General features: G+C 63.5%; 51 protein-coding genes, 1 tRNA gene and 2 pseudogenes (1 of these 54 cut by a window edge). 22 read left to right on the top strand and 32 right to left on the bottom strand.

The window, feature by feature from the left end; all coding sequences use genetic code 11:
• From QQK63_RS08825 to rfbC, 3 genes are all read right to left on the bottom strand, one after another.
• The coding region (locus QQK63_RS08825; RefSeq protein ID WP_284283196.1) for a sugar nucleotide-binding protein at positions 1–268 on the bottom strand (268 nt) is incomplete at its 3' end.
• Positions 265–1,308 (bottom strand): dTDP-glucose 4,6-dehydratase, encoded by a 1,044-nt coding sequence (rfbB, locus tag QQK63_RS08820; protein ID WP_277823673.1) that lies wholly within the window; start codon positions 1,306–1,308, stop codon positions 265–267. The genes QQK63_RS08825 and rfbB, both read right to left, overlap by 4 nt.
• Positions 1,305–1,877 carry a dTDP-4-dehydrorhamnose 3,5-epimerase gene (gene rfbC / locus QQK63_RS08815; RefSeq protein ID WP_277823671.1) on the bottom strand — a complete coding sequence of 191 codons (573 nt, stop codon included), beginning with the start codon at positions 1,875–1,877 and terminating at the stop codon, positions 1,305–1,307. Before rfbC ends, rfbB begins: the two co-directional genes overlap by 4 nt.
• Before the next feature lie 218 nt (positions 1,878–2,095).
• Between rfbC and QQK63_RS08810 the strand changes: the two genes are divergently transcribed.
• Complete coding sequence (locus QQK63_RS08810; RefSeq protein WP_277823712.1) at positions 2,096–2,281, top strand: response regulator transcription factor; 186 nt, start codon at positions 2,096–2,098, stop codon at positions 2,279–2,281.
• A gap of 67 nt (positions 2,282–2,348) precedes the next feature.
• Here the strand turns inward: QQK63_RS08810 and QQK63_RS08805 are convergent, their stop codons facing one another.
• The 5 genes from QQK63_RS08805 to QQK63_RS08785 form a co-directional block, all read right to left on the bottom strand.
• Positions 2,349–2,594 (bottom strand): hypothetical protein, encoded by a 246-nt coding sequence (locus QQK63_RS08805; RefSeq protein ID WP_277823669.1) that lies wholly within the window; start codon positions 2,592–2,594, stop codon positions 2,349–2,351.
• A gap of 155 nt (positions 2,595–2,749) precedes the next feature.
• Positions 2,750–3,088: a TfoX/Sxy family protein gene (locus QQK63_RS08800; RefSeq protein ID WP_277823710.1), complete on the bottom strand. Its 339-nt coding sequence runs from the start codon at positions 3,086–3,088 to the stop codon at positions 2,750–2,752.
• A gap of 512 nt (positions 3,089–3,600) precedes the next feature.
• Positions 3,601–4,545: a lysylphosphatidylglycerol synthase transmembrane domain-containing protein gene (locus QQK63_RS08795; protein WP_277823667.1), complete on the bottom strand. Its 945-nt coding sequence runs from the start codon at positions 4,543–4,545 to the stop codon at positions 3,601–3,603.
• A gap of 3 nt (positions 4,546–4,548) precedes the next feature.
• Positions 4,549–6,213, bottom strand: coding sequence for a sulfatase-like hydrolase/transferase (locus tag QQK63_RS08790; RefSeq protein WP_277823665.1), 1,665 nt, complete (start codon positions 6,211–6,213; stop codon positions 4,549–4,551).
• Entirely contained in the window at positions 6,189–6,920 is a 732-nt protein-coding gene (locus QQK63_RS08785; RefSeq protein ID WP_277823662.1) for a CDP-alcohol phosphatidyltransferase family protein, read from the bottom strand. Before QQK63_RS08785 ends, QQK63_RS08790 begins: the two co-directional genes overlap by 25 nt.
• A 103-nt stretch (positions 6,921–7,023) precedes the next feature.
• Between QQK63_RS08785 and QQK63_RS08780 the strand changes: the two genes are divergently transcribed.
• The 3 genes from QQK63_RS08780 to QQK63_RS08770 all read left to right on the top strand — a co-directional run bounded on the left by QQK63_RS08780 (position 7,024) and on the right by QQK63_RS08770 (position 10,760).
• Positions 7,024–7,575, top strand: coding sequence for a cytochrome b (locus QQK63_RS08780; RefSeq protein ID WP_277823660.1), 552 nt, complete (start codon positions 7,024–7,026; stop codon positions 7,573–7,575).
• Positions 7,576–7,674: 99 nt separating this feature from the next.
• Positions 7,675–9,246 carry a glucans biosynthesis glucosyltransferase MdoH gene (gene mdoH / locus QQK63_RS08775; protein ID WP_277823658.1) on the top strand — a complete coding sequence of 524 codons (1,572 nt, stop codon included), beginning with the start codon at positions 7,675–7,677 and terminating at the stop codon, positions 9,244–9,246.
• On the top strand, positions 9,243–10,760 hold the full coding sequence (locus QQK63_RS08770) for an OpgD/OpgG family glucan biosynthesis protein (RefSeq protein ID WP_277823655.1): 1,518 nt from the start codon (positions 9,243–9,245) through the stop codon (positions 10,758–10,760). The genes mdoH and QQK63_RS08770 overlap by 4 nt, the downstream gene beginning before the upstream one ends.
• Before the next feature lie 99 nt (positions 10,761–10,859).
• Here QQK63_RS08770 and QQK63_RS08765 read toward each other — a convergent pair whose 3' ends face one another.
• The gene (locus tag QQK63_RS08765; RefSeq protein WP_277823653.1) at positions 10,860–11,603 is read right to left on the bottom strand and encodes an endonuclease/exonuclease/phosphatase family protein; all 744 of its coding nucleotides are present in this window, start codon (positions 11,601–11,603) and stop codon (positions 10,860–10,862) included.
• A gap of 169 nt (positions 11,604–11,772) precedes the next feature.
• Between QQK63_RS08765 and QQK63_RS08760 the strand changes: the two genes are divergently transcribed.
• Positions 11,773–12,927 carry an efflux RND transporter periplasmic adaptor subunit gene (locus tag QQK63_RS08760; protein ID WP_277823651.1) on the top strand — a complete coding sequence of 385 codons (1,155 nt, stop codon included), beginning with the start codon at positions 11,773–11,775 and terminating at the stop codon, positions 12,925–12,927.
• 17 nt (positions 12,928–12,944) lie between these two features.
• On the top strand, positions 12,945–16,064 hold the full coding sequence (locus QQK63_RS08755) for an efflux RND transporter permease subunit (RefSeq protein WP_277823650.1): 3,120 nt from the start codon (positions 12,945–12,947) through the stop codon (positions 16,062–16,064).
• A gap of 10 nt (positions 16,065–16,074) precedes the next feature.
• Here the strand turns inward: QQK63_RS08755 and QQK63_RS08750 are convergent, their stop codons facing one another.
• On the bottom strand, positions 16,075–17,100 hold the full coding sequence (locus tag QQK63_RS08750) for a LacI family DNA-binding transcriptional regulator (RefSeq protein WP_277823648.1): 1,026 nt from the start codon (positions 17,098–17,100) through the stop codon (positions 16,075–16,077).
• A 161-nt stretch (positions 17,101–17,261) separates the two neighbouring features.
• On the opposite strand from QQK63_RS08750, the gene denD reads away from it, so the two are divergent.
• From denD to QQK63_RS08710, 8 genes are all read left to right on the top strand, one after another.
• Complete coding sequence (denD, locus tag QQK63_RS08745; RefSeq protein WP_277823646.1) at positions 17,262–18,248, top strand: D-erythronate dehydrogenase; 987 nt, start codon at positions 17,262–17,264, stop codon at positions 18,246–18,248.
• A 39-nt stretch (positions 18,249–18,287) separates the two neighbouring features.
• Complete coding sequence (locus tag QQK63_RS08740) at positions 18,288–19,256, top strand: TRAP transporter substrate-binding protein (RefSeq protein WP_277823644.1); 969 nt, start codon at positions 18,288–18,290, stop codon at positions 19,254–19,256.
• A gap of 83 nt (positions 19,257–19,339) precedes the next feature.
• The gene (locus QQK63_RS08735; RefSeq protein ID WP_277823642.1) at positions 19,340–19,873 is read left to right on the top strand and encodes a TRAP transporter small permease; all 534 of its coding nucleotides are present in this window, start codon (positions 19,340–19,342) and stop codon (positions 19,871–19,873) included.
• Positions 19,870–21,150 carry a TRAP transporter large permease gene (locus QQK63_RS08730; protein ID WP_277823640.1) on the top strand — a complete coding sequence of 427 codons (1,281 nt, stop codon included), beginning with the start codon at positions 19,870–19,872 and terminating at the stop codon, positions 21,148–21,150. Before QQK63_RS08735 ends, QQK63_RS08730 begins: the two co-directional genes overlap by 4 nt.
• A 2-nt stretch (positions 21,151–21,152) precedes the next feature.
• Positions 21,153–22,037 carry an L-threonate dehydrogenase gene (ltnD, locus tag QQK63_RS08725; RefSeq protein WP_277823638.1) on the top strand — a complete coding sequence of 295 codons (885 nt, stop codon included), beginning with the start codon at positions 21,153–21,155 and terminating at the stop codon, positions 22,035–22,037.
• On the top strand, positions 22,037–23,275 hold the full coding sequence (gene otnK, locus QQK63_RS08720; RefSeq protein ID WP_277823708.1) for a 3-oxo-tetronate kinase: 1,239 nt from the start codon (positions 22,037–22,039) through the stop codon (positions 23,273–23,275). Before ltnD ends, otnK begins: the two co-directional genes overlap by 1 nt.
• Positions 23,272–23,919 (top strand): 3-oxo-tetronate 4-phosphate decarboxylase, encoded by a 648-nt coding sequence (gene otnC, locus QQK63_RS08715; RefSeq protein WP_277823636.1) that lies wholly within the window; start codon positions 23,272–23,274, stop codon positions 23,917–23,919. The genes otnK and otnC overlap by 4 nt, the downstream gene beginning before the upstream one ends.
• Positions 23,916–24,683, top strand: coding sequence for a hydroxypyruvate isomerase family protein (locus QQK63_RS08710; protein ID WP_277823634.1), 768 nt, complete (start codon positions 23,916–23,918; stop codon positions 24,681–24,683). Before otnC ends, QQK63_RS08710 begins: the two co-directional genes overlap by 4 nt.
• Before the next feature lie 75 nt (positions 24,684–24,758).
• On the opposite strand, the gene QQK63_RS08705 is transcribed toward QQK63_RS08710, so the two are convergent.
• Positions 24,759–24,833: transfer RNA gene (locus QQK63_RS08705), tRNA-Asn, on the bottom strand.
• A gap of 69 nt (positions 24,834–24,902) precedes the next feature.
• A complete protein-coding gene (locus QQK63_RS08700; protein ID WP_277823632.1) occupies positions 24,903–25,796 on the bottom strand; it encodes an MBL fold metallo-hydrolase in 894 nt (297 codons plus the stop codon).
• Positions 25,797–25,824: 28 nt separating this feature from the next.
• On the opposite strand from QQK63_RS08700, the gene QQK63_RS08695 reads away from it, so the two are divergent.
• On the top strand, positions 25,825–27,123 hold the full coding sequence (locus QQK63_RS08695; protein WP_277823630.1) for an ATP-binding protein: 1,299 nt from the start codon (positions 25,825–25,827) through the stop codon (positions 27,121–27,123).
• 251 nt (positions 27,124–27,374) lie between these two features.
• A complete protein-coding gene (locus tag QQK63_RS08690; RefSeq protein WP_277823628.1) occupies positions 27,375–28,724 on the top strand; it encodes a sensor domain-containing diguanylate cyclase in 1,350 nt (449 codons plus the stop codon).
• Positions 28,725–29,593: 869 nt separating this feature from the next.
• Here QQK63_RS08690 and QQK63_RS08685 read toward each other — a convergent pair.
• The 5 genes from QQK63_RS08685 to QQK63_RS08665 form a co-directional block, all read right to left on the bottom strand.
• On the bottom strand, positions 29,594–30,313 hold the full coding sequence (locus QQK63_RS08685; protein ID WP_277823626.1) for a sulfate/molybdate ABC transporter ATP-binding protein: 720 nt from the start codon (positions 30,311–30,313) through the stop codon (positions 29,594–29,596).
• 14 nt (positions 30,314–30,327) lie between these two features.
• Complete coding sequence (cysW, locus tag QQK63_RS08680; protein ID WP_277823624.1) at positions 30,328–31,191, bottom strand: sulfate ABC transporter permease subunit CysW; 864 nt, start codon at positions 31,189–31,191, stop codon at positions 30,328–30,330.
• The gene (cysT, locus tag QQK63_RS08675; protein ID WP_277823622.1) at positions 31,184–32,023 is read right to left on the bottom strand and encodes a sulfate ABC transporter permease subunit CysT; all 840 of its coding nucleotides are present in this window, start codon (positions 32,021–32,023) and stop codon (positions 31,184–31,186) included. The genes cysW and cysT overlap by 8 nt, the downstream gene beginning before the upstream one ends.
• 3 nt (positions 32,024–32,026) lie before the next feature.
• On the bottom strand, positions 32,027–33,214 hold the full coding sequence (locus QQK63_RS08670) for a sulfate ABC transporter substrate-binding protein (RefSeq protein ID WP_277823620.1): 1,188 nt from the start codon (positions 33,212–33,214) through the stop codon (positions 32,027–32,029).
• Positions 33,215–33,393: 179 nt separating this feature from the next.
• On the bottom strand, positions 33,394–33,861 hold the full coding sequence (locus tag QQK63_RS08665; protein ID WP_277823618.1) for an RrF2 family transcriptional regulator: 468 nt from the start codon (positions 33,859–33,861) through the stop codon (positions 33,394–33,396).
• A gap of 170 nt (positions 33,862–34,031) precedes the next feature.
• On the opposite strand from QQK63_RS08665, the gene QQK63_RS08660 reads away from it, so the two are divergent.
• Positions 34,032–34,511: an Lrp/AsnC family transcriptional regulator gene (locus QQK63_RS08660; protein ID WP_277823616.1), complete on the top strand. Its 480-nt coding sequence runs from the start codon at positions 34,032–34,034 to the stop codon at positions 34,509–34,511.
• A 169-nt stretch (positions 34,512–34,680) separates the two neighbouring features.
• Here QQK63_RS08660 and rsgA read toward each other — a convergent pair whose 3' ends face one another.
• Positions 34,681–35,715: a ribosome small subunit-dependent GTPase A gene (gene rsgA / locus QQK63_RS08655; RefSeq protein ID WP_277823614.1), complete on the bottom strand. Its 1,035-nt coding sequence runs from the start codon at positions 35,713–35,715 to the stop codon at positions 34,681–34,683.
• Between the two features lie 261 nt (positions 35,716–35,976).
• On the opposite strand from rsgA, the gene QQK63_RS08650 reads away from it, so the two are divergent.
• Entirely contained in the window at positions 35,977–36,522 is a 546-nt protein-coding gene (locus tag QQK63_RS08650) for a YaeQ family protein (protein WP_277823612.1), read from the top strand.
• A 202-nt stretch (positions 36,523–36,724) separates the two neighbouring features.
• Here QQK63_RS08650 and QQK63_RS08645 read toward each other — a convergent pair whose 3' ends face one another.
• The 4 genes and pseudogenes from QQK63_RS08645 to QQK63_RS08630 form a co-directional block, all read right to left on the bottom strand.
• Positions 36,725–37,069, bottom strand: a complete 345-nt coding sequence (locus QQK63_RS08645) for a helix-turn-helix transcriptional regulator (RefSeq protein ID WP_277823610.1) — start codon at positions 37,067–37,069, stop codon at positions 36,725–36,727.
• Between the two features lie 11 nt (positions 37,070–37,080).
• Positions 37,081–37,332, bottom strand: coding sequence for a type II toxin-antitoxin system RelE family toxin (locus QQK63_RS08640; protein ID WP_277823608.1), 252 nt, complete (start codon positions 37,330–37,332; stop codon positions 37,081–37,083).
• A gap of 109 nt (positions 37,333–37,441) precedes the next feature.
• A pseudogene (locus tag QQK63_RS08635) lies at positions 37,442–38,056 on the bottom strand (tyrosine-type recombinase/integrase); the annotation flags it as partial.
• Between the two features lie 477 nt (positions 38,057–38,533).
• Positions 38,534–41,131 (bottom strand): bifunctional diguanylate cyclase/phosphodiesterase, encoded by a 2,598-nt coding sequence (locus QQK63_RS08630; RefSeq protein ID WP_277823606.1) that lies wholly within the window; start codon positions 41,129–41,131, stop codon positions 38,534–38,536.
• A gap of 302 nt (positions 41,132–41,433) precedes the next feature.
• Between QQK63_RS08630 and QQK63_RS08625 the strand changes: the two genes are divergently transcribed.
• From QQK63_RS08625 to QQK63_RS08615, 3 genes and pseudogenes are all read left to right on the top strand, one after another.
• Positions 41,434–42,720 (top strand): sensor domain-containing diguanylate cyclase, encoded by a 1,287-nt coding sequence (locus QQK63_RS08625; RefSeq protein WP_277823604.1) that lies wholly within the window; start codon positions 41,434–41,436, stop codon positions 42,718–42,720.
• 476 nt (positions 42,721–43,196) lie between these two features.
• A complete protein-coding gene (locus QQK63_RS08620) occupies positions 43,197–44,342 on the top strand; it encodes a GGDEF domain-containing protein (RefSeq protein ID WP_277823602.1) in 1,146 nt (381 codons plus the stop codon).
• A gap of 314 nt (positions 44,343–44,656) precedes the next feature.
• Positions 44,657–45,208, top strand: a pseudogene (locus tag QQK63_RS08615) (DDE-type integrase/transposase/recombinase); the annotation flags it as partial.
• Between the two features lie 285 nt (positions 45,209–45,493).
• On the opposite strand, the gene QQK63_RS08610 reads toward QQK63_RS08615, so the two are convergent.
• The gene (locus QQK63_RS08610; RefSeq protein WP_277823600.1) at positions 45,494–46,510 is read right to left on the bottom strand and encodes an IS110 family RNA-guided transposase; all 1,017 of its coding nucleotides are present in this window, start codon (positions 46,508–46,510) and stop codon (positions 45,494–45,496) included.
• On the opposite strand from QQK63_RS08610, the gene QQK63_RS17735 reads away from it, so the two are divergent.
• Positions 46,509–46,799 carry an integrase core domain-containing protein gene (locus tag QQK63_RS17735; protein WP_377135565.1) on the top strand — a complete coding sequence of 97 codons (291 nt, stop codon included), beginning with the start codon at positions 46,509–46,511 and terminating at the stop codon, positions 46,797–46,799. The genes QQK63_RS08610 and QQK63_RS17735 overlap by 2 nt on opposite strands.
• A gap of 199 nt (positions 46,800–46,998) precedes the next feature.
• On the opposite strand, the gene QQK63_RS08605 is transcribed toward QQK63_RS17735, so the two are convergent.
• The 9 genes from QQK63_RS08605 to QQK63_RS08565 all read right to left on the bottom strand — a co-directional run.
• The gene (locus tag QQK63_RS08605) at positions 46,999–48,057 is read right to left on the bottom strand and encodes an AAA family ATPase (RefSeq protein WP_277823598.1); all 1,059 of its coding nucleotides are present in this window, start codon (positions 48,055–48,057) and stop codon (positions 46,999–47,001) included.
• 662 nt (positions 48,058–48,719) lie between these two features.
• Positions 48,720–49,136 carry a hypothetical protein gene (locus tag QQK63_RS08600; RefSeq protein ID WP_277823596.1) on the bottom strand — a complete coding sequence of 139 codons (417 nt, stop codon included), beginning with the start codon at positions 49,134–49,136 and terminating at the stop codon, positions 48,720–48,722.
• Positions 49,133–49,618 carry a hypothetical protein gene (locus QQK63_RS08595; protein ID WP_277823594.1) on the bottom strand — a complete coding sequence of 162 codons (486 nt, stop codon included), beginning with the start codon at positions 49,616–49,618 and terminating at the stop codon, positions 49,133–49,135. The genes QQK63_RS08600 and QQK63_RS08595 overlap by 4 nt, the downstream gene beginning before the upstream one ends.
• 56 nt (positions 49,619–49,674) lie before the next feature.
• Positions 49,675–50,730 carry a tyrosine-type recombinase/integrase gene (locus QQK63_RS08590; RefSeq protein ID WP_277823592.1) on the bottom strand — a complete coding sequence of 352 codons (1,056 nt, stop codon included), beginning with the start codon at positions 50,728–50,730 and terminating at the stop codon, positions 49,675–49,677.
• 324 nt (positions 50,731–51,054) lie between these two features.
• Positions 51,055–51,318: a hypothetical protein gene (locus QQK63_RS08585; protein ID WP_277823590.1), complete on the bottom strand. Its 264-nt coding sequence runs from the start codon at positions 51,316–51,318 to the stop codon at positions 51,055–51,057.
• Positions 51,319–51,322: 4 nt separating this feature from the next.
• A complete protein-coding gene (locus tag QQK63_RS08580) occupies positions 51,323–51,568 on the bottom strand; it encodes a hypothetical protein (protein ID WP_277823588.1) in 246 nt (81 codons plus the stop codon).
• Positions 51,565–51,744, bottom strand: a complete 180-nt coding sequence (locus tag QQK63_RS08575; RefSeq protein ID WP_277823586.1) for a hypothetical protein — start codon at positions 51,742–51,744, stop codon at positions 51,565–51,567. Before QQK63_RS08575 ends, QQK63_RS08580 begins: the two co-directional genes overlap by 4 nt.
• Positions 51,745–51,901: 157 nt before the next feature.
• A complete protein-coding gene (locus QQK63_RS08570; protein WP_277823584.1) occupies positions 51,902–52,615 on the bottom strand; it encodes a hypothetical protein in 714 nt (237 codons plus the stop codon).
• Between the two features lie 127 nt (positions 52,616–52,742).
• On the bottom strand, positions 52,743–52,805 hold the end of the coding sequence (locus QQK63_RS08565; RefSeq protein ID WP_277823582.1) for a ParB/RepB/Spo0J family partition protein. It continues 1,746 nt past the right edge of the window; only the last 63 of its 1,809 coding nucleotides appear in the window; its start codon lies off the right edge, out of view; it ends in the stop codon at positions 52,743–52,745.

Below are 52,805 nucleotides of genomic sequence, written 5' to 3'. Positions count from 1 at the left end.
GAATGCCCAGATCCGCGCAGGCCCGCGCCATGGCACCGGGGGCATGGCCGTTGATCGTGGTGGCAAGATCCTCCTCGCTCTCGGCCCGGTCGACGGCGGTATAGGCCGCCGCGTTGATCACGGCGCGCGGGCGATGCGCTCGGATCGCGGCGGCGCAGGCGGCAGGATCGGACAGATCGGCGACATCGCGGCCAAGCGCAGTCACGGGGGCCAGCGCGCGCAGTTCGGTGGCGACTTGGCCCGTGGTGCCGAAGACAAGGAGGGTCATGACCCCGCCTTCCCCAACCTCTGCCCCACCCCGTCGCGCGCCTGAAGTGCGCGCCACCAGTCTTCGTTGGCCAGATACCAGTCGACGGTCCGCGCCAGCCCCTCCTCCACCGTGACCGAGGGCTGCCAGCCCAATTCGTCGCGGATGCGGGTGGCATCGATGGCATAGCGCAGATCATGGCCGGGCCGATCCTCGACGAAGGTGATCAGCCGATCATGCGGCGCATGTGCGGGACGGCGGTCGTCCAGCAGCGCGCAGATCGTGCGGACCAGATCGATATTGCGCCGCTCGTTGTTGCCTCCGATGTTGTAGCCGCGCCCCACGGCGCCTTTCTCGCAGACCAGAAGAAGCGCATCGGCGTGATCTTCTACATAAAGCCAGTCGCGCACGTTCAGCCCTTGCCCGTAGACCGGGATGGGTTTGCCCGCCAGCGCGTTCAGGATCACGACGGGAATCAGTTTCTCGGGGAAGTGGTAGGGCCCGTAATTGTTGGAGCAATTCGTCATCACGACCGGTAGCCCGTAGGTCTCGTGCCAAGCCCGGACAAGGTGATCGGAGGCGGCCTTTGACGCCGAATAGGGGCTGTTCGGGGCATAAGCGGTCTCTTCGGTGAAGAGGCCGGTTTCGCCCAAGGTGCCGTAGACCTCGTCGGTCGAGATATGGTGGAAGCGGAAGCCATCGGACTTGCCCAGCCCGGTCCAATGACTGCGCGCGGCCTCGAGCAGGGTGTAGGTGCCGGTGACATTCGTGTCGATGAACGTGCCCGGCCCGTCGATGGACCGGTCGACATGGCTCTCAGCCGCCAGATGCATAATGGCATCGGGGCGATGATCGGCCAGGATCCGGTCCATCGCGGCACGGTCGCAGATATCGGCCTGTTCGAAACTGTAGAGGTTCGAACCCGCCACGGGGGCCACGTTGTCGAGACAGGCCGCATAGGTCAGCTTGTCGACATTCACCACCTCGTGGCCGCGCGCCACCGCCAGCCGAACCACGGCCGATCCGATGAAGCCCGCGCCGCCCGTCACCATCAGTTTCACGATGCCGCCCCTTCATAGGCAAAGGGGCTGTCGAAGGACGCAAAGGCACCCGCCACCGCATCCTTGGCCGACAGGATGGGCGCGGCGTCGCCAAGGCCCCAATCGATGCCGATGTCCGGATCGTTCCAGATCAGCGCGCCCTCGGTTTCGGGCGCGTAGCTGTCGGAACACTTGTAGATGATCTCGGTCTCGGGCGCGCGGGTGACAAAGCCATGGGCAAAGCCCGCAGGGATCAACAATTGCTTGCCGTTCTCAAAACTCAGCTCGACCCCGAACCACTGACCATAGGTGGGCGAGCCGCGGCGGATGTCGACCGCCACGTCAAAAAGCACCCCCCGCCCGCAGCGGACCAGCTTGGCCTGTGCGCGGGGCGGACACTGAAAATGCAGCCCGCGCAAGGTTCCGACCTGCGCGGAAAGGGAATGGTTGTCCTGCACGAAATCTGTGGTCACGCCTTGGGCGCCAAGTTTTTCCCGGCTCCAGGTCTCGGCGAAAAAGCCGCGATGGTCGCCGAACCGCTTGGGCGTGATGAGAAGAAGGCCGGGGATCGGCGTCTGCTCAACCTGCATCGGAACCGGCATCCGGAAAAGGGAACATGACGGCACAAACTCCAGCAAACACCTGACAACACGAAACCACGGAGGGCCCGTATCATCAACCGTTTACGAGCTTGTCGCGGCTCTGACCACCCCCTTGGTCAGGCGGCGATCCAGTCGAAGAACCCTTCGCCCGCGCGGGCGCGAAGATCGCGGGCCATGGCCGCGCCCAGACCAGCGCGGACACGCCGCTGACGGAAAAGGAACATTTCGTCCTCAGCCGCGCGGCCGAGGGGCTGACCAACAAGGAAATCGCGCGCGATATGGCGATAAGCGAGGTTTCGGTGAAAATGCGCATGCGTGCGATCTGCCGCAAACTCGACGCGCGCAATCGCGCCCATGCGGTGATGATCAGCCGGGAACGCGCGCTGCTCTAGGATCTCGCGCGCCGAGGGTCTTACCGAAACGGCCGGGCATCGCCCGGCCGTTTCGTCTTTGGGGTTCTCAGATGCTGGCCCAATCCGTGAAGCGCGGGGCTTGCTGGCCGGATTGCTGGATCTGGGCCGAAGGGCTCATCTGTCCGCCCTGCTGCGGGGCTGCCGTCGTGGTGCCGGATTGGCCCTGTTGCTGGCTGGTGGACACGGCGCCGTATTGCGGCGCGGAAGTATTGGGGTTCATTGGGTTTGCCTGAATGGGGTCGGTCTGCTCGGTCCCGCCATCTGCGGCGGGCTGGCACGCGATTGATGCCATGCGCGCCCGTCCGTCAAGCCTCAAAAATTGACACCCCTCCCGCGACCGCGCCGACTGTGGCTGCTTGGGCGAAAGCTTGCCGAAAATCCATGGCTTTACGGCCAGAACAGGCCCTTTCTGCGGGCAAATCCGCCCCGTGCCCTGTCGCCCGCATCTCAGCGCCGCAAGCCGGTTCCGATCTGGTCGAGGATCCGTTCCAGCGCCGCATCGCCCCGGACCCCGCCGACCTCTCCCTTGATCGCGTCGAACCGCGCGCGCAGCGCGGCTTTCTCCGCCCCTTTGCAATCGTTCCACGGCCGACCCTGCAACGCCATGTGAAGGACGTAATAGGCGATGAAATGCGGTTCGGTTCCGCTCCGCAGCATGGCGAGGTAGGCGGCATCGGCCCCCATCGCGCGCAACGCCGTGGCGCTGGGAATGCCCGCGCGCGCCATCTGCGCGGCCTGCGCCGGGCCGATATTGCGGATCGCGGTGACGGGATCTTCCGCGTCGATGCCGGTCTCTGGCTCACGCCTATGGCGATCCGTGCCTGCCTCTTCAGTCCAAACGGCGCCAGGCCCGCCCGTGATTGGCGCGTCAGCTTCCGGATTGGATGCCTGCGGCATGTGGCGCGCCCCCCTGTCATGCCCTGCGACACCGCGAACCTGCCGGGGGCAGGCGGCAAAATCAATGCGCTCGTGCGTCTGTCAGCGGGATTGGGGGGGGCAGCAGGATGCGAAAAAAGCTGGCGACCCGACCATGTGGAAGAGAGACGAGGAGGCGGGCCGCCAGCAGGGTTTTCGCGTCATAAAGCGGGGCGATAAGGAAGGGAGGAGAAACGACCCGCTGCCGACACCTTCACCATGCGCGCTCTTTCCCGTTCGGCCCAGAGCAGTCTGTATCGCGGCGCCGTGGATTTATCCGATGCCCGAAAATCGGGCGCGCTGCGACGCGGCATGGATGGGCCGCAAGCAGTTTCCAGACGCATCCGCCCCCGGTCGCTGATTCTCGCCCGCCGCAGAACCGCTCAGATCGCGCGCCGCGGCCGGTCCAGCAGCACAACCACGATCCCCGGCAGGCTCGAGGCCAAAAAGACCAGCCCGAAGGCCACGCTTGCCGCCATCGCCTCCGCCGCCGTCAGGCCCGCAAGCGGCAACAAGGCCGCCGCCGCGCCTTCGCGCAGGCCCCAGCCGCTGATCGTGATCGGGATGACCATGGTGAACAAGATCAGCGGCACCAGCGCCAGCGCCGCACCGGGCGGGATCGGCGCCCCGATGGCCGCGGCACAGCACATGAACCCCGCGACATTCGCAAAAGCCGTCCCGAGGCTCAGGATCAGCTGCCGCCCTCGCACCTCGGGCGCGAACAGGCACAGGCGCAGGTTCTGGCCCAGCCGTATCAGCGCCGCGCCCGCAGCCCCCGGCGCAACCCGCGCCACAGACCACAGGATCGACGGCACAGCCACCCCCAACCCCACCACGCTCGCCACCGGCCAGATCGCCCAGACCGGCCAATCCAGCCCGCCCGGCACGGCCAGCGTGACCACGAACGCCACCACGAGCAGCGCGAAGATCGCGATCTGCCCGGCCAGTCTCTCGAAGGCCACCGCCTGTCCCGACGCCAAAAGGCCCGCCTGCGCCCGCGCGCGCACCGCACGACCCGCATCGCCCAGCACGCCCCCCGGCAGGGCCTGATTGACGATCTGCGACAGGTAATATTCCCGCACCGCCGTTCCGCCGTCGATCGCGATGCCCAGTTGCGCCGCCGTCACCCGCCATCTCAGCGCCGACAGGATCGTCTGCGCGGTCAGGGCCGCCAGCGCCGCGAACAACCACACAGGCTGCGCCCCGGCCAGATGCCGCGCCGCCTCGGCCCCGTCGGCGGCCTGCCATAGCCATGCCATCAGCCCGACAGCCACCGCGATCTGCACCGCGCGGACGAAACCCGAAGGAAGGCGGCGCAGCCTGTCCATTGCTCAGCTGTCCGCGCCCGGCGGCGGCGCGCTGGTAAAGCTCGACAAGATCAGATCGCGCATCCGGTCCATCGGGGTCACCGGGGCGTCTTGCGGCGGGATCAGGCCCGGCGACAGGCCCCAGCCCATCGCCCGCTCCACAAGGTGCGCGGGCCCGATCACATGGATCGGCACATCGGGCCGTTCGTCCAGCGCGACGAAACCCGCCGCCTGGTGGTCGCCCAGCACGATCATCAGCGGCGGATCCTCGGCATGGCGCGCGGCATAGGCCAGCACCGCCTGCAACGCGTAATCGACCGCCAGCCGGTATTGCGCGCGAACCCGGTCCCGGTCGCGCCAGACCACGTCGGGCGGATCACCCGCCGCGGCCATCGCGTCGAAAATGCGCCCGTCGCCGAGATCGTCCCATGCGACCATCTCGGGCACCGGCACCCAAGGCGCATGGGATGTGCCCGTGGCCAGTTGAATGAACAGCGGCCGGTCGTCGGGCCGCGCCTCGCGCAGCAACCGGTCCATCGCGGCATAGGTGAACTGGTCGGGCATCGTCACCCAGTTGAAGTTCTGTCCCGCATAGCCAAGATCCGCGGCCGCCAGCACCGTATCGAACCCCATGACGAGGCTTTCGGGCCAATCCAGCGTGATCTGCGGCATCACGGCGGCGGTATGAAACCCGGCCTCCTGCGCGAGGTGGAACAATGTCCTGCGCCCCGAGGCCAGCGCCGCCCCGTACCGGGTCTGCCCGTCGATCCAAAGCCCGTTGGCCAGCGTCGCATGGGCCAGCCAGCTCTGTCCGCCCCGCGTGGGCGAGGCGAGGTAGCCCGACGCCATGGACAGCCCGCGCCCCGCAAGATCGGCCTCGCCCGCCTCCAGCGTCGCGCGGTGCAGATCGGCAAACAGCGCCGTGTCATGGCTGGTGCGGCCATAGCTTTCGACGAAAACGACGATCACGTCCCGGTCGATCAGGTCGAGCCGCGGCCCCGCCTCCGCCCAAGGGTCACGCGCCGCCGCCGCCTCGAAGGCGCGCAGATCGGCCAGCGTGGCCCGCCCGCTCTGCCAGCGCTCCACACCCACGCGGGCGGTAAAGGCCGCCCCCGGCGGATCGTAGGGCAGGGACCAACGCCCCATCGTGTCCCCGATCTCGCCGATGACGATCGCACCCGACACGATGGCGGCGGCCCCGACGGCCGACCGCGCAAGGGGGCGCGGCGCAACCGCCCCGGCCCAGACACCTGTCGCCCACCACAGAAGCGCGATGACAGCGGCCAACGCGATCAGCGCGGCACTCGCGGCCAGCACCGTCAGGGCAAGCCCGATGGACCCCGTCAGCAATCGCAAGCCCGCCTCGATCAGCGCCAGATCGGAAACCGGGTTAAACCCCCGCGCCAGCGCCGTGAACATGGCGAAATCCGCCGTCTTCAAAGCCGCGATCACCGCCAGCGCGGCCACCAGGAGCCTGCGCAGGATCAGGCCCGCACGGCCCTGTCCAACAGCGATCAACCCCAGCAGGATCGCCGGCAATTCCAGCGGAAACAGGCGCAACGCGCCCCATGTCATCGCCGCCGGATGGTTGGGCTGGATCAGCACCAGATGCAGCACCAGCGCGGCAAGGATCAGGCGCAGGGCAGGGCGCAGGCGAAACCGGGTCAAGGTCGGGACTGCCGCAGCCACAAGATGTCCTTTCCGAAGGACCAGATCAACGCCAAGGCCACCGCCGCCACGACCGGGTTGGCCACCTCCGTGGGGACCAGCGGCACTTGCAGCGCGATCAGCGTCGCGATCTGCGCGACACACACCGCCTTGCGGCTGAACCGTTCGGGCAAGGCACCCTCGAGCCATGGAAAGGCCAACCCCGCCGCTGCAAAGGCATAGCGCGGCAGCCCGATCAGCAGCACGACCCAGCCCGCCGTCCCCGCGACAAGCGCGTTCAGCGCCAAGATGAGCGCCAGCGCGCTGTCGACCTCCATGTCAAACCGCGCCCCGAACTCCGAGCACAGATCCTCGCGCCGCGCCAGCCATCCGTCCACCCCATCGAGCGACAGGGCAAGAACGGCGATCGCAGGCACGACCCAAGCCGATGCCGGACCCACCAGCGGGGCCAACAGCGCCGCCGTCAGCGCCAGCCGCGCCAGCGTCACCCTGTTGCACAGGCCAAGCCGCCCGTGCGGATACCCCCGCCGAAGCAGCACAAGCACCAGCCCAACGCCCAGGCCGTAGCCCGCCAGAGCAAGCCACAGCGCCGCATCGATCCCGACCAGCGCAAGACCCGCAGCCAGCACAAGGACAACGCCCGCCGCTGACGCGCGCAGGAACTGGCGCTGCGGCTCGGACAGGGGCGGCCGGGTGGGGGACATCATGACAGGATCAAGCTCGTTCATGGCTCCAAGTCTAGCGCGGCGCGGATACTGTCAAGCGCCTGTCACATTGCTTGAAGCCCATGGGCCTAGCCCTAGCTGCCCTTTTCGAAAGGATGGGTTGCCCATGCAGATCGACAGATATTCCGCCCCGGCGCGGGCCATACACTGGACCATGGCGGCCCTCATCTTGTTGATGATCCCGGCCGGTCTGGTGATGGTGCAGCCGGGCCTCGACCGCGGCCTGCAAAACGCCCTCTTCGTGTTCCACAAGAACACCGGCGTTCTCCTCCTCCTGCTGGTCACCTTGCGCCTTTTCGTCAGGTTTCGTTACGCATCCCCGGCCTTGCCCGCAACGCTGCCCGCCGCTCAGGCCCGCGCGGCGGGGGCCAGCCACCTCGCGCTTTACGTCCTGATGATCGTCGTTCCCCTCGCCGGTTACATCCGCGTCCGGGCGGGCGGCTTCCCGATCGAAAGCCTCGATGCGATGGGCCTGCCGGGCTTCGTGCCGCGCTCGGACGCGCTGGCCGAGACCGCCAAAGCCGTCCACTATTTTTCCAGCCTGACGCTGGCCGCCATCCTCTGCCTGCACATCGCAGCTGCTTGTTTTCACGGCATTGTGAAGCGCGACGGCATCTTTTCGCGCATCTGGCCACCGGTGGGTGGCGGGCTTCGATAAGCGCCCCTTGCAATCGCCAACAGGCGGAGTAGATGCCGCGGCGCAGCGCGACCCACCGCGCCCCTCCGTGACCTCCATCAAGAAAGGCTGACCCCCATCATGTCCCTCGCCGAAAGCCATATCGGACCGTTTATCGGACCGCGCTCCATGGGGCGACACTGGCACTTCCGGGCCTTCGCGGCGCTGACGGCGGGCATGGCCGGGGGCATCGCCTGGGCGGTCGCAGGCGCGATCCCGGCATGGACGCCCACCTCGGTCGCGGCGATGGTGCTGGTCACGCTCAGCGCGCTGTGGATTTCGGGCGGCGCGGCGACAGCGATCCTCGGTCTCCTGCAACCACGCGTGCGCGCAGCGGCGATCCCCGAAAGCTGGCGACCGCAGGGCCGGACGGCGGTTCTGCTCACGCTCTGCGGCGAACCCGCCGACAAGGTGGCGACCGCGCTGGCCGATCTGCGCCGCGGCCTCGACCGCCTCGGACTTGCCGACAGCGTGACGATCTTCGTTCTCTCCGACACCCGCGACGCGGCCCGCATCGCCGCCGAGGAGGCGGCCCTTGTGGAGCTTCGTGCCTCGGGCGCGATCCGGTACCGCCGCCGCGCCGTCAACACCGGCCGCAAGCCCGGCAATATCGCGGATTGGCTGGCGGCCGACGGCACCGATTTCGCCTACATGCTGGTCCTCGACGCCGACAGCAAGATGAGCGCGCCCCGCGTCCGCAGCCTCATCCACCGGATCGAAGGCCAGCCGCGCCTCGGCCTCCTTCAGGCCGGCATGACCCTCGTGCCCGCGCAAAGCCGTTTCGGCCGCTACCAGCGCCTCTCCGTGCGCCTCCTGTCACCCAATTTCGGCCGCGGCATGGCGGCCTGGTCGGGCGACAGCGGCAATTACTGGGGCCATAACGCGATCATGCGCGTCGCGGCCTTCCGCGATGCCGCCGATCTGCCCGTCCTCTCCGGTCCGGCTCCCTTCGGCGGCGCGCCCCTCAGCCATGATTTCGTCGAAGCCGCCTGGATCCGCCGCGCGGGTTGGTCGGTCTCGCTCGACCCCGAGATGGCCGGCAGCGCCGAGGACGGTCCCCAGACCTTGGCCGAGTTCCACAAGCGCGACCGCCGCTGGTGCCAAGGCAACCTGCAACACCTGCGCCTTCTGGCCGAACCCGGTCTCGCACCGCTCAGCCGCCTGCACTTCGCCTCCGGTATCATGGGCTATCTCGCCGCGCCGATCTGGCTCGCGCTGGTGGTGATGATCGCCTCGGGCGCGGTCACCGTGCAGGGCGCGCTGCCCTTCGCGCTGATCGCTTGCGTCCTTCTCCTGCCCAAGCTCTGCGCCATGGGCGCTGCCATGGCGCGCGCGCGCCGCGCCGCGCGCCGCCGCGTCATCCTGCGCGCCGCCGTGGCCGAAGTGGTGTTGTCCACGCTGATCGCCCCCCTTGTCATGGTGCGCCAGACGGGCGCGGTGGCCTCCGTGCTGATGGGGCGGGATTGCGGCTGGAAATCGGGCCGCGCCTCCCGCGCGCTACCCCTCGGCCTGCCGGAGGCGGGGGCCGGTCTGGTGCTCATCGCCGTGACGCTCCTGACGGGGCCTGTCTCGGCGCTGGTCTGGCTGATGCCCATCGCGGCCCCGCTTCTGGCCGCCCCGATCCTCGTGCCCGCGCTGGATGCGGGGGCATGATGCGCCGCCGCGATCTCTTGGGCGGGGCGCTGGCAGCGGTTGCGCTCGTCCCCGGCCTTCGCCTGACGGCCCAGACCGCCACGCCCGCAGCCTCGGGCAGCCTCCTCGACGCGGCCCGCGCGCTCGCCGCGCGTCCCTACGAGGCGCCGACGGGCATTCTGCCGCCGCCCTTCGCCGGGCTGACCTATGACAGTTACCGCGCGATCCGCCCGATCCCCGGGCGCGCCGCCATGCTCCCGCTCGAGGGGCAATATGCCGTCGATCTCCTGCCGCCGGGCCTGTTCTTTCCCGACCCGGTGGCCATCGACCTGCCCACGGATGACGGGTTCCGCAATGTCGAACTGACACCCGCCCTGTTCGATTTCCACGACCGCTATTTCGACACCATCCCCGAAACCGCGCCGGGCGCGGGCTTCTCGGGCCTGCGCCTGCGCCATCCGCTGAATGCGCCCGACGTGATGGACGAGGTGCTGGTGGTGCAGGGCGCAAGCTATTTCCGCGCCATCGGCCGCGCCATGGTCTATGGCCTCTCGGCGCGGGCCGTGGCGCTGGGAACCGGCGGCCCCGTGCCCGAGGAATTCCCCCGCTTCACCCATCTGCGCCTGCATCCTGCGACGGCGGGCGCGGTCCGGCTCGAGGCGGTGATCGACAGCCCGTCGCTTGCGGGCCATCTCGACATGGTCCTGCGCCCCGGCGACGACACCGTGACCGAGGTGGCGGTGACCCTCATGCCCCGGCGCGAGATCGCGGATATCGGGGTGGCGCCGCTTACTTCCATGTATCTCAAGGGGCCGATGCGCGCCGCCGTCTCCGATGATTTCCGCCCCCGCGTCCATGACAGCGATGTGCTGACGGTGCGCAACGGCGCGGGCGAAGCGCTCTGGCGGCCCATCGCCAACCCGGCACGGGTCGAAACGACCGCTTTGCAAGATGACGGGCCGCGCGCCTTCGGTCTCTGGCAGACGCCCCGCGCCTTCGAGGATTTCGAGGACAGCGAGGCGCGCTACCATGATCGCCCCTCCGCCGTGGTCGAGCCGTTGGACGATTGGGGCAGGGGGGCCGTGATGCTCGTCGAGATCCCCACAAGCGACGAGTTCATGGACAATATCGTCGCCTTCTGGCGACCCGAGGCGCCGCTGGCGGCAGGCAGCGAACACCGTTTCGCTTACCGGCTGACATGGACGCGCAGCGATCCCGGGGCCGAGGGGCTGATGGCGCTTCGCCAAAGCCGCAGTGGCCGCGAACATGACCGTCCCGGCACGCGCCGCTTCGTCGTGGATTTCGCGGGGCCGCCCGATGGTCTCGTGGCCGATTTGTCGTCGAATGCCGGCGAGGTGTCGGGCGCCAGCGTCTTCGCCCTGCCCGACGGGCGCGGCACGCGGGTCACCTTCCTGCTGACGCCCGGCACCGCCGATACCTGCGACCTGCGGCTTGTGCTGCGCGATGCGGGCGGCGTTCCGGCCACGCCTGTCTGGCTCTACCGCTGGACGCGGGCCCGGGATGGTGGGGTCTGAGGGGGGCTCTGCCCCCCATGGCCTTTGGCCATTCCCCCCGGAGTTTTCCGGCCAAGATGAAGGGCAGGACGCGGTGGTGGCAGCAGCCCAGGCCGCGCCTCATTCCGAAAGCGCGATCCGCACCCTGAGCGGCCTGTGGTCGGAGGCCATGCGTATGCCCGGCCCGTCCAGAACCCGAGCCTCGGTCACGCGGGCGGGCGGCGTCACCAGCACCCGGTCCAGCGGCAAGATGGGGCGCGCCACCGGGAATGTCGCGGGCGCGGGCCCCCGCAGGTCCAGCCCCGTCATCCGCTGTGACAAGGCCAGCCCGCCCCAAGGCCGCCATTCGTTCAGATCGCCCGCAAGGATCGTCAGGCGTGGCGCGCGGCGAAACAGATGCTGGCCGATCGTGCGCATCTGCGCCATCCGCAACCCTTGGCTCAGCGACAGATGCGTGCCCACCAGCCGCAGGGCGTGCCCGCCAAGGGTGAAGTCGACGACCACCGCCCCCCTGTGGCAATGCCCGGGCAAATCGATCAGCGCGATCTCCTCCGGGCTTGCCTCTGGATGCAGGAAAACGATCGTTCCAAGAAACCCGTGGCTTTCCGCGCCCCAGCGATGGGCCGGATCGGCGTGGAGATGGACAAGCCCGCTCTCCGCCTCGATCCGTGCAATGTCGAGAAAACCCTGATGCGGCGGAGATTCCGCATCCGCCTCCTGCAAGACCAGAGCGCCCAGACCCGGCTCCACCACCTCGTCGCGCAACACCCGCGCGATCCGGTCCGGATCGACGCGCCCATCCCCGCCGCGACCGCGGTGGATGTTCCAACTGGCACAGGTGAAAGGCGCGTGGGTGGCGGTCATGTCTCTGTCCCGGATCTGAGGCGCAGATAAATCCGCAGCCCCGCGCATCAAGACGGAATATCCCGCAGCCCTCGGACGCGCCTCACGAATTCTTTTGTGACGCGCGTGTTCAAGGGCCTATGTAAGAACTGATGGACCAAGCCGGTCGTTGCGCTCGGGCAGGACGAACATGCATCTACTCAGGCAAAGCCTTCTGGCCCTCGCGGCCATCGTGATCGCTGTCGGCGTCTGGGCGGTCTATGTCCCGGCCGCCGCACCCTATCTCGCGCGCATCGGCGTCTATGACCTTCTCGGGCTTGCCCCGCCCACGGCCGAAGCCGCCGAAAGCGGCCGCCGCGGCTTTGGCGGCGGGGCGGTGCAGGTCGTCGTGGCCCCCGTCGGCACCGGTCAGGCCAATGCCCGCGTCAGCGCCATCGGCGATGGCCGCGCGCTCCGCTCGGTCACGGTGCGCTCGGATGCGACGGGCATGATCCGCGACCTCGCCGTCAGCCCGGGAAGCTGGGTCGAAGTGGGCGCGCTGGTGGCCCAGCTCGATGACGATGCCGAGCGCATCGCGCTCGAACGCGCGCGCCTGATGGTGATGGACGCCAGCCGCAACCTTGACCGCCTGCGCCAGCTCAGCGGGTCGGGCGCCGTGTCGGCGGTCCAGATCCGCGAGGCGGAACTGGCGCTGCGCACGGCCGAGCTTGGGGTGGAACAGGCAGAATTCGACCTGTCGCTGCGCCGCATCACCGCCCCGATCTCCGGCTGGGCGGGCCTTCTCGAAGTGGCCGAAGGCGACCGGATCAGCACGCAAGACACCCTCGCCATCCTCAGCGACCGCTCCAGCCTGCAAATCGATTTCCGCGTGCCCGAGCGTTTCATCGGGCAACTCTCCATCGGGATGCCGGTCGAGGTCACGGCGGTGGCCCGACCCGATCATGTGCTCTCGGGCGAGATCGTGGCGCTCGACAACGTGGTCGACCGCACCAGCCGCACCCTGCGCGTCCAGGCGCAACTCGACAATGCCGACGACAGCCTGCGCGCCGGTCAGGCGTTTTCCGTCACCCTGTCCTTTCCGGGCGACACACTCCCCTCCGTCGATCCGTTGGCGATCCAATGGTCGGGGGACGGCGCCTTCGTCTGGGCCGCGCGCGACGGTCAGGCCGTGCGGGTGCCCGTCACGATCCGCCAACGCAACGCCGACAGCGTGCTGGTCGAGGCCGAGATCGCGCCGGGCGACCTCGTGATCATCGAAGGCGTCCAGACGCTCCGCCCCGGTGCCGATCTCCAGATCGTCGAGGGCGCTGCGGCCCCAGCCCCCGCCGCCTCCGACGACGCCTGAAGCCAAGGGAACACGCGATGAAACAGGCCACAGCCGAACGCGCCGGACAATCGGGAACGGCCCTTTTCGTGCGCCGCCCGATCCTTGCCTTCGTGCTGAGCGCGCTGATTGTGATCGCGGGCCTCGCCAGCCTTCTGGGCGTCGAAGTGCGCGAATTGCCCGACGTCGACCGCCCCGTCATCTCCGTCACCACCGATTTCCCGGGGGCCGCCCCCGAAACCGTCGATCAGGAAATCACCAGCCGGATCGAAGGCGCCGTGGGCCGCGTGGCGGGCGTGCGCTCCATCTCGTCCAACTCCCGTTTCGGGCGCAGCCGGGTGACGCTGGAATTCAGCGAAGGCGCCGATATCGACGTGGCCGCCACCGATGTGCGCGACGCGGTCGCCCGGATCGCCAACGCGCTGCCCGACGGCGCCGAAACGCCCCGCATCGTCAAGGCCGATGCCGACGCGCAGCCCGTCCTGCGCATCGCCGTGACCTCGGCTACCCGCAGCGCGCAGGACCTGACCCGGCTGGTGGACGAGGAAATTTCCGACCGCCTCATCTCCGTCGAGGGCGTGGCCGATCTCCAGATCTATGGCGACCGCTCGCCGATCTTCCGCGTCGACATCGACATGATGGAACTGGCCAGCCGCGGCCTGACGCTCGCCGACCTGCGCGCCGCCTTGTCCGATGTCGCCTATGACGCGCCCGCGGGCGACCTGTCGGGCGCGCGCCAATCGATCAGCGTGCGCACCACCGCCGCCGTCGTCACGCCCGCCGCCTTCGAGGCGCTGGTGATCCGCGATGACGTGCGCATCGGCGACGTGGCCCGCGTGACGCTCGGGCCCGCCCCGAACGAGACCATCCTGCGCGCCAATGGCGAAACCGGCCTTGGCATCGGCATCTTGCGGCAAGCGACCAGCAACACGCTCTCCATCTCCGAAGGGGTCCGGGGCGCGGTCGAAACCCTGCGCGGGTCGCTCCCGCCCGATGTGAACATCTTCATCACCTCCGACGATGCCGTCTTCATCCGTGGCTCCATCGAAGAGGTGGTGAAAACTCTCCTCCTCGCGGTGGCCATCGTGGTTGTCGTGATCTTCCTTTTCCTGCGCGACCTGCGGGCGACGATGATCCCTGCGCTCACCATGCCCGTGGCGCTGATCGGAACGCTCGCCGCGATCTATCTCGTGGGCTTTTCGGTCAATATCCTGACGCTTCTGGCGCTGGTTCTGGCGACCGGCATGGTGGTGGATGACGCCATCGTGGTGCTGGAAAACATCGTGCGCCGCCGCTCCGAAGGGATGGGGCCGCGCGCCGCCGCCGTTCTGGGCACCCAACAGGTCTTCTTCGCGGTCGTCACCACCACCGCCACGCTGGCCGCCGTCTTCGTGCCGCTCTCCTTCCTGCCGGGGCAGGCCGGGGGCCTCTTCCGCGAATTCGGCTTCACGCTGGCCATTGCCGTGGCGCTCTCCTCGGTCGTGGCTCTGTCGCTCTGCCCGGTTCTCGCCAGCAAGATGCTGCGCCGCGAAGAGACGGGCACGGGCGGCGGCTTTTTCGGTTGGCTCGGTGACCGCTTGGCCGCGCTCTACGCCTCCAGCCTTCGCGTCGCGCTCGACAATGCGTGGATCGTCGTTCTGGTGGCGGGCCTTTTCGCCGCCACCGCCGCCATGGTTGCGCAAGGCATTCGGCAGGAACTCACCCCGCCCGAGGATCGCGCCGTGGCGCTTCTGTCGGTCTCCGCGCCGCAGGGCGTGTCGCTCGACTACATGGCCGCCAAGATGCGCGAGATCGAGGGCCTTATGCAGCCGCTTCGCGATAGCGGCGAGGTGACGAACCTCTTTTCCATCGCGGGCACCGGGTCCAATTCGCGTGGCTTCATGGTCATGACGCTCGCCCCGTGGGACGAGCGCGCGCGCAGCCAACAGGACATCGTGGGCCAGATCAATGGCGCGCTGCGCGGTGTCGTGGGGGTGCGCGCCTTCGCCATCCAGCCCAATTCGCTGGGCATCCGCGGGGCAGGGCGCGGCCTGACCTTCGCCATCACCGGCAATGATTACGCCCAGCTTGCACAGGCGGGCGAGGCGCTCGTGGCGCGGATGCAGGAAAACCCTGCCTTCGGGCAGGTCCGGCTGGAATACGAAACCACCCAGCCGCAGCTCTTCATCGAGATCGACCGCGCCCGTGCTTCCGATCTCGGGGTCGAGATCACGGGACTGGGCGAGGCGCTCCGCGCCGTCCTCGACGGGCGCAGCGTCGGCAGCGTCTTCGTCAATGACACAAGCTACGACATCCAGATGCTGTCCACCGCCACGCGGGTCGACGATCCGGGCGATCTGGAAAACGTCTTCGTGCAGGCAGGCGATGGCCAGATGATCCCCATGTCCTCCTTCGTCCGGCTCGAGGAACGCGCCGTCGCCCCCGAACTGGAACGCGAGGGGCAGAACCGCTCGGTCGAAGTCTCGGCAGGGCTGACCGACGCGCTCCCGCTCGGGGCGGCGCTGGCCGAAGTGGAGCGGCTGGCCGACGAGGTGCTGGAACCCCAAAACCAGATCGTGCCGCTGGCCGAGGCCGCGACGCTTGATGAAACCTCCGCCGGGCTCTTCCTGACCTTCGGTTTCGCGATCCTGATCGTCTTTCTCGTCCTCTCCGCCCAGTTCGAAAGCTTTATCTCCGCCGTTGTGGTCATGGCGACCGTGCCCTTGGGCATCGCCTGCGCGATCTTCGCGCTGCTCCTGACGGGGCAAAGCCTCAATATCTACAGCCAGATCGGTCTCGTCATGCTCATCGGGATCATGGCCAAGAACGGCATCCTGATCGTCGAATTCGCCAACCAGCTGCGCGACGGCGGGGCAGGGGTGCGCGACGCCATCCTCGATGCCTCCACCATTCGGCTGCGCCCCGTGATGATGACGATGATCTCCACCGTTCTGGGCGGTGTGCCGCTGATCCTGTCCTTCGGAGCCGGGGCCGAGGCGCGCGAGGCGCTGGGCTGGGTGATCGTGGGCGGCTTGGGGCTTGCCACGGTCTCCACGCTTTACCTGACGCCCGTTGCCTACCTGCTCTTGGCGCGGTTCAGTCAGCCCAAGGCCGAAGAGGAACAGCGCCTGATGCGCGAGCTTGACAGCGCCACCCGCAACCCCGGCGCGGCGGAATAAGGCGCGCTCCTCAGGTCGTAGCGCCCGGGATCAGGCGAAAGCCCACATCCTGAACGCGCGCCACATCCTCGCCTGCGAACCGCGCGAGCAGCGCCTTGGCCGCAAGCGCCCCGATCTCGTCCCGGCGCGACGCGACACTGGTCAGCGGCAGGGGCAGCGCCTGACCGATCGCCAGCCCATTGAACCCCGCCAATGCGATATCGCCCGGCACGTTCAGCCCGGCATCCAGCGCGTGAAACATCGCGCCGACCGCCATGTCGTCATTGGAAAAACAGACGGCCAGCCCGCCCGGCTCCACCTCCTGCAACAGCCGCGCCACGGCCTCGCGGCCCAGCGGAACCGACGACGGGCCGGGCAGGATCACGGTCGCGGCCAGCTTTATCTCCGCCTCCGACAACCCCTGCACCAACCCGTCCAGCCGCGTCGTCGCGCGCGGATCGGTCGAGATGTCATGCCCCACATAGGCGATCTTGCGATAGCCGCGCCCGATCAGGTAATGCGCCATCGCCCGCCCCGCTGCCCGCTGCGACAGGCCGACCGCCATGTCGATCGGCGCGGGGTCGATATCCATGATCTCGACCACCGGCACACCTGCCCCCGCCAGCATCCGCCGCGTCGCCACCGTGCTGGCCGCAGGCGCGATGACCAATCCCGCCGGCCGCCACGACAACAGGTCCGCCACCAGCCGTTCCTCGTGGTCCGGGTCGTAATTCGAAACGCCGAGGATAGGGTGATGCCCCGCCTGTTCCAGATGCGTCTCGAGCCCGTTCAGCACATCGGCAAAGACGCTGTTCGAGAGCGAGGGCAGAACCACGGCCACCTGCCGCGACCGCCCGCCCGCCAGCGTGCCCGCCAGCCGGTTCGGAACATAGTTCAGCGCGCGCGCCGCCGCCTCGACCTTTTCCAGCGTCCGGCGCGCGACATGCGTTCCCCCGCGCAGCGCCCGGCTGGCGGTGATCTCGCTCACCCCCGCGGTGCGGGCGACCTCGGCGAGGGTGGGGCGGCTGTCGCCACCTTGGGGGGAATCTGTACTCATGTCCCGTCCGAAAATGACAGGGCTGTCAGACCCCATCGCCGTAATCTCGTGGTAATATCTATCCGCAGATCGTAATAATTCATCAATAATAGTAAACATCAAAATCCGTTTTGACAGCGCTGTCATGTTTTGTCAGAAACGTCACGGGGGAGGGTCGCAGCATGAGAATCGTCGTCACCGGTGCCGCCGGTTTCATCGGCCGAATGGTCGTGGAGGCCTTGGACAAGGCCGAAACCGTGGTGCTGAACGGGGTAGAGCGGCGCGTCTCTGCCATCGTGGCCGTCGACATCGCGGCCGAGCCCCTCGCACAGCTGGCCCATGGGCGCAAACGCGTCCATCCCGTCGCCGGTGGCCTGCTCGATGCCGCCGTTCTGACCCGCATCGCGTCCGATGCGCCCGACCTGATCATCCATCTCGCCGCCGTCGTCTCCGGTCAGGCTGAGGCCGATTGGGACCTCGGAATTTCCGTGAATCTTCAAGGAACACTGGCGCTTATCGAGGCTTGCCGCCGCATGGCGCGTCCGCCGGTCTTTGTCTTTTCCTCCTCGGTCGCGGTGTTTTCCTGCGCCGACAACGACACGATCACCGAGGACACGTTGCCCGCGCCGCGCTCCTCCTATGGCACGCAAAAGCTGATGGGCGAGCTGTTGGTGCGCGACGCGACGCGGCGCGGCATCATCCTCGGCCGGTCCCTGCGCTTTCCGACCATCTCGATCCGCCCCGGCGCGCCGAACCGCGCGGCGTCCAGTTTCGCCAGCGGTATCTTGCGCGAGCCCTTGGCGGGTCAGCCCGCGATCCTGCCCGTGGGACGCGAATTGCGTCTACATCTTGCGTCACCCGACAAGGCGCTCGACTACACCTTGCGGGCCTGCGCGCTGGAACAGGGACAGATCGGGGGCGATACCACCCTGACCTTGCCCGGCATCACCGTGACCGTGGGCGAGATGATCGACACGCTCGCCACCATCGCGGGCCCCGAGGTCGCGGCCCGGATCACGCCCGAACCCGACCCCGCCATCGCGGCCATCGTCGCGTCATGGCCCGGCGAGATCCTGTGCCCCCGCGCCCGCGCGCTGGGATTTGAACCCAACACCGGAATTGCGGCGCTGATCGACGAGCATCGCCGCCGCATGGAGACCGTGGCCTGAGGAGGGCCGCGGCGTCGTTAAAGTCAGGGAGAGAGACAGATGAAACACTACATCCTCGGCGCGGTTTCCGCGCTTGCCCTCGTGGGCGCGGCTCAGGCGCAGGAAAACCTTGTGATCGGCCACGCGCTTTCGCCCACCTCGCACTATGGTGTTGGCGCACAAGCCTTTTTGGACATGCTGGCCGAACTGTCGGGCGGTACCTTCACCGGTGAGCAGGCCCCCGCAGGCCAGCTGGGCGGCGAGCGTGACATGATCGAGGGGCTCCAGATCGGCTCGCTCGATCTCGTCATCACCTCGACCGGCCCCTTGGGCAATTTCGTCCCCGAGGTTCTGGCGCTCGACCTGCCGTTCCTGTTCCGCGATTACGACCACGCCCGCCGCGTTCTGGATGGCGAGATCGGTCAGGAATTGCTGGATGCAGTCGGCGAAAACAACCTCGTTGGCCTTGCCTGGACCGAGAATGGCTTCCGCCACGTGACCAATTCGCAGCGTCCGATCACCTCGCCCGCTGATCTGGACGGGCTGAAGCTGCGCACGATGGAAAACGCCGTCCACATGGCCGCCTTCGAAGGCATGGGGGCCGCGCCGACGCCGATGGCCTTCCCCGAGGTGTTCGGCGCGCTGCAGCAAGGCGTTGTCGACGGGCAGGAAAACCCGATCACGGTCATCACCGCCTCGCGCTTCTGGGAAGTGCAGGGCTATGTCACGCTGACCGGCCATGTCTATTCGCCCGCCATCGTTCTGGCCTCGCCCGTTCTGTTCGACGGCCTCACCGAAGAGCAGCAGGGCTGGTTCCGGGAAGCGGCCGCCGCCTCCGCCGCCGCGACCCGCGCCGAGGTGGACCGGCTGGAGCGTGACGGTGTCGAGCTGATGCGCGCCAACGGCATGGAGGTCATCACCGACATTGACCGCGCGCCCTTCCAGGCGCTGGCCGCCGAAGCGGCATGGCCGGTCTACACGGACCGTTTCGGCAGCGAAGTGATCGAGCGCATCGTCGCGTTCGAATGAGGCCAAGGGCCTGAAATAAAAGGGGCCGGTCGATATCTCGTCGTCCGGCCCGTCCACCCCCGAGCGGCAAGAAAGGTGGCGGCATGAAAAACGCCCTGTCCCTGTTCCTGAGGTTCGAGACGATCACGACGCGGATCGCGCTTTGGGCCGCCATCGGGTTTTTGGTGCTGGCGACGGCGCTTGCGGTATACCAGGTGACCACGCGCTTTGCCTTTGGCCAGCCCTCGACATGGTCGGAGGTCATCACGCGCTCGGCCATGATCTGGTCGGTATTTCTTGGCGTTGGCCCGGCCTTTCGCGAGGGCACGATGATCGCGCTTGAATTCATCCAGACAGCGTTGCCGCGCAGGCTGGGCCATGCGCTTTACCAAGTGTCCATGGTTCTGACGCTGATCTTCTTCGGGATCTTGTTCTGGCAGGGTCTGGCGATGACCGAGCGTGTGGCGGGACAGACGTTGGCGGCGCTGCAGATTTCCATCGCTTGGGTCTATGCCGCGTTGCCGGTGGGGTCGGTCTTCATCGCGCTGTCGGTTCTGGGCTGCATGATCCGCGCTGCGCAAGGTGACTGGCCCAAGCGCGACGGTGATGACATCCTGCGGGCGGAGGGCGCATCATGAACGCCGCTCTCGCGCTCTCGCTTGGCATCTTCTTTCTGTTGGGTGTTCCCATCGCCGTGGCCATCGGCCTTGCCTCGGTCATAGGGATCGAGGCGCAGGGGCGGTTGCCGCTGTTGCTGGTGGCGCAGCGGATGTTCACGGGGCTGGACAGTTTCCCGCTCATGGCGATCCCGCTCTTCATCCTTGCGGGCAATCTGATGTCGGTCGGCGGCATCTCGCAGCGGCTGGTCGATTTGGCCAAGGCCATCGTGGGGGGCGTGCAGGGTGGTCTGGCGGCAACCTGCGTTCTGACCTGCATGATGTTCGCCTCCGTCTCAGGGTCTTCGGTGGCCACCACATTTGCCATCGGGGCGATCCTGATCCCTGCCATGGTGAAACATGGCTATCCCAAGCCGATGGCGGCGTCCGTGCAGGCGTCATCGGCGGAATTGGGCGTGCTGATCCCACCCTCTATCCCGCTGATCCTCTATGGTGTGTCGACCGACACCTCGATCGGGCAATTGTTCCTTGCGGGGATCGGCCCCGGTTTCCTTGTTGCAGGCGTGCTGATGGCGTTGGTCCTGATCTTGTGCCGGCTGCGCGGGATCGGGGCGCAGGACGGCGCGGATCGCCCGCGGTTTGGCCCTGCCGCATTGGCTGCACTTCCCGCCATGCTGGTGCCCATCGCCATTCTTGGAGGCATCTATACCGGTGTCTTCACGCCCACCGAGGCCAGCGCTGCCGCGGTCGTCGTGGCGCTGTTGGTGGGCATGGTCTTTTACCGTGAGCTCAAGCTTCGCGATCTCCCCGATGTTCTCAAGAAAACGGTCCTCGCCACCTCTGCGATCATGCTGATCATCTCGGCGGCGGCGCTGTTTTCCTTTCTTGTCACGCGCTCGGGCCTGCCCAACGATATCGCCGCGCTGATGCGCGAGGTGATCGAGACGCGGTTCATGTTCCTGTTGGTCGTCAACCTGTTGCTTCTCGTCGTGGGCATGTTCATCGAAACCTCGGCCGCGATCCTTGTCCTTGCGCCGATCCTTGCGCCCATCGCCATGGCCTATGGTGTGGACCCGGTGCATTTCGGGTTGATCATGGTGCTGAACCTTGCGCTGGGGATGATCACCCCGCCCTTGGGCGTGAATCTGTTCGCGGCCTGTTCGGTCGCCAATATCCCGGTCGAACGCATCATTCCGCAGCTTTTGTGGTTCGTGCTGACCGTCTTTGCCGCATTGATGATCGTCACCTATGTTCCGGCGGTGTCTCTATGGCCAATGCAACTCATCATGGGGCTTTGAACATGATCCTTCACTTTGCCGGTCTTGGTTCCATGGGGTTGGGCATGGCGTTGTCGTGCCTGCGCGCAGGGCTGGAGGTGCATGGCGCCGACACCAACCCGGATCGCCTTGCGGCGCTGGTTGCGGGCGGGGGACAAGCCTTGCAGCCCGACAGCCCCAAGGCCGATGCGCTCGTCTGTGTCGTGCTCAACGCCGAGCAGACACGGAACGTTCTGTTCGGGGCGGCGGCGCTGGCCGACCGCCTGAGGCCGGGTGGCGTGATCCTGAGCTGCGCTACCGTCGCGCCCGCCTTCGCCCGCGAAATGGAGGCCGAGGCCGAGGCGCGCGGGCTTTGCTACCTTGATGCGCCGATCTCGGGCGGGTCGATCAAGGCTGCTTCGGGCCAATTGTCGATCATGGCGGCGGGCAAGCCCGAAGCCTTCGCCGCCGCGCGGCCCGTGCTTGATGCGATGGCCACGACGGTCTTCGAACTGGGCGATACGGCAGGCCCCGGATCCGCGATGAAAGCCGTGAACCAGATGTTGGCTGGCGTCCATATCGCCGCCATGGCCGAGGCGATGACATTCGGCATGACCCAAGGTGTTGCGCCCGACCGGTTTCTCGAGGTGATCCGCCAATGCGCGGGCACAAGCTGGATGCTGGAAAACCGCGCGCCCCATATCGTGGCGGGCGATTACTCGCCGCACAGCTCGGTCAACATATGGCCCAAGGATCTGGGCATCGTTCTGGACATCGCGCGCGAGGCCCGGTTTCCCGCCCCCATCACGGCGGCGGCGCTTCAGCAATACCTTGCCGCCGCGGGCATGGGGCTGGGGCAGGAGGATGACGCGGCCGTGGCCAAGGTTTATGCCCGCAACGCGGGCCTGACCCTGCCGGGAGAGGCATGATGCGGCTGGGCTGCATCGGGGATGATTTCACCGGCTCGAGCGATCTGGCCAATACGCTGGCCAAGGGCGGTATGCGGGTCGTGCAATATACCGGCATCCCAGATGGCCCCGCCGAACCTTGGGTCGAGGCGGGCGTGGTCGCGCTCAAGACCCGCTCGATCCCGGCCCGTGACGCCGTGCGCCAGTCTCTGGCGGCCCTTGACTGGCTGCGCGCGCAGGGTTGCGAGCAGATCCTGTTCAAGTATTGCTCGACCTTCGACAGCACGCCCGAGGGCAATATCGGCCCCGTCGCCGATGCGCTGGCCGAGGCGCTGTCGGCGCAACGGGTGATCGTTTGCCCCGCCTTTCCGGGCACCGGGCGCTCGATCTACCAAGGGCATCTTTTCGTGGCGGACAGGCTGCTCAACGAATGCGGGATGCAGAACCATCCGCTGACCCCGATGACGGATCCCGACATCCGCCGCTGGCTCGCGCCCCAGACGCGGCACAGTGTCGGCCATGTGGCAGCTGGCGATGTCTTTGCGGGGCCCGAGCGGATCGCCGCGGCGCTGGAGGCACAAGACGCCGCAGGCCATCGGCTGATCGTGGTCGACGCGTTGCGCGATGCCGATCTGGTGGCCATCGGGGCAGCCGCCAAGGGTCTGCCGCTGATCACGGGCGGGTCGGGCATCGCCATCGGCCTGCCTGCCAATTTCGGCTGCACCCCCGCGCCCGTGCCATGGCAGGGTCAGAAGGGGCGGGGGGCCGTATTGTCCGGGTCCTGTTCCACGGCGACACGCGCGCAGGTCGCCCACCACGCCGCGCGCCACCCCGCCTGCGAAATCCCCGCCGAAGAGGTGATCGAAGGACGTCTGAGCGCCGCCGAGATCGCCGATTGGATCCTGGCTCAGGAGGGTCTGCCGCTGGCCTACAGCTCCGCCGACCCGGCCGAGGTCGCCCGCGTGCAGGAGCGCCATGGCCGCGCCCGCGCCGCCGAAACGCTGGAGGCCGCCTTTGCCGAGATCGCCCGCCGCCTTGTCGCAGGCGGCATCACCCGCCTGATCACGGCGGGCGGCGAAACCTCGGGCGCAGTGGTGGAGGGATTGCAGCTTGGCACGCTCGACATCGGGCCCGAGATCGATCCCGGTGTACCCGCATTGCGCGCAGGCCCTGATCTGGTGGTGGCGCTGAAATCGGGGAATTTCGGGGCGGTTGATTTCTTTGAAAAGGCCGATGCACGCCTACAGGGGCGGCCATGAGCGAGACCGCACTCCGCGAGCAGATCTGCGACTTGGCGAAGTCGCTCTTCGATCGCGGTCTGACCCATGGCAGCACCGGCAACATTTCCGCCCGGACCGAGGATGGCGGCCTTCTGGTATCGCCCACGGGCACCAGTTTCGGCAGGCTCGATCCCGCGCGGCTCAGCCGCTTTGACGCGCTGGGCCGCCTGATCGGGGGCGATCCGCCAACCAAGGAAATGCCGCTTCACAGTGCCTTTTACGACACGCGCAGCACGGCGGGGGCCGTCGTGCATTTGCACGGCACCCATTCGGTTGCGCTCTCGATGCTGTCCGAAACCGACCCCGACAATGTCCTGCCTCCGCTCACGCCCTATGCGATCATGCAGCTTGGGAAGGTGAAGCTTTTGCCCTTTTTCGTGCCGGGCGATCCGGCGATGGGGGATGCCGTGCGCGGTCTGGCGGGCAAGCGCAGCGCGGTGCTTTTGGCCAATCACGGCCCGGTGGTGGCGGCGCGGGACGTGGTTGCCGCCTGCAACGCGATCGAGGAGCTTGAGGCGACGGCGAAACTGGCGCTGCTCTTGCGCGGCACCTCGCCCCGGATGCTGACTGCGGCCCAAGTGCGCGCGGTCGTCACGCGCTTCGACGTGGAGTGGGATGAATGACCCTGTTTTCCGCAAATCTCGGCTTTCTCTGGACCGAACTGGCGTTGCCCGATGCGATCCGGGCGGCCAAGGCCGCGGGCTTTGACGCGGTGGAGTTTCATTGGCCATACGACGTCGATCCCGCCAACGTCAGGGCGGCGCTGCTCGAGACCGGCTTGCCCGTGTTGGGCCTGAACACAAGGCGCGGCGATGTGCCAGCCGGGGAGAACGGTCTTGCCGCACTTCCCGGGCGCGAGAAAGAGGCGCGTTCCGCCATCGACGAGGCCCTGGCCTATGCAAGGGCCGTCGGCGCGGGTGCCGTCCATGTCATGGCGGGCCGGACCGAGGGGGAGGCGGCGCGCCAGACCTTCCTGGACAACCTGCGCTATGCCTGTGCAGAGGCCGGCCACGACCGGATCATCTTGATCGAGCCGTTGAACCCTTGGGATGCGCCGGGCTATTTCCTGAACCGGACCGAGCAGGCAGCAGAGATCATCACAGAAATCGCTGCGCCGAACCTGCGCTTGATGTTCGATTGCTATCATGTCGGTCGGACCGAAGGCGACGTGGTCGCCCGCCTGCGCGCGCTCTGGCCGCTGATCGGCCATATCCAGTTCGCCTCCGTTCCCGACCGCGGGGCACCGGACCATGGCAGCCTAGACTACGCCCCGATTTTCGCCGAGATCGTGGCCCTCGGCTGGGCGCGGCCCCTCGGGGCCGAATACAAGGTCGCGGGCGCGACCGAAGATAGCCTCGCTTGGCTCCACGCGCTGCGCGGCCGCTGACAGGGCTCAGCAAAGCGAACACCCGCCGCGCCCATCGGACAAGCCTTGCTGGTCTTCAACAAAATGCGGTGAGATTGGCTCCGGCGGTAGGGATCGAACCTACGACCAATTGATTAACAGTCAACTGCTCTACCGCTGAGCTACGCCGGAACTGAGGGCGCATATAGCAAGTCGGATTCCCAGCGTCCAGAGGGGGGAGGGGAAAAATCGTCCGCGATTTCATCTTGGCGCGAAATGCGCCCCCGGGCCGGGATCGTCCAGCGCTGTGATCTGGTTTCTATGCGCAAGATCAAGAAGATGCGCCAAGACATTACGCTCCGCGGCGGGCAGCAGGGCCGGGGCGAGGTCGGTGTAGAGACGGGCGGCCAATCCGCTGGCGGTTGCGGCGCCAGTCTCGGACAACGCGGCGAGGATCTGTGCCTCGCGGCCCTCCCGGTGGGCGATCAGTTCGGCGATGCGCTCTCGCGGTGTCGCCACTGGATCGCCATGGCCCGGGTAATAGACCCGGTCTTCGCGCCCGGCGAGGCGTCGGCACGATGCCATGAAGGCCCCCATGTCGCCATCGGGTGGTGAGACCAGCGACGTTGACCAGCCCATGACGTGATCCCCGGTGAACAGCGCCCCGTTCCACGAAAAGCTCAGGTGATTGGCCATGTGCCCGGGCGTTTCCAGCACGCCGATCTCGCCCCAGCCGCCTGCGAGGCTATCGCCCTCGGCAAGGCGTTCGTCGGGTGCGAAATCGAGGTCCACCCCTTCGCCACCGCCGATGCGGCCGTTGGCCGCCAGTTCGGCCATAACCGCGCTACGCCCCCAATCGGAGGGCCCCGCCGCAAGAACAGGCGCGCCCGTGATCTGCGAAAGGGGGCGTGCAAGCGGGGAATGGTCACGATGCGAATGCGTGACAAGGATCGCGCCGATCCGCGCGCCCGGCGGCACGGCTGCGAGAATGGCCTGCATGTGGCCCGGGTGGTCGGGGCCGGGGTCGATCACAGCGACCTCCGCCTCGCCCAGAAGATAGGTGTTGGTGCCGCGATAGGTCATCGGGGAAGGGTTCGGCGCGGTCAGCCGCCGCACGCCGGGTTCCAGAACGATCACGCCGCTTTCGCTTTCCATCGTCCCGTCCGCCTGATTATCTGGCCCCATGGATTTCGGCTGGCTCAAAAGGGTTCTGCCGCGGGGCCTTTATGGCCGGGCCGCGCTTATCCTGCTTGTGCCGGTCGTCACCTTGCAGATTGTCGTTTCGGGGCAGATCCTGCAACGCTATTTCCGGGACGTTGCGGCGCAGATGACCACGTCGCTGGTGCTCGATCTCGACCTTGTGCGAGCCCGGATCGCCGATGGGGACCCGGCCGAGGACTTGGCGGCGGCGCTGGAAATCGGCATCGCACCGCCGCCACCGGGCGTTCCGGTCGACCGGCGCCTGTTCTACGACCTGACCGGGGCCGAGGCGACGCGGGTCCTGCGCCGCGATCTGCCGGGATTGATCGCCGTCGATCTGGTGACCGACGAACGCTTTCCCGCCGTGATCGTGCAGGCGGGCGAAGAGGTTGTCGCGCTGTCGGTGTCCCGGCGTCGGCTGTCGGCGTCCAATCCGCATCAATTGCTGGTGCTGATGGTGTTCTTCGGCCTCTTCATGACCTGGGTGGCCTATATTTTTCTGCGCAACCAGCTCAAGCCGATCCGGCGGCTCGCTCAGGCGTCGGAGGCTTTCGGCAAGGGGCAGCTTGTCGAATACCGCCCCTCCGGCGCGACCGAAGTTCGCAGCGCGGGGCGGGCCTTTCTCGATATGCGCGAGCGGATCGAGGCGATGATCGACCAGCGCACCCTGATGCTGTCGGGTGTCAGCCATGACCTTCGGACGCCGCTGACGCGGATGAAGCTGGGCCTGTCCATGCTCGACCCCGACCCCGAGATCGCGGCGCTCAAGCGCGACGTGGAGGAGATGGAGGCGCTTCTGGAAACCTTCCTCGATTTCGCGAGGGCCGAGGCGCTGGACGATCCGACCGCGACGGATCCCGTGGCGCTTGGCCGTCAGATCGCCGAGGATGCCGGGCGTCTGGGCGGGCAGGTGGATCTGGTCGCCCCCGCGCAATCCGGTCTCGTGATGCTGCGCCCGCAGGCGGTCAAGCGATGCCTGTCCAACCTGGTGTCCAATGCGCTGCGCTATGGCGGGCGGGCGCGGCTGACCGTCGTCCTGATCGACCGCGCGATCCGCTTCACCGTCGAGGATGACGGCCCGGGCATTCCGCCCGAACGCCGCGCCGAGGCGCTCAAACCTTTCGCGAGGCTCGATGCGGCGCGCAACCAGGACAAGGGGTCGGGCGTTGGTCTTGGCCTTGCCATCGCGCGTGACATCGCGCAGCGCCACGGTGGCACCCTGTCCTTGGGGGAAAGCGCCGACATGGGCGGCTTGCGGGTGGACCTTGTGCTTCCGCGCTGACCGTGCGTGGCCCGAGCCGCGAGGGTCGGGCACGCCGGAGCGGACGAACGGCAAGTCCCCCAAAAGATCTGCCCTGGCCAAGTTGGCGTTTTGATTGCTGCGCACCGCTCCTTTAGCGTTTTTCCAAGTATCGGGATTTTATGAATTCTTTCTTGAGCAGCAGAGTGGAACCTGTCAGCGTCAGGCATCTGTAGCGATTCGGCATTGAGTATTTGCCTTCTGCAAGCCTTACCTTGCGAGGAGCGCTGCGGATGCGGCTCGACGATGTCCTTGAGGCAATCCACCGACACACAATGGATGCCATATTGATCACGGAGGCGGAGCCTCTCGATCAACCCGGTCCACGGATTGTCTTTGCGAACAAGGCGTTTTTGGACCATTCCGGATATAGCAATGAAGACTTGATCGGAAAAACGCCGCGTATCCTGCAGGGACCGGACTCCGACATGGCTGCGATCCGGCGGATGGGCGAAAATCTCAGGCAGTGGAAGCCGATCCGCGAACAGCTGGTCAATTACAAGAAGGACGGCAGCCGTTTTGTTGTCGACCTCAGCATCCTGCCGGTGGCAGACGAGGCTGGTTGGGTCCATTATTGGGTTTCCGTGCAGCGCGACGTGACGTTTCAATACGACGTGCAAAAACAGATCAAACATCAACGCGACTTGCTGGAACAGCAGGCGCGCCAGCTTTCCCTGATCGAAGATCATCTCAATCAGGCCCAAATGATCGCCAAGATGGGGAGTTGGCGGCTCGACCTCGAAACGAACGAGGTCTGGTGGTCCAAGGGTCTGTACGAAATCTACGGTCTGGAGCCCTCGATGGAGGTTCCCTCCTTCGAAGAGCATCGCAAGCTCTTTACGGAGGAGAGCTGGCAAAGCCTCATGGCCGAGATTTCACGTACCATCGAGGAAGGCGTCCCCTACGAGCTGGATCTCGAAACGGTGAAATACGATGGAACCTCTGGCTGGCTGAAGCTGCGCGGAGAGGTGATCCTCGACAGTCATGGACAAAAGGCCGGAATTCAGGGAATCGCGCAAGACATTACCGATCAAAAGACTGCCGAATTGAAACTGAGCGTGCTTGCCCTGACAGATCCGCTGACGGGGGTGGGGAACCGGGCCGCGTTTTCCGAAAGCCTGGAAAGGTCGATCAAGACCATCGACAGTTACGGTGGAAATCTCATGCTCATGCTGATCGATATGGATGGTCTCAAGCGGATCAACGACACGCAGGGGCACGCGGCGGGCGACCAGGCCCTGAAACATGTCGCAGCAAAGCTGAAATCCTACTTCAGAAAGGCGGATGTGATCGCGCGTTGGGGCGGAGATGAATTTGCCGTTTTGGTCAATCATCTGGGAAACCGGTTCGACCATGCCAGAAAGGTCACCGGTCTGATCGAGGAGGTGACGCGCCCGGTGGACATCGGCGGTACCCGGACCTCCATCCATGCCAGCATCGGCATTTCCTTCTATCCCCAGGACGCATCCGATGCCCAGAGCCTGCTGGAACGAGCAGATCGCGCGCTTTACGCGGCAAAAAAGGTGAACGGCAGCGCCTATCGCGTCTATTCAGAACAATTTGCCCCTACCAAGCCGTCCTGAACGGGGTCGCAGGGCTTGCCCCAATCCCGCGCGGTGGTTGGACATTTCTGCCGGGACTGATTGGAATTCTGTCGGCCCCGGGTAGCGGGTGTTCCGGTGTCACCATCTCTGCCACGAGGACCAAAAATTATCCAATAATTACAATGATCCTTTTTAGGTCGGCGGCCTAGTCTGTCACCATGGCGGCCAATTTCTTTTCCATTTGGCTTTCTATGCGAACAAGAAAAAACCGCCACGAAGGCGGTACGTCTCACGCGTTAGTATTCAGCCATCTTCAGGAGAAGACTGAAGTCTCTGCCGCAGCACTTCGGCAATGTGAAAAACGCAAGGCCCTGCGCGGGATATTGGAAGGAAGTACTGACTTGGCCAAGGCTAGAGCCCAGATCGCAGAGAAAAGGCGGCTCACCATTGTCGAGGTCTGCATGTTCCACAATGATGCAAAGCTAGCAAATGGAGGGTCGTCGGCCATCTTAGGCTAGCATCTGCATCCATGAATGATCTCGTGGACGGAGCAAAAAACTGCTTAAACACCTAGACTTGACGATGATCCGATCCCGTCACTCGAAGGGACGCTTTCTGGAACTAGGGCACAGCACTCGGATTGGTCCGACTGTCCGGCACGCCCCGCCCGTCGACATTCCTCACCCTGCATGACCGTCCGCAATGGGCGGTACGGTCGTTCATCATATTCGCTCTCCAGCCCAGACTTCGCGTCTTGAACAAGTAATCAGACGTTCAACGAGCCGAACGGCGGCGGCCGATGTCTGCGTTGGAGTTCTTGCCAGTTGTACAGTGCCGCGGAAATTGCGAGCGATTTTGGCAGCTGCCCAACGCGATCCCGAGCGTGATGATGACGACGCAAGCGACCGTCAGGCCGCCGTGAAATCGCGCACGAAATCGGTCGCGGGCCGCGCGCGGATGTCGGCCGGTTTGCCCACCTGCTCGATGCGGCCCATCGACATCACGACGACCAGATCGGCCAGTTCCATCGCCTCCTCCTGATCGTGGGTGACGAAGACCGTGGTCAGGCCTGTGCGGTCGTGGATCTCGCGCAAGCCCTGCCGCAACTCCTTGCGAACCTTGGCGTCGAGCGCGCCGAAGGGTTCATCGAGCAAGAGCATCCGGGGCTCGATGGCGAGCGCGCGGGCCAGCGCCACGCGCTGCCGCTGGCCGCCCGAAAGTTGATTTGGATAGCGCGCACCTATATCGGGCAACTGGATCAGATCCAGAAGACGCTGTACGCGACGCCCGATCTCGGCTTCGGGCGGGCGTTCCTTGCGGGGGCGGGCGCGCAAGCCATAGGCGATGTTTTCGAACACAGTCATGTGCTTGAAGAGAGCGTAGGACTGGAAGACGAAGCCCGCTCGACGCTCCTGCACGCTCAGGCCTGTCGCATCCTGCCCGCCGAAGAGCACCCGGCCCGAGGTCGGGAATTCGAGCCCGCCGAGGATACGCAACAGTGTGGTCTTGCCCGATCCGGAGGGCCCAAGCAGCGCCACAAGAGCGCCCGAGGGGATGGGAAGCGATACCGGATGCAGCGCCCGCGTGGTGCCGAATTCCTTAGCCAGTTCCTCGATCTCGATGTTCATGTCCGTATCCTTTCTCAATGACGTCGCGTGGCTGCCAGCAGGTCCGCATGGCGCCATTCGAGCAGGGATTTCAGGAGAAGCGTCAGAAGCGCCAGCATCGCCAGCACGGCGGCCAGCGTGAAAGCTGCGACCGAGAGGTATTCGTTGTAGAACATCTCGACCATCGTGGGCATGGTTGCCGTCTCGCCCCGGATCTTACCCGAAACGACGGCGACGGCCCCGAATTCGCCCATGGCGCGCGCGTTGCACAGGAGCACGCCATAAAGCAGCGCCCAGCGGATGTTCGGCAGGGTGACGGTGAAGAAGATGCGCCAGCCCGAGGCGCCGAGCGTCAGCGCGGCCTCTTCCTCGGCCCGTCCCTGTTCGATCATTACCGGGATCAATTCGCGCGCGACGAAGGGGAAGGTGACAAACAGCGTCGCCAGCAAGATGCCGGGGAAGGCAAAGACGATAGGCATGTCGTTAGCGATCAGCCAGCCGCCCAGCGTGGAGTTTGCGCCGAAGAGCAACACCAGCATCAGGCCCGCCACGACCGGCGAGACCGAAAACGGCAGGTCGATCAGGGTGATGAGGAACGCCTTGCTTGGAAAGTCGAACTTGGTGATCGCCCAGGCCGCCGCGATGCCGAAGGCGGCATTGATCGGCACGGCGATGGCCGCGATGGTCAGCGTCATGCGGATCGCGGCCAGCGCATCGGGTAAACGGAGCGCGTCGAGGGCTGCAACCCAGCCTTGCCGCAGCGCCTCGACAAAGACGGTGACAAGGGGCGCGAAGAGGAAGAGCGCGACGAAGATCAGGGCCACGCCGATCAGCAGGCCGCGAATGAGCGGCGCTTCGGTGGTGACGGGCACCGGGCGGGACAAGGTGATGTCAGGCAAGACCGATCCTCCGTCTGCTCCAGGTCTGGATGGCGTTGATGACAAGCAGCATGGCAAAGGAGATGACCAGCATGGCGATCCCGATCGCGGCCGCGGCGTCGTAGTTGTATTCCTCGAGCCGGATCACGATCAGCAGCGGCGCGATTTCTGTGATGTTCGGGATGTTGCCCGCAATGAAGATGACCGAGCCGTATTCGCCGACCGACCGCGCCAGCGCGAGCGCAAAGCCGGTCAGCAGGGCAGGCGTGAGCGTGGGCAAGATGACCCGGCGGAGCGTATAGGCACGGCGGGCGCCGAGCGTAGCGCTGACTTCCTCGAGGTCGCGCTCCAGCTCTTCGATCACCGGCTGGACGGTGCGCACCACGAAGGGCAAGCCGATGAAGACGAGCGCAACCCAGATCCCCACCTCGGTATAGGCGACCTGAAGACCGAATGGTGCCAGCGCCTGCCCGAACACGCCGTTGGGCGCATAGAGCGCCGTCAGCGCAATCCCGGCCACCGCCGTGGGCAGCGCGAACGGCAGGTCCACCGCCGCGTCGATAAAACGGCGGCCCCAAAACCGGTAGCGCACCAGCACCCAAGCAAGCATCAGCCCGAAGACGAGGTTAAAGAGCGACGCGATGAGCGCGGCGCTGAACGACAGGGTCAGTGCCGACCAGATCCGGCGGGAATTCAGCATGTCCCACAGGTCGGCCGGGCCGATCATCAGCCCACGGCCCAGAAGCGCCCCGATGGGAAGAAGGACCACGATGGACAGAATTGCCGTCATGATCCCGAAACTCAGCCCAAACCCCGGAAGGGGTGAGGGCGAGCGCAAAATGCCCACCCTCATGTCTTATTCCTCGTAGATCTGGTCGAAGATGCCGCCTTCGCCGAAATACTCGGGCTGTACCACCGCCCAACCGCCGAAATCGGCGATGGTGACAAGCTCGAGGTCCGGAAACCGCGCGACGTCGTCGGGCGCGGCCAGTGACGTGTCCCAAGCGCGATAGTAGTGGCTGAGTGCCAGCGCCTGCGCCTCGGGGCTGTAGAGATGCTGAAGATAGGCCTCGGCAGCCGTACGCTGCGCGTCGGACGTGATGTTGCCGTCGACCAGCGTCACAGGCGGTTCAGCCAGAATCGAGACCGAGGGGACGACGATGTCGAAGGCGTCCTCGCCCAGTTCGGCGAGCGCGAGAAATGCCTCGTTCTCCCACGCGAGCAGCACATCGCCGATGCCCCGCTGGGTGAAGGTCGTGGTCGATCCGCGCGCGCCGGTGTCGAGAACTGGGACATTCCGGTACATCGCGCCCACGAACCCGGCCGGATCGAGGCCGCTCCGCTCCGCATAGGCCCAGGCGGCGAGGAAGTTCCACCGTGCGCCGCCCGAGGTCTTGGGGTTGGGCGTAATGACCTGCACGCCTTCGGCCACCAAATCATCCCAATCCTCGATCCCTCGCGGATTGCCTTGGCGCACGAGGAAGACGATGGTCGAGGTATAGGGCGCGGAATTCTGCGGCAGGCGCGATTGCCAATCGGCCGGGATGCGCCCCGTGCGCTCGGCGATCTGGTCGATGTCCGCCGAGAGCGCCAGCGTCACCACCGTCGCCTCCAGCCCGTCGATCACCGCCCGCGCCTGCGCACCTGCGCCGCCATGGGACTGCTGGATGGTGACCGGTGCGTTGCCCTGCGCCGTCCACCACGCGTTGAAGAGTTCGTTGTACTCCCGGTAGAACTCGCGCGTGGGGTCATAGGAAACGTTGAGGATCTCTACGCCTTCCTGCGCCGCCACGGGGACCGTGCCTGCGAAGGTCAGGCCAAGCGCTCCGGTGGCAGCCAGCAGCCGCGCATGCAGATGCCCGGCAGACAAGACCGTGCGGAGTGCGTGATGATAGCTACCGTCTGCATTGGGCCAAGCGACCGTGATCAGATGCCCCCACGGACGCGTATGGCCCGCGTCGATCTTGTTCCCTCTTTCGCCGAGACTTCGGAAGAAGATGCTCTTAGCGAGCCTAGGCCCGCTTATCCGGATGCTGCGATACATGACCTGTCCTTTGCCGATCCCTGTCGAATTCTGGTGTCAGGTCGACTGGGCGGCGCTGCGGAAAGGATGGCCCTTTCCGGAGACGTGTCGCCAAAGCCGCCTGACGCGTAAATATCGACAGACTTGATCGTGATTAGCAAAGGAATAATCACGCTCTTTTCAGTCGTGATTTTGGAACATCATTCTCCGGCGGCAGGTTCCGGCAGACTGAAGCCTTCCAGCGGCCGCGCGTCCTTCTGCAGATCCGCGACGGTGAGAGATTCGATCATCAGGATGTAAGTGGCGTAGAAACTGCCAAAGACGGCGCGCACCCGGCAGGTCTGTTCATCCGTGCAATCCTCGCAGCGCTGATAGGCCCTGCGCGACAGGCAGGGCAGCGGGGCCATCGGGCCGTCGATCAGGCGCAAGACTTCGGCCAGCGAGACGCGCCTTGGCTCCTTGATCATCTCGTATCCGCCCTTTCGGCCCCTACGACTGCCGATCAGACCGGCGCGCTTCAGATCGAGCAGGATGTGTTCGAGAAACCGTTTCGGCGCGCCCGAGCGTTCCGCGATCTCCTCGATACGCAGGGCCTCGGCATCGCCTGCCTTTTCATCGGCCAGCACCATAAGTGCTTTGAGCGCGTATTTGGTCTTGTGGGTGATCATGGGCCGGCTGTGGCTCTCGATACTGCGACTGACAAGATCAACATTATCAGCTTTCGGGGACGATGCGAGCATGAACCCAAAAAGACGATAAAGAAGATCGACATTTAGAAGAAATGTGGCATCCTGATCCTGACTCGAGGGGCGACAGCAACCGCCAGAGAGGGGGCGCGATGACATTCGACCGGATCGACCTGAAGATCCTCGATCTTCTTCAGCACGACGCGACCATCCCGGTTGCCCGCATCGCCGATCAGGTGGGCCTGTCACAGACGCCCTGCTGGAAGCGCATCCAGAAGCATGAGGCGGCTGGCGTCATCCGTGGCCGTGTGGCGCTGCTGGATCCCGATGCCCTCGGGCTGTCGCTGACCATCTTTGTGATGGTGGAAGCCTTGGACCATACAGCCGATTGGCGCGCCAGCTTCCTCGCGATCGTCGAGACGCTCGGCCCCGTGCGCGATATCTATCGGCTCGCCGGAACCCATGACTTCATGCTGCGGGTGGTCGTGCCCGACATGTCGGCCTTTGACGCATTCTACGACACACTTACGTCTCGGATCAGGTTGCGCAGTGTGAACTCTCTGTTCGCATTGGAGAAAGTGAGGACCAGCACCGCGCTGCCCCTGCCGAAGACAAGCCTCGAAGCCGATTGAGTGCCTTCCCCGTGCCGCGCGTCTGTCATTCCAGATGCGCGATGCAGACCGAAGCGGGTTTCCCGCGCATTGCAAAGCACCGCGTTACGCCTGGAAATGACCGTCCACTTCGGGAAACCGCACGATGCAGATCCTGCAAACTGCGAATGTATGCTCATGGCCGAACCCCTCAGCGGCCTTGTCCCGGCATCTTAAGAATCCGGTTGCCGCGGGGACCCGTCCGAACGGCGGTGTTGTTTCGATTTTCCTCGGAAAGCTTGCGCCACCGGTCAAGGCGCGCTGAATCGAGCTTTCCCGCCTCGACGGCAGCTCTTACCGCGCAGCCGGGTTCGTGGGCATGCGTGCAGTCCCGGAAGCGGCAGCGTGGGGCGAGGTCGACGATCTCCGCAAACAGTTCGTCAAGCCCGGCGGAGACACCGCCGACAGTGAGCGAACGCATGCCGGGCGTGTCGATCACCCAGCCGCCGGTCACGGTTTCATGGAGCGAGCGCGCCGTCGTCGTGTGACGGCCTTTCGCGTCTGCCTCGCGCACGGGGCCCGTGGCCTGTGCGTGCTCGCCCGACCGACCCGCGAGCGTGTTAAGCAGCGTGGATTTTCCCACGCCCGAGGACCCGACGAAGGCGGCTGTCTGGCCGGCGCCGCACCAGGGCGCCAGCGTCCGCGCCGCTTCGGGCGCCTTTGCGTTCAGCATGACCACGGCCAGCCCGCGTTGAAGGGCCTCTGTCTGCCGAAGGTATCCTTCGGCATCGTGCGTCCGATCGATCTTGGTCAGGACCACCACCGGGGTCGTCCCCGCCTCGTTCGCAAGCGCCAGATACCGTTCGAGCCGAGCCGGGCTGAAGTCGTCGTTGCAAGATGTAACGATAAAGAGCGTGTCCACGTTCGCCGCGATGAGTTGGGGAACCTGCCTGCCCCCGCCATGCCGCTGGAGCAGGGTCCGCCTGTCCAGCCGGCGGTAAAGAACATAGCTCTCCGGGTCCACCAGAACCCAATCGCCGACAGCGAAGCCTGCGGTCTGCGCCGCTTCGGCCAGACGCAGCCGGACGGTTCCGGTTGAGGATCGGGCGGTCAGCCTGGTCCGGTGGACCGTTGCGACGCGCATCTTCAGAAGATGGGCTTCGTCGGGTGCCAGCTGGTCCTCGAAATAGGGGCACCAGCCGAGGGCGGCCGCCGATGCCGTGGGCTGCTCGGGAAAATGGCTCATACCTGCGGTCATGGTCCCAGCGCGGGGAGGACACAAGCCCATTCGCGGGCTGCACGTGTCGCCGGGAGGGAACACGACGTCCCTGCCGCGCCTTCGTCGGTGCCGCCGGCCGCGGTCACGACGGAGAAGAATCCGGAGCATCCTGCAGGCCGACCCCGACGGCTTCCCTAAAACAGGGATGTGTCGGGGCGACGCCATATTGTCTTCCCAAGGATCGACGGACCGGATAGGCCTCCTCTTCCTTTGAGGTTTGGGCAAGCCATGGCGCAGAATGCCACCATTTATAAAATCGAGCTGTCGGTCGCGGATATGGACCGCCACTACTACGAGACCCACAAGCTGACCGTGGCCAAACATCCGTCCGAGACGGAAGAACGGCTGATGTTGCGCCTCGTGGCCTTTGCTCTGAATGCGCACGAGCATCTGGAAATGACAAAGGGATTGTCGACGGATGACGAGCCCGACATCTGGCAAAAAAGCCTGAGCGGCGAAATCGATCTGTGGGTGGCGCTCGGCCTTCCGAGCGAGAAGGTCATTCGCAAGTCCTGCGGCAAGGCCGCGAGGGTTATCGTCTACGCCTACGGCGGCAGGGTCGCGCAGGCCTGGTGGGACAAGGTCGGGACCGGCACCTCACGTTTCGACAATCTCGAGGTGATCGCTTTCTCCGAAACGGAAGCGGCCGCCCTTTCGAAACTCGCCCGCCGCGCGATGAAGCTTCAGGTGAATATCAACGACGGCGACGTCATGGTCAGCGCCGACGAGGCCGTCGTCTACGTCACGCTCGAGACATGGAAGGGTGCGGCATAGGGCTCCGTAGACGGAGGCTATGTCGATCTGAGGCGCCCAAAATGCAATCGACCGACTCCGTCGCGCCAATTTCGTGATAGCCCAAGTTGCGTAGCAGCGTGGATCACCGTCGACAGCGGCCGCAGTCTGATCGCGTTCTTGGACAGCGAGGATACAATGCTGCCCTTGATTGCGGTGGTCCCGAACGGCAGCTCAGGGCCGATTACTCCATCAGATCGTCCAGCGTGACGTCGAGCGCGCCCGCCAGGGCGCGCAAGCTGGCGACCGAACCCTGCTTCCGGCCGGTCTCGATCTCGGCGACAGTGACGCGGTTGACCCCGGCCCTTTCGGCCAGTGTGGCTTGAGTCAGGCCGCGCAGGTCCCGGTAGACGCGCAGCGGGTTTTCCCCGCCGAGCAACCGATTCGCGTAAGCAGCAGGGATCAGTTCCTCGGCCCCTGCCGCCAAGGCAGCCTTTGCCCGGTCATGGCTCTGCAGATCGGCCAGATCCTCGGCTGCGGCCCGCAAGCGATCGTATTCCTCGCGCGGGATCGTCACCATCTCGTTCATGTCAGTCCCTTTCAGTCATAGACGCCACCGCGTGGGCCAATATCGAGAACCGCTAGGACATTGCCCTGGTCATCCATGATCACACGCCAGTCGCCGACCCGCAGCCGGATCCCTTCTCGCCCTTTGAGGGACCTCACGTTATTGATCTGTGAGGCCGGGTCCGTCGCGTAGGCTTCGATCTTGGACCGGATCAACTTGGCCGTGTTGGCGGGCATCCGGCGCAAAGCCCGGATCGCGGACTTCGTGTAGCTGATCTGCTTCATGATGTAGCTTTAGGCTACAAAACCTATTGTGTCAAGGCCAATGCCACCTTGGGCGACGAGCGCGGCCAGCTCGCACCGGCCGCGTTTGCCTCAGAGGTCGATCCCCCCCCGAGAGCGCCAAGGCATCCTCGATGTCGACACCGAGGTAGCGCACCGTGCTGTCCAACTTCGTATGTCCCAGCAGCAGCTGGACCGCGCGCAGGTTGCCGGTCTTCTTGTAGATTTGCGCGACCTTGGTGCGCCGCATGGAATGCGTGCCGTAGGCGCTCGGTTCCAGGCCCAGAGACGTAACCCAGCCGCGTACTATCCGGGCATACTATCGCGTGGACAGATGCGGGCTGCCGTGGATCCGGCTGGGCCACAGCAACTCGCGACCGATCATCTCCGGGTCACCGATCCAGCGCTCGAGGGAAACCCTCGTCGTCTCGGTGATCTCGAACCGGACCGGCTTGCCGGTCTTGCTCTGGATCATCGAGGTCAGCTCCTTGACACGCCCGGCGGCGAAGACATCCCGCACCTTGAGGCCGACGAGGTCGCAACCGCGCAGTTTGCTATCCACTGCCAAGTTGAACAGCGCGAGGTCGCGCGCGTTGCCTGCCATCTCGAGACGGACGCGGATGGACCAAACATGCTTCGGCATAAGCGGGCGTTTCTGGCCAATGATGCGGCCCTTGTTCCAGGGAACTCGGGTCGGACGAAGGATGGGAAGAAGTTCGACGGACATGGGACTACCTCCTGTCCACCGTGCCCACCCTTCTTCGGTCTTGCCGATGGAGGCAGGTTATCACGACCCCGGGGGCGTTGTCCTCGCGTCGGACGAAAAGCTGACGGTCGTTGCAGTTTAGGCCAATGTCAGTTTTGCGAGGAATCCGTTCATCTGTCAGCCAAAAATGCCCGCTCATTATACCCCCTGTGCTTGGAAGCCTGAACCACTGAGCCGGGGCGGCTTCAAGCGGATTCATGGGTCCTGACCCCAGCGACTAGCTTTACTTCAAAACTCATTGTCGTGAACGATCAAAAAACACTGGCCTAAGCGTCACAAGACTAACGCAAAGAATGAAGTGCAATAGCAAAACTCTGAAGCCGGCTTGACATATGCTGGAGCAAGAAGAAAATCCAAGAAAGACTGACCGTACGTATACTTGCTCTCTTATTCTCTAAAAATCAAATCATGCACGGGTTTACAAACACTTCCCTACCGTCACTGAGGCCTGCATGATAGAACCCAGTCAATAAATTCTTCTACTGTAGCTGGACGACCGTGGTAGTAGCCCTGAAGAAATTCAATTTCTAAATTAGATAATATTTCGGCGCTTTGAGCTGTCTCAACACCCTCCGCGATTACTTTAATATTTAAACGCTCACACAAATCCACAATGGCCAACAAGAATGGAGATTGGCTATTTCCATCTGAAGTTTCTTCAATAACGATGCGCTTGTCAATTTTAACAAAATCTGGCTTGAGCGCTATAAGCGCTGTTAGTGACGCATGGCCTGATCCAAAGTCATCGACTGCAAAACATATACCCATATTTCTCAGCTTGGAAATATGACCCAAAACCTGTTGCTCCACCAGACTAAAGTCTGTGATTTCCAACAACTCAAATATTACTGTTCCAGAGTAGCTTGAGTAAGATCTAACATCCGTAATCAATTTAGGAGAAATTAGGCGTTCTAAACTTGTGTTTAGCGAAATGCTTGGCAAGTAGATACCGTGTTCCTCAAGGATTTTCACAGCCTCAAAGGCTTTTGCCATCACAATAGCATCTATTTCTGATAGAAGACCCATATCAGCAGCGAGAGGTAGAAATTGGTCTGGAGAAAGCTCGCCCTTTAACGGATGCCACCACCGCACCAAAACCTCTGCGCCACCTAACGAACCGGTTCGTGTACAAACTTGCGGCTGTAGGCGTATACCTATCTGAGACCTGCTGATAGCCACCCTCAGGTCATCAGAAAGATGCTTTCTGTCTTCAGAACGAGCCCGCAATTTAGGATTGAACAATTGCAGTCTGTTGCGACCCGCTCTTTTTGCTTCGTAAAGTGCGATATCTGCATCCTCCAAAAGCCGAACGGCGGAAGATAGAGGGCCCAAAGCCACCCCGATACTCGCAGTGTACCGTATTGTCCTTTCGTCAAATGAGAGCGGGTTCCGGCACGACTCCAGAATAAGATTGCTTATATTCACCGCCCTTTCCGCCACTCTTGATCCGCTTAGAATGACTGAAAACTCGTCGCCACCAAGTCGCCCAATATAATCGTCTGCGCCAAGAAACGATTCCACGCGCTTGGCCAATACAGTAAGCAGATAATCCCCACCGACATGACCAAAAACATCGTTAATTGATTTGAACTCGTCGATATCTAGCAATATGACTGCAATCGTTTCTTCGATTGGTATTTTATTCTGCAAGCGCCGAGTATGTTGCAAAAATCCACGCCGGTTCCCAATACCTGTTAGCTGGTCAATCGATGCATCCTTCTCGATGCGCTTCAACGCAGTCCTGAGAGCCTTCTCGTTGGCTACAGTTCTTGTCACGTTGAGACTGACGCCCGTGAGTGATTTCGCCTGTGCGTCCGAGCTTGGAGTTATAGTGGCCATTGCTAGAATCGTGCGCTCATCTCCCGTTGGCGTCAAAATACGGAACTGGTCGCTGAAGTCTTGCTCGGATTTTATTGCGGCCTCAAGTTTAGACGAGAACCTAGTCGCATCCTCTGGGTGAATTTTACTACGCCAAGCTTCAAAATTTCCGCCAAAATCCTCAGGTGCGATCTGATATTGCTGGTACATCGTTGCATCCCAGACAAGAGACTGATCTCCAAGGTCTAGGCGCCACATTCCAATTTGAGCCGCACTCGTGGCAAGTCGTTGTTGTGCTTCCAAATTACGAAATCGTTCTTCATCGCGCCGCAATCGATCCAGAACCACCTTTCCCCGGAAAATAGCCATCGCGAAAAAGGCGGCGGCGGCTGCAACAAGAAGTCCCCTGATCGCTCCGGATCTGATCGCTAAGTCCCTAATGGCCATGGATGGCCGCGAAACGATGACGCCAAGACTGCCGAAGCTAGCGACGCTTCCGAAGGCTGTCTGACCCGGGATAGCCAATCGGCCCTCCGGTCCCCTCATTGCCTCCAAAACTGCAGCGTCAGCGCTCTCGCCAGATCCAAGCAAGGGCATATCAGGCTGGAGAGCGGCTACACCACCCGTCTCCATCGACACCAGATAAACTTGGCTACCCTGTCCGAGGCTTTGCCACCCGGTAGGATCGAAATAACTTTCCTCAACGCTTGCCGTTACGACGCCTTGTCCACCGAGGTTTTCATCCAATACGGGGGCGCTGACGGGCAGAATCCATCGGTCGTCAAAAGTCGAGATGATCGGCGCATCCACGTAATAAACGGTTTCGCGCCCCGAGATCACTTCCAAGAAATAGTCCCGGAACGAAACATCCGTTCCTACCGCCGCGCCGTCCCGGCCAAGATCTGCAACGATGGAACCGGATGGGTCGATTACGAGCATCGTCCTAAGCCTAGGCCATTCCTGCTTCACGGACTGCCAGAACACTTCTGCACTGCCGGCGAGATCATCAGGATCAATATTTGCTGCGACGGTCGTAACCGCCAAGCGTATATTCTGGACCAACAGTTCGACGGTATCGACAGCAAGCAGGGCGTCGCGCCGCACTTCCGCGACGTTAGCTGCGAATACCCGCTGGAATTGGTAAATCCCGACGGCGAGGCCCGAAATGCTGCCCACCACCAAGCTGAGAAAAGCGGCAGCTCTTAAGCTATTCATCATGGTCTGACCCTCGTTAGCGAGAGGCTATCTGCAATATGAACCTGCGGCAAGTAAAGCGGGCGTTGCTGGTTCCGACAACTTTTGATCATGGCCAAATGCTTCGCCCGAAAATTCTGAACATTAGCTGTATCAAAAAACGAAAAAGTGTCATAAGCAGTGCTGAGCTACGGCCCTTAAATTCGTCGCGGCCGGCTATACGCCGATGCGAAAAATCCCGTTAGCCATAGTGATGTTCACTTCCAAATATTTGACTCCTTCGCGCAACATCTGCGGCTTTAAGCGTCTTAGCTGAAGATCTCACCATGGCAAATCTGGAGAGGCACATGACCAAGGTGCATTTGCGACCAGAGGTATTGTATGCCGTCGTCGACCAGATGTGGAACGCTGTGGTGATCACGTCCGGTTCGAAGGCGGATCATTATGCGGTTCAATATGCCAACCCTGCCTTTCTTGGCATGACAGGCTACACTCTCGACGAGCTCTTAGGGCGTCCGTTGACGCATCTGCAGGGGCCGGACACTGACCAAGCGGTTATCGACGAGCTAAAGTTGTGCCTGGAACGTGGTAGCTTTTTCGAAGGCCAAACGTTCAATTACAAAAAGGGTGGCGAACGATATTTTGTGCGTTGGAACATCAGCGCCATTCGAAATGACATCGGTGAGATTGTAAACTATGTTTCTGTTCAAACCGATTTGTCGGAGCTTCGCGCCTCACAAGGCAGAAACCTTCTCTTGGAAGAGGTGCTGCAGGTCATTCCTGATCCGATCCTGATGACCAATGAAGGCCTCGAAATTGGCTTTTGCAACTTAGCGGCGCGTAACCTATTCGACTGTCACGTAGGGCAGAACCTCACCTCAATCCTTGTACAGACCATGTCGGTTGCGCAGTTGCGCGTAGCACTACATGAGAACGGCAAAGAAGGTAATAACGGCGTCGGCTGGCGCGTCGTCTTGGAACATCGAGGGTCGTCAGGTTCCAGCATTTTTATCGATCACAGTGTGCGTCCGGTCAGCAACGAGGCGACCGGTGCCCAAGACCTCATTCTCGTGGGCAAAGATATTTCCAATCACATTGAGCGAGAAGAGAATCTGTCGAAAGAAGCCAAGACAGATGCTCTGACCGGGCTCTTTAACCGGGGTCATGGAGAAGAGCTGCTTAAATCTTTGATCCAAGGCAAGGTCCTCAAAACATCCCCCATAGCCGTTGCCTCGATAGACATCGATCATTTCAAGTCGATCAACGACACCTACGGTCACAGCGTTGGCGATGACGTGATCAGATCAGTTGCCAATACCATCCTGAAGACGGTTCGCTTGAACGACCATGTAATTCGGTGGGGTGGCGAGGAGTTTCTCGTCATATTCACCGATGTTTCTTCCATCCGGCCGCCGCTGCTCGCTGACAGAATCCGTGTCGCTGTAGCGACCACTGAGCTTCCGGCTGTTGGAGGGGTCACGGTATCAGTTGGGGTCGGCACACCTCACATTGGCGAAAAGCATGACGAGTTGCTCAAGCGTGTAGATGCTGCGCTGTACGAGGCTAAGGCGCGTGGGCGAAACAATACTTGCCAGGCCGCCGAAGGGCCTTGAGAGATAGCCCAGTGCGAAGGCAACAAGGTACAGTTCGCATAAACTGAACTGCGTCGCCGTCCCTTTGCCCCTGAAAGGCGCGCTCGGTGATGCGCTCCATGCCGTCCTGTGCGGATGCGGCCACGACCGCCCGATGAGCCTTGCCTACCTCCGGACGCTTTGAGCGGACATTGTGGCGGTGCTAAGGGCGACTTTCGATAATACCAGCGCACGTAAGCCCAAAGGATTTATCGCCAGAGCATTCGCGGCGTGATTTCCGGGTCCGATCCGTTATAGGCCGGCTTGATCCCGGCTTTGTAAATTGTGGACGCGCGTCTGTTCACGCATCCCAACTAACACTCTGGGTTCGCCGGCGAATCCCTCACCCGATTGGTGAAATAGAGCCGGTTGCGCACTGTATTTGTTGACAGAAGGAGAAACTGGAGCGACGTTACAGTTGGTGGAGGGACACCCGCGCAGAATGCAAGAAAGAAGAGATGGCCGATCAGAATTATATCCAATACTTTTTATCGGCACTCAACCTCGCTGGCCTGATGTCATTGATTGCGGTTGCAAGTATTTTTGCTTATAAATCAATGAGTCGTGGCTTGATCCAGAATGTTGCGTTCGGTTGTATTCTAGGGGTCGGCGCTGCTCTCATGTCCGCGCAGCCGATCATGCATGTAAATAGCCTGCAGATTGATCCTCGTAATCTTTTTGTTGGGTGCGCCGCTGCTGTGTTTGGGCCTGTCGCGGGCCTTATCACATTCACAATTGCAGCCCTTACGAGATATCTTGAGGCAGCGCCGACGGCCTATGTTTGCATTTTCTCATTGTTTGTTGCTGGCTGCTGCGGCCTGGCTTGGCGGCATTATGTGGAAGGTAAATGGAACAGACATACACAGTTTGCCCTCCTTGGCCTCGCAATAAGCGTTTCATACATTTCCACCTTCCTTCTCCCGAGGGAATATTGGACTGGTGTCTTCCTGAACGCGATCCCCGTGTTGGTCTTTATCAACATCATCGGAAGTCTCGTTTTAGGAAACTTTCTCAAGTATTTTCAAGATCAGCAGGATCGCGAAAATCACTTGGTGCGGCAAGCTTCTTTTGATCCGCTAACTGGCCTTTTAAATCGCAGGGCTTTTGACCAAGCTTACAGCCTTCTTTTGGGCTCATCCCATAATTCAAAGGTCTCTTTTGTCGTCTTGGATATAGATAACTTCAAGAACATCAACGACACCTACGGCCACGTGGTTGGCGATCAAATTCTTGTCGCTTTGTCCAGAATAGTTAAGAAGAACATATCCAAAAACTGCCTCGCGGGTCGTTTTGGTGGAGATGAGTTCATGTTCTGCTCAGCAGGCATGAGTTTTAATGAAACCTCGCTGAAGCTGCGTGCAATCCAGAAGCAAATTTTAGAGTTTAGGCATCCAAGTATTTCCAACTCATTAACGGTAAGCATCGGTGCAGTTTGGGCAGAAAAACCTCTGCCCTTCTCAACTGCATTCCACCAGGCAGACACTGCCCTGCACAGCGCAAAGAAATCTGGCAAAAACCAAGTAATTATCCACTCACAAGATGCGCGCCTCAACGTGACTGAGGATATCAATTTTGCGGCACCTAAAGTTGACGCGTCGACATGAGATGCGGATCCGGCGACGCAACAACGACAGATATTGATTGCTTTGTCACACAATTTGCTTGGTGCAAGCGTAACCGTTGCAATGTCGTAGAAATGCTAAGCTATTCCAGCAGCCCACACTACAGATGATCTTTCGTCACCAAACCTTAGGCCAACGCCAAGATTGCACCCTTCAGCAATCCCATCAGTTCGTCGAGGTAGCCTTCGGACCGCGCAGGACGCGTCGGATTGGACGTGATCCCGGAAAGAAGCGCGGGTGCGGCCTCTGCAGCCAAGACTGAGCCGCTATCTGCACGGTATGCTGTGGCGACCAGGAAGACGCACGAGGACGAGAATGCTAAGCTGAAGATGCTGCTAGCCGAGACGATGCTCGACAATGCGATCTTGAATCATGTGGCCGCCGAGCGCCGGCGCTTTGGGTACCAGGCCTTCCATGTCATGGTCGAGCGGCAGGGGATCGTGATGAACCTCAAGAAGCTCAGACGGCTCTACTGAAAAGAGGAGCTCTAGGTGCGCCGCAGGGGCGGGCAGCAGCGAGCGCTCGGCACGCGTCGGCCGATCCTGCTGCCGGACGCGCCCAACATCCGTTGGAGCCTAGACTTCGTGAGCGTCGCGCTGACGGATGGGCGCCGGTTCCGTGTGCTGGCCGTGGTCGACGACTACAGCCGCGAATGCTTGGCACTGGTGGCGGACATGTCGCTGTCGGGGCACCGCGTTGTCCGTGAACTTGATGCCGTGATCGTCCGGCGAGGGCGCCCGGTCATGGTGGTCAGCGACAACGGCACGGAATTGACCTCCATGGCGGTCCTGTCATGGTGTCAACGGATCGGTGTTGCATGGCATTACATCGCCCCGGGCAAACCCATGTAGAACGGCTTCGTCGAGAGCTTCATGTATAGACGGCCCCGCAGGCGCAAGTGCTTTGAACGTGCTCTTCGTAGGCAGGTGCGTTCATGTATTCGGCCTGTTTGCGCAGCCTTATACATGACTGCTGGCCCTGATGGTGTCCGCGGATCGAGGCCTCATCAACGGGACGCGCTTGGGCGCGCTTAAAGCTCTTCGGGCTTTCTCGATCCTCAGCTTTGCCGATTTGCCATCACGCTGTTATTGCACTTGTGCCATCTCATTGTTCCTTAGTTTATCGTTCCATCACTACTGTGCGTTCCGGAACACTTCTCCGCTGGAGAGCATCGCCCATATCGTCCGCGCCAGCTTGTTTGCGACAGCGACAGCAACGACCATGGGGCGGCGCCGTTCGAGCAAAGCCTCTATCCACGGACCATCTACGCGGGAGCGGGCCTTTGGATACCGGACCACAGTGCGCGCTCCAAGGACCAGCAGATGGCGAAGGTACCTGTCACCTTGTTTGGTGATGCCACCAAGCCTGTGTTTACCCCCCGATGAGTTTTGTCGCGGCGTCAGTCCAAGCCAGGCAGCAAACTCCCGCCCTGATCGAAACGCCGACGGGTCCGGGATAGTCGCGGCAAAGGCCGTTGCGGTAATCGGCCCGATCCCCGGTATGGTCGCAAGCAAGCGACAGATCGAATTGGTTTTGTGGATCTCCGCTAACCGGATGTCGATCGCATCGATCTGCTGATTCAGCGCATCCAGTTGCCCTACGAGAGCATCCAAAGCGAAGCAGGCATCGTCCGGTAGGTCCTCTCGTATCTCGTCCAGCTTTGCGACGAGGGCATCGACCCGGTGCCTACCCTGTGAGACGATAACTCCATATTCGGCCAAATGCGCTCGGAATGCACAAGCTGCCATCGTTCTCTGTCGGACCAGAAGCCCTCGGGCTCTGTGCAGCATCAGGAATGCCTGATCTTCGCGCGATTTGATCGGGACAAAGCGCATGTTGGGGCGGGTCACCGCTTCACAAATGGCGGCCGCATCAGTGGCATCGTTCTTCGCCCCCCGCCGCACGAAGGGTTTTACGTAACCTGGAGGAATGAGGCGCACGTCATGGCCGAGCCTCTGCAACTGACGGGCCCAGTTGTGGGCAGTCGCACACGCCTCGATGCCTATCAGACAAGAGGGCAACGACTCGAAGAAAGGTAGAAGCTCACGACGCGTAAGCCGCTTGCTGCCGAGCGTTCTGCCGGCCGCGTCGGCGACATGGACGTGAAACACGTTCTTGGCCAGATCAAGGCCCACGCTGGCTGGGTTCATGGGAATGCTCCTTCTGCAAACCAGGACCAGTATACGGTCCCTTCTCAGGAGCGGGGCCGTCTTCCCCATCAACGGCCGGCTCCGTGACGAGCTGTTGAGCGAGACCCTGTTCTCGACGCTCGGCGAGGCCCGGGAGAAGATCCGTGCCTGGCAATACAACTACAACCACCACCGCAACACTCCGGCCTCGGGAACATCCCGCCAGCCGAGTTCATGGCAAGGAAGGGGCTGGAAATGCGCGCCGGTAGCCCCAGAAATCAACCCGCAGACTCTCCGAAAAGCTAGATGAGAGTCGGGGCTCAGGTCACGATCAGTAGGGCGCAGGATAGTATTGCCTATCTCCCGAGCGTCAGCTTTCGCCTGCTGCATCACAGCGCGAGAGAGTATGGGCCAACGGCCGCTATGGGCCGGCTGCCGCCGTAGGGATCAATATCAAGGGCGCGCCAGGCAGGCCTGACCTGCCCTCGTCTTCTGTATAGGCCAACGCCCTAGCTGAGCGGCGGGAACTCCCCCAACGCCTCCAGATCGTCGATGATCCTCAGGACACCGCGCAGACACAGATCGAGGTGACCGTCGGGCATGGCCTGCATCAGGGCGGCAACGTTCTCCAGCGCGCCGTCGTCCAGTCCGCGCTTGCGGATCTGACGTTCGGCAAACTCGAACAGCTCGCATCGGGTCAATTCGCGGAGGAAGACCACCCGACACCGGCTGAGCAGCGGACGCGACATCAAGCGGATGTCGTTCGACGCGAGGATCCAGTTCACCCGGCTCAGGTCGAATTTGACGGCGAGATACGGGCACTCCCACCGGCTGGCTGAACTGGGTTCGATCATGCCCAGAAGCGCGGTGATCACGGAGGTGCTGGCACCACCGGTCATCTGCATGACACCAGCCTTTTCCACCTCGTCGACGAAGACAACCGGGTTCGCCACCCGATGCGCGAGGACGGTTTCCACGACCCGACCCGGTGTTGAACGGCCCCAGTTCCGCGTCGATCCGACCAGCCGGAACCCGTCGCTGCCCGCGCCGATGTCGATTGAGACCTCTGGCACACGGCACAATCGCGCGAGGCTCCGTGCCAGATGCGTCTTGCCGACCGAGGGCGGCCCGTCGAGCAGGATCGGCCGGAACCGCAGCCCATAACCCCGCGCGGCGGCCCGCCGCATGTCGCGCCAGATGTGCTCGATAGCCTGCCGCATCCACGGCATCTCTTCCAAGAGGTCTGCCGCGATCTCGTTGGCATGATGCTCTGTCGCGGGGCCCTGCAGGCTGATGCCCTCGAAGACGGCACTCAGCTGCTCCCAGTCCTCCTTCTTGAGGTTTGGGTTTGTCTGCACCTTGCGTTGCGCCTCATGCAGCTTGCGCGCGCGGCGGGCGATGCGGTCCCAGTCAGAGGCAGAAACCGGGTCGAGCATGGCTTCCGCATCAGCATCGGCGGCCTTGCGGCGCCGCAGATCGGCTAGGAAACGACCGAGGCGTTTCTCGATCTCGTTCGTCGGAGTGGCCGGCCGGCGCAAGCCGGGGGCGAAGTCGAAGGGTTTGGGCATAGGGATATCCTCTGCGCTGCCGGTCTCACGGCTGGCGCGTTCCTCGAAAAGTGCATGTCAGGTGGGACCGGACCGCGGGTTCAACGCGGGCAGGGGCAGCCTATCGACAGGTGGCGTGCAAAGACGCTTGGCACATTGGCCAGCGCCGCGAGCACGCGCGGGGCACCATTTCTCAGAAAAACAGGTAACATTATGGAAGGCCGTCTCGGTCAGCAGGGTGCCATGACCCGGACCTTGGTCCGAGTGGCGATCGTCAGAGAGACATGCCTATGAGCTGAATGCGTTCCATGCGGTGAGGAAGCATGGGGCTGGCATTCCTGTCAATCCTGTCCAGCTCGGGTTGGAAGAGCTGGCGCTCACTGGGAGCATGGCTCTGCTGTCTCCGTTCGCCATCAAGCGTTGCGTGCAAAATCAAGGAGTTGCGCGGGGGTGGCGGAAAGTACCCCGGAAAAGACTCGCGAAAACGCCCCTTTTGGCAGAGTTGCCCCCTCCGAAACACAGGCACTTAAGTCATACTGGTAGGCCCGGAGGGACTACTAGACTTCCTTGTTTTACAGGGGAAAACGCGGCTACCGAGTCCCATTTGCGCTTTATACAGATCAATGGGTTATGATGCGATGGGACTCGCTTCAACGGCACATCTCGCGGCAGACATGGGTCTTTCATTCTTTATTCGGTGCGCGGATGGCGGCGAGGCAGCGAGTTCGGTTGCTCGCGTAAAGGCTGCCTGGAAATGCCTCCTCAACAGCTTTTATACAGCGCTTCCGCTCTGTCGCCACAGCACTCTCCAATTTCTTGGATAGATCAGCTTCGTTCGCTTGAGACGCATATAGATCGTCTGTCAAAAACCCTGCCCAATCTTTTTGCTCGGCCAGCCTCTCAGCCAGATCATCCGCTCGGGAGGTCTGTGCCTTAAGTGCGTCGCGAACCGTGGCCAAAGCATTGGCGCTGTCGCACTGGCAGTTAGGATCGTGAAGCCCGCGAGACTTGAAACCCTCCGTGCAACGGCACTGCACCAAATCCTCAAGTTCAGCAAGCGCGTCATCCACGCTCTTGCGGTCAATCTTTGTCCGAGTCATTCCGCTTCTCCCTGTGCGCGTATGCCGGCGGCTTCGGAGCGGATGGCCCGCTCGATACGGCTCATGTAGCCCAAAAATTGATCCGCAATTTCTTTGGCGATATCTGCCGACCGGTCCATCCCGCGCGCTTCAGCGTCTGCCAGCGCCCGGTCCAGCGCCGCCCCTGCGTTGGGTAGGAGGGCGAGGATGGCGTTTCGTGCGTCCCACGCAGCCGAAGATTGAGGCGGCTTGGACGACAGCATAGCCGTGTTGCGCAACTCCACAGTGCAGCACTCCGCCGCCTCCCGCAGCGCCGCCGCGACGGCCAGTTGCTTTTCAGCCTCTGCCTGTGCGCGCGGGATCATGTCGGCAGTTTGCTGCGCGCAGCTATTGGAAAGCCCCGTGAAAATGCTTTGCCTGCAAGCGGCGCAGCTTGACCGACCATAGGGTTTGCCCTCGTCTTTCAATCGAAAGCGGCAGTTTGCGGGTCTAGTGTCAGCCATCGGGGTTTTCCTGTCTCTGCAAAAAGTTTGTGGGCGGCTCTGTCATGGCACGCGCTTCACCAAGCCATTCCCCGCAGTTTCTCCATCGCCTCGGCAGCCAGCCTGCGCCGGTTCACGCCCTGAGTGTACACCTCGGACGTGCGCGCCTGACCATGACCGTGGACCGCCATGATGTGGTATTGCGTGGCCCCTTGCAGCGCCATCAATTCGCCCGCCGCCTTGCGGATGCCGTGGGCGCTGCGATCCTCAAGCCCCGCCTCGCGCACCCGGTCGCGGAACCAGTTGCCAAAAGCGGCGCTGGACGCGAAGGGCTGGCCGTGGGCGTTCAGGAGGTAGGTCGGGCCTGCCACCTTCTGCGCGGCGATGGCTTCGGCCAGGGGCGGCAGGATCGGGATGCTTACGGGCTTGGACCCCTTCTTTCCGGGTTCCCATTCCAGCCACGTCACGGCCCCGTCGCGGCGCTCGTTCATGCGGCCAAGCAGCGGCGCGTCACCGATCCGGCAGGCCGTGAAGGTGAACAGCGTAAGGGCGAGGTGGGCCATCGTCCCTTTGGGGTGTCGGTCGCGGAACCGTTGCAGATCCTCGACCGACCACGGGACCGCGCCGCGATGCTGGCGGATCAGCCGCGCCACGCCCTTGGCCGGGTTTGCATCGACCAGCCCGCGTTCAGCGGCCCATCGGTAGAGTGCGGATAGCGCCTTGACCATGTTGTCGGCAGCGCCGGGGGTAGCGGCGAGGCCGTCGCGAATCTCGATCACCTTTGCCGTCGGCATGGCCATGTGCTTTTGGCCGTGAGCGGGCAGGAGGCGGGCATAGAAGGCGCTGCGCTGGCGCTCCGTTGCGGCATCCATCGCCCCGGCCTTCACGGCCTCGGCCATGTGTTCCTCATATCGACGGACCAGCCACGCAAAGCTGCGCGGGATCAGGTCGGGGGCTTCCAGTTTCGGCGTGACGCCTCGACGGGCCTCGGCATAGCAGCGTGTAAACTCTGGGTGTTCCGGGCCACAGGGTAGCGTGACACGCCGCTCGCGGTCGTGTTCAGCGCGGACGCGGTATTTCCACGCCCCGCTCGGGCGGCGATGCCGGGTCAGGCCCGGAAGATCAACGCGCATATCATCCCTCACCACGGCTTAGGCTCCGTCGCAGCCTGCGCCGGTTTTTCGGCGGGGGGAAGGATTCGGACGTTGCCCGTAGCTTTGTCGATTTCGACAACGCACCCCGTATCCCGCGCGACGGCGGCGGCGGCTTTCAGCATGGCAGGGGAGGGCGACGGGGCGGGCATGGGTCAGTCTGCCGCCCGTTCGATAGCCGCAATGAATGTTCCTAAGCGCTGGCCTGCTTCGTGCGGAAACATCGCGGCCAAAAGCAGGATCGTGGCCAATATTGTGCCAAGAAAGCTGTCCATCCGTCTCTCTCCTATTCCTGTGCGGGGCGGGTCAGCCTTGAAACTCATGGGGCGGCGGGTCTTGGTGTTCGCTCCAGCGGTCGAGGCATTCCTGCATCGCCACTTTCGCGTCGTCGCGGGCGACGTTCGAGACGTACTGCGCGCGGTGCCCGCCCCAAGTGTAGAGGCTGAACGGCACCCGCTTGCCGCCGGTTGCCTTGGCAAGTTGCTTGTCGATCAGGCGGGCGATCTTTTGCAGTCGCTTCGAGATCTCGACTTGGTCGACAAAAGTCAGGTCGGTGTTTTTGTCGGTCATTTGGTCAACCCTTTTCGTCTGGCGCGGGTTGGGTTGCCAGCATCACCGGCGGGTGGATAGTGCCGCAGATGGTGAGGCGCACCGCGCCGCCAGCGTTCAGCATAGCAAGCTCGGCCGGTGTTGGTTCCCACACGCTGGTCATAATCGGGATCCCGTCCTCGACCTCGTCGCGGATCGCAAGGGCGAAGTATTCGTCCTGCGTCTCGGCGAGGATCCGGGTGGCGTTTGATATGCGGAGTGGCAGCATCAACCGACCCTCCCTTTCTTCTTCAAGCGCTCGATCTGCCGCCGCTCCTGGCGGCTCATGGGGCGGTCGCGCACCGCTATTTCCTCGGGCGTGAGGTTGCAGGTCTCTACCTTGCGTGGGGCGGGGTATTGGCGCGGCTCGTCAAAAAGGCCCGCGCGCAATCCAGCCAGCGCAAGCATGGCCGCGCTTGTTTTCCCCATGTATCCAGCCATCACCCGGCCCTCCCCGGCATGACAAAAACGAGCCAAGGGCCTAAATGCAGCCCCCAGCGATAGCCGTAGTATTCGGCGCGGGCAGCGGTCAGGCCCCAAGATGGCACACGAATGACGTGGAACATCACCCATCCCTCCCCGGCATCTGGTCGATATTGCAGCGGTGAACGTCGAAGCTGATTGCGGCCACCCACGGGTTTGCATCCCATGCGTCGGGGCCGTGGAGACTGTTCCAAAGACGGGCGAAAGATGATCGCGCATCGGCGTGAACGTCTGACAGGTCATGACGCCAGCCGCTGTGACCTATGCCGCGACCATCATGGAACGCCGCGCCTTCGGCTTTCGCGCCCGCCTCGCTGATCTCCTGCAATCGCTGCACCCTTACATCTGTGACGGTCAGGGTAAGGCGGGAAAGTTCGCGGATCATGTGACGGGACCACCGGCGGCGGCCCGCATCATCGCCGCTTTCCCAGTTTTTGCGCTGGCCGTCGGCCAGATACGTGATCGGTGCCCACGCTTGCCGGTATCCTGCTTCGTGGGCCATCTCGCGCATCTGTGCGGGCTTGTAGAGGTCAAGCGAAGACACTGTGCGCCAATCCTCTTGCACCCACAGGCGGTCGCCGCGCCACGCAAAAAGGCGCGAACCATGCACCTCGATGCAGCCGTCGCCCAGATCGTGCCAGAAATGCGCAAAGCGTCGGTTGCCGGAAATGTCCCAGCCCTGAAGGGTCGCGGGTTCCGGCGGTTGGTTTGGCAACACCCGCCGCGTCTGGGTCTTTCTCCCGTCGAGTAAGGCCCGCACCATCGGCGCGCTGAATATGATCGGTCGGTCAGCCATCACCCGGCCCTCCCTTTCTTGCGCGTTGTGAATGTCGCCCAGATCGGGCCAGCGTTGACGCGGCCCCAGTGGCGCAGCTTGATCGCGAACCCAGCGGGCAGGGTGATGGTCATGCCCCGGCCGCAGATCACTTCATCTCCTCCGGCAGCCATGTCGCGATCGCCGCGATCTCGTCCGGGGTGAGCTTCAG

Origin of the sequence: Roseicyclus marinus, from assembly GCF_030163795.1 — a bacterium.
GTDB classification, from domain to species: domain Bacteria; phylum Pseudomonadota; class Alphaproteobacteria; order Rhodobacterales; family Rhodobacteraceae; genus Roseicyclus; species Roseicyclus marinus.
Note: the sequence above shows the minus strand (reverse complement) of the source record. Positions and strands in the feature narration are given on the sequence as shown.

Excerpts from the sequence above, each read along its gene's own strand:
- rfbC (WP_277823671.1), bottom strand. The coding sequence starts at position 1,877 with ATGCAGGTTGAGCAGACGCCGATCCCCGGCCTTCTTCTCATCACGCCC.
- QQK63_RS08805 (WP_277823669.1), bottom strand. The coding sequence starts at position 2,594 with ATGGCATCAATCGCGTGCCAGCCCGCCGCAGATGGCGGGACCGAGCAG.
- QQK63_RS08795 (WP_277823667.1), bottom strand. The coding sequence starts at position 4,545 with ATGGACAGGCTGCGCCGCCTTCCTTCGGGTTTCGTCCGCGCGGTGCAG.
- QQK63_RS08785 (WP_277823662.1), bottom strand. The coding sequence starts at position 6,920 with ATGAACGAGCTTGATCCTGTCATGATGTCCCCCACCCGGCCGCCCCTG.
- QQK63_RS08780 (WP_277823660.1), top strand. The coding sequence starts at position 7,024 with ATGCAGATCGACAGATATTCCGCCCCGGCGCGGGCCATACACTGGACC.
- mdoH (WP_277823658.1), top strand. The coding sequence starts at position 7,675 with ATGTCCCTCGCCGAAAGCCATATCGGACCGTTTATCGGACCGCGCTCC.
- QQK63_RS08770 (WP_277823655.1), top strand. The coding sequence starts at position 9,243 with ATGATGCGCCGCCGCGATCTCTTGGGCGGGGCGCTGGCAGCGGTTGCG.
- QQK63_RS08765 (WP_277823653.1), bottom strand. The coding sequence starts at position 11,603 with ATGACCGCCACCCACGCGCCTTTCACCTGTGCCAGTTGGAACATCCAC.
- QQK63_RS08760 (WP_277823651.1), top strand. The coding sequence starts at position 11,773 with ATGCATCTACTCAGGCAAAGCCTTCTGGCCCTCGCGGCCATCGTGATC.
- QQK63_RS08755 (WP_277823650.1), top strand. The coding sequence starts at position 12,945 with ATGAAACAGGCCACAGCCGAACGCGCCGGACAATCGGGAACGGCCCTT.
- QQK63_RS08750 (WP_277823648.1), bottom strand. The coding sequence starts at position 17,100 with ATGAGTACAGATTCCCCCCAAGGTGGCGACAGCCGCCCCACCCTCGCC.
- denD (WP_277823646.1), top strand. The coding sequence starts at position 17,262 with ATGAGAATCGTCGTCACCGGTGCCGCCGGTTTCATCGGCCGAATGGTC.
- QQK63_RS08740 (WP_277823644.1), top strand. The coding sequence starts at position 18,288 with ATGAAACACTACATCCTCGGCGCGGTTTCCGCGCTTGCCCTCGTGGGC.
- QQK63_RS08735 (WP_277823642.1), top strand. The coding sequence starts at position 19,340 with ATGAAAAACGCCCTGTCCCTGTTCCTGAGGTTCGAGACGATCACGACG.
- QQK63_RS08730 (WP_277823640.1), top strand. The coding sequence starts at position 19,870 with ATGAACGCCGCTCTCGCGCTCTCGCTTGGCATCTTCTTTCTGTTGGGT.
- ltnD (WP_277823638.1), top strand. The coding sequence starts at position 21,153 with ATGATCCTTCACTTTGCCGGTCTTGGTTCCATGGGGTTGGGCATGGCG.
- otnK (WP_277823708.1), top strand. The coding sequence starts at position 22,037 with ATGCGGCTGGGCTGCATCGGGGATGATTTCACCGGCTCGAGCGATCTG.
- otnC (WP_277823636.1), top strand. The coding sequence starts at position 23,272 with ATGAGCGAGACCGCACTCCGCGAGCAGATCTGCGACTTGGCGAAGTCG.
- QQK63_RS08710 (WP_277823634.1), top strand. The coding sequence starts at position 23,916 with ATGACCCTGTTTTCCGCAAATCTCGGCTTTCTCTGGACCGAACTGGCG.
- QQK63_RS08700 (WP_277823632.1), bottom strand. The coding sequence starts at position 25,796 with ATGGAAAGCGAAAGCGGCGTGATCGTTCTGGAACCCGGCGTGCGGCGG.
- QQK63_RS08695 (WP_277823630.1), top strand. The coding sequence starts at position 25,825 with ATGGATTTCGGCTGGCTCAAAAGGGTTCTGCCGCGGGGCCTTTATGGC.
- QQK63_RS08690 (WP_277823628.1), top strand. The coding sequence starts at position 27,375 with ATGCGGCTCGACGATGTCCTTGAGGCAATCCACCGACACACAATGGAT.
- QQK63_RS08685 (WP_277823626.1), bottom strand. The coding sequence starts at position 30,313 with ATGAACATCGAGATCGAGGAACTGGCTAAGGAATTCGGCACCACGCGG.
- cysT (WP_277823622.1), bottom strand. The coding sequence starts at position 32,023 with ATGAGGGTGGGCATTTTGCGCTCGCCCTCACCCCTTCCGGGGTTTGGG.
- QQK63_RS08670 (WP_277823620.1), bottom strand. The coding sequence starts at position 33,214 with ATGTATCGCAGCATCCGGATAAGCGGGCCTAGGCTCGCTAAGAGCATC.
- QQK63_RS08665 (WP_277823618.1), bottom strand. The coding sequence starts at position 33,861 with ATGATCACCCACAAGACCAAATACGCGCTCAAAGCACTTATGGTGCTG.
- QQK63_RS08660 (WP_277823616.1), top strand. The coding sequence starts at position 34,032 with ATGACATTCGACCGGATCGACCTGAAGATCCTCGATCTTCTTCAGCAC.
- rsgA (WP_277823614.1), bottom strand. The coding sequence starts at position 35,715 with ATGAGCCATTTTCCCGAGCAGCCCACGGCATCGGCGGCCGCCCTCGGC.
- QQK63_RS08650 (WP_277823612.1), top strand. The coding sequence starts at position 35,977 with ATGGCGCAGAATGCCACCATTTATAAAATCGAGCTGTCGGTCGCGGAT.
- QQK63_RS08645 (WP_277823610.1), bottom strand. The coding sequence starts at position 37,069 with ATGAACGAGATGGTGACGATCCCGCGCGAGGAATACGATCGCTTGCGG.
- QQK63_RS08640 (WP_277823608.1), bottom strand. The coding sequence starts at position 37,332 with ATGAAGCAGATCAGCTACACGAAGTCCGCGATCCGGGCTTTGCGCCGG.
- QQK63_RS08630 (WP_277823606.1), bottom strand. The coding sequence starts at position 41,131 with ATGATGAATAGCTTAAGAGCTGCCGCTTTTCTCAGCTTGGTGGTGGGC.
- QQK63_RS08625 (WP_277823604.1), top strand. The coding sequence starts at position 41,434 with ATGGCAAATCTGGAGAGGCACATGACCAAGGTGCATTTGCGACCAGAG.
- QQK63_RS08620 (WP_277823602.1), top strand. The coding sequence starts at position 43,197 with ATGGCCGATCAGAATTATATCCAATACTTTTTATCGGCACTCAACCTC.
- QQK63_RS17735 (WP_377135565.1), top strand. The coding sequence starts at position 46,509 with ATGGGAATGCTCCTTCTGCAAACCAGGACCAGTATACGGTCCCTTCTC.
- QQK63_RS08610 (WP_277823600.1), bottom strand. The coding sequence starts at position 46,510 with ATGAACCCAGCCAGCGTGGGCCTTGATCTGGCCAAGAACGTGTTTCAC.
- QQK63_RS08605 (WP_277823598.1), bottom strand. The coding sequence starts at position 48,057 with ATGCCCAAACCCTTCGACTTCGCCCCCGGCTTGCGCCGGCCGGCCACT.
- QQK63_RS08600 (WP_277823596.1), bottom strand. The coding sequence starts at position 49,136 with ATGACTCGGACAAAGATTGACCGCAAGAGCGTGGATGACGCGCTTGCT.
- QQK63_RS08595 (WP_277823594.1), bottom strand. The coding sequence starts at position 49,618 with ATGGCTGACACTAGACCCGCAAACTGCCGCTTTCGATTGAAAGACGAG.
- QQK63_RS08590 (WP_277823592.1), bottom strand. The coding sequence starts at position 50,730 with ATGCGCGTTGATCTTCCGGGCCTGACCCGGCATCGCCGCCCGAGCGGG.
- QQK63_RS08585 (WP_277823590.1), bottom strand. The coding sequence starts at position 51,318 with ATGACCGACAAAAACACCGACCTGACTTTTGTCGACCAAGTCGAGATC.
- QQK63_RS08575 (WP_277823586.1), bottom strand. The coding sequence starts at position 51,744 with ATGCTTGCGCTGGCTGGATTGCGCGCGGGCCTTTTTGACGAGCCGCGC.
- QQK63_RS08570 (WP_277823584.1), bottom strand. The coding sequence starts at position 52,615 with ATGGCTGACCGACCGATCATATTCAGCGCGCCGATGGTGCGGGCCTTA.